Source organism: Siphonobacter sp. BAB-5405, assembly GCF_002872335.1.
GTDB lineage: Bacteria > Bacteroidota > Bacteroidia > Cytophagales > Spirosomataceae > Siphonobacter.
This window is the reverse complement of the sequence record NZ_NJAG01000019.1, coordinates 1-57,671: the sequence shown is the minus strand read 5'-3', so window position 1 is coordinate 57,671 and position 57,671 is coordinate 1. Positions and strand designations below refer to the sequence as shown.

At 49.7% G+C, this 57,671-nt stretch carries 44 protein-coding genes (1 of these 44 running past the window's edge); 41 read left to right on the top strand and 3 right to left on the bottom strand.

Going from position 1 to position 57,671, the window contains the following annotated elements; translation table 11 throughout:
• From BWI97_RS15795 to BWI97_RS15665, 27 genes are all read left to right on the top strand, one after another.
• Positions 1-185, top strand: partial view of a hypothetical protein gene (locus tag BWI97_RS15795; protein WP_102201708.1) — the 3' portion only. It extends 655 nt beyond the left edge of the window; only the last 185 of its 840 coding nucleotides appear in the window; the start codon falls outside the window, past its left edge; it ends in the stop codon at positions 183-185.
• Between the two features lie 31 nt (positions 186-216).
• Positions 217-801: a hypothetical protein gene (locus BWI97_RS15790; protein ID WP_102201706.1), complete on the top strand. Its 585-nt coding sequence runs from the start codon at positions 217-219 to the stop codon at positions 799-801.
• Entirely contained in the window at positions 749-2,179 is a 1,431-nt protein-coding gene (locus tag BWI97_RS15785; RefSeq protein WP_146010957.1) for a terminase large subunit, read from the top strand. The genes BWI97_RS15790 and BWI97_RS15785 overlap by 53 nt, the downstream gene beginning before the upstream one ends.
• A 205-nt stretch (positions 2,180-2,384) precedes the next feature.
• Positions 2,385-3,005 (top strand): hypothetical protein, encoded by a 621-nt coding sequence (locus BWI97_RS15780; RefSeq protein ID WP_146010956.1) that lies wholly within the window; start codon positions 2,385-2,387, stop codon positions 3,003-3,005.
• Between the two features lie 150 nt (positions 3,006-3,155).
• Positions 3,156-4,874, top strand: a complete 1,719-nt coding sequence (locus BWI97_RS15775; protein ID WP_102201700.1) for a hypothetical protein — start codon at positions 3,156-3,158, stop codon at positions 4,872-4,874.
• Positions 4,810-5,331 carry a hypothetical protein gene (locus BWI97_RS15770; protein ID WP_102201699.1) on the top strand — a complete coding sequence of 174 codons (522 nt, stop codon included), beginning with the start codon at positions 4,810-4,812 and terminating at the stop codon, positions 5,329-5,331. Before BWI97_RS15775 ends, BWI97_RS15770 begins: the two co-directional genes overlap by 65 nt.
• Before the next feature lie 63 nt (positions 5,332-5,394).
• A complete protein-coding gene (locus BWI97_RS15765; RefSeq protein WP_102201697.1) occupies positions 5,395-6,243 on the top strand; it encodes a hypothetical protein in 849 nt (282 codons plus the stop codon).
• A gap of 100 nt (positions 6,244-6,343) precedes the next feature.
• On the top strand, positions 6,344-7,414 hold the full coding sequence (locus BWI97_RS15760) for a hypothetical protein (RefSeq protein ID WP_146010955.1): 1,071 nt from the start codon (positions 6,344-6,346) through the stop codon (positions 7,412-7,414).
• 68 nt (positions 7,415-7,482) lie between these two features.
• Positions 7,483-8,751 carry a hypothetical protein gene (locus BWI97_RS15755; protein WP_102201693.1) on the top strand — a complete coding sequence of 423 codons (1,269 nt, stop codon included), beginning with the start codon at positions 7,483-7,485 and terminating at the stop codon, positions 8,749-8,751.
• 1 nt (position 8,752) lies between these two features.
• Entirely contained in the window at positions 8,753-9,199 is a 447-nt protein-coding gene (locus BWI97_RS15750) for a hypothetical protein (protein WP_102201691.1), read from the top strand.
• Positions 9,196-9,765, top strand: a complete 570-nt coding sequence (locus BWI97_RS15745; protein ID WP_102201689.1) for a hypothetical protein — start codon at positions 9,196-9,198, stop codon at positions 9,763-9,765. The genes BWI97_RS15750 and BWI97_RS15745 overlap by 4 nt, the downstream gene beginning before the upstream one ends.
• On the top strand, positions 9,759-10,010 hold the full coding sequence (locus tag BWI97_RS15740; protein ID WP_102201687.1) for a hypothetical protein: 252 nt from the start codon (positions 9,759-9,761) through the stop codon (positions 10,008-10,010). Before BWI97_RS15745 ends, BWI97_RS15740 begins: the two co-directional genes overlap by 7 nt.
• Positions 10,007-10,459, top strand: coding sequence for a hypothetical protein (locus tag BWI97_RS15735; RefSeq protein WP_102201685.1), 453 nt, complete (start codon positions 10,007-10,009; stop codon positions 10,457-10,459). Before BWI97_RS15740 ends, BWI97_RS15735 begins: the two co-directional genes overlap by 4 nt.
• A 101-nt stretch (positions 10,460-10,560) precedes the next feature.
• Positions 10,561-10,770 (top strand): hypothetical protein, encoded by a 210-nt coding sequence (locus BWI97_RS15730; RefSeq protein WP_102201683.1) that lies wholly within the window; start codon positions 10,561-10,563, stop codon positions 10,768-10,770.
• Positions 10,754-11,524 carry a hypothetical protein gene (locus tag BWI97_RS15725; protein WP_102201681.1) on the top strand — a complete coding sequence of 257 codons (771 nt, stop codon included), beginning with the start codon at positions 10,754-10,756 and terminating at the stop codon, positions 11,522-11,524. The genes BWI97_RS15730 and BWI97_RS15725 overlap by 17 nt, the downstream gene beginning before the upstream one ends.
• A 19-nt stretch (positions 11,525-11,543) precedes the next feature.
• Positions 11,544-11,861 (top strand): hypothetical protein, encoded by a 318-nt coding sequence (locus BWI97_RS15720; protein ID WP_102201679.1) that lies wholly within the window; start codon positions 11,544-11,546, stop codon positions 11,859-11,861.
• 53 nt (positions 11,862-11,914) lie between these two features.
• Positions 11,915-15,547, top strand: coding sequence for a tape measure protein (locus BWI97_RS15715; protein WP_102201677.1), 3,633 nt, complete (start codon positions 11,915-11,917; stop codon positions 15,545-15,547).
• Entirely contained in the window at positions 15,522-18,215 is a 2,694-nt protein-coding gene (locus BWI97_RS15710; RefSeq protein ID WP_102201675.1) for a hypothetical protein, read from the top strand. Before BWI97_RS15715 ends, BWI97_RS15710 begins: the two co-directional genes overlap by 26 nt.
• A 7-nt stretch (positions 18,216-18,222) precedes the next feature.
• Positions 18,223-19,296 (top strand): hypothetical protein, encoded by a 1,074-nt coding sequence (locus BWI97_RS15705; protein WP_102201673.1) that lies wholly within the window; start codon positions 18,223-18,225, stop codon positions 19,294-19,296.
• Positions 19,296-22,172: a hypothetical protein gene (locus tag BWI97_RS15700; protein ID WP_102201671.1), complete on the top strand. Its 2,877-nt coding sequence runs from the start codon at positions 19,296-19,298 to the stop codon at positions 22,170-22,172. The genes BWI97_RS15705 and BWI97_RS15700 overlap by 1 nt, the downstream gene beginning before the upstream one ends.
• A gap of 2 nt (positions 22,173-22,174) precedes the next feature.
• Positions 22,175-23,071 (top strand): hypothetical protein, encoded by an 897-nt coding sequence (locus BWI97_RS15695; RefSeq protein WP_102201669.1) that lies wholly within the window; start codon positions 22,175-22,177, stop codon positions 23,069-23,071.
• Positions 23,072-23,213: 142 nt separating this feature from the next.
• Entirely contained in the window at positions 23,214-23,486 is a 273-nt protein-coding gene (locus BWI97_RS15690) for a hypothetical protein (protein ID WP_094816076.1), read from the top strand.
• A gap of 65 nt (positions 23,487-23,551) precedes the next feature.
• Complete coding sequence (locus BWI97_RS15685; protein WP_146010954.1) at positions 23,552-28,249, top strand: hypothetical protein; 4,698 nt, start codon at positions 23,552-23,554, stop codon at positions 28,247-28,249.
• 55 nt (positions 28,250-28,304) lie between these two features.
• On the top strand, positions 28,305-28,838 hold the full coding sequence (locus BWI97_RS15680; protein WP_199182019.1) for a DUF5675 family protein: 534 nt from the start codon (positions 28,305-28,307) through the stop codon (positions 28,836-28,838).
• Positions 28,839-28,873: 35 nt separating this feature from the next.
• A complete protein-coding gene (locus BWI97_RS15675) occupies positions 28,874-29,302 on the top strand; it encodes a hypothetical protein (protein ID WP_102201665.1) in 429 nt (142 codons plus the stop codon).
• Positions 29,283-29,624, top strand: a complete 342-nt coding sequence (locus BWI97_RS15670; protein WP_102201664.1) for a hypothetical protein — start codon at positions 29,283-29,285, stop codon at positions 29,622-29,624. The genes BWI97_RS15675 and BWI97_RS15670 overlap by 20 nt, the downstream gene beginning before the upstream one ends.
• Positions 29,621-30,583 carry a patatin-like phospholipase family protein gene (locus tag BWI97_RS15665; protein WP_102201663.1) on the top strand — a complete coding sequence of 321 codons (963 nt, stop codon included), beginning with the start codon at positions 29,621-29,623 and terminating at the stop codon, positions 30,581-30,583. The genes BWI97_RS15670 and BWI97_RS15665 overlap by 4 nt, the downstream gene beginning before the upstream one ends.
• A gap of 159 nt (positions 30,584-30,742) precedes the next feature.
• Here the strand turns inward: BWI97_RS15665 and BWI97_RS15660 are convergent, their stop codons facing one another.
• Complete coding sequence (locus tag BWI97_RS15660) at positions 30,743-30,958, bottom strand: hypothetical protein (RefSeq protein ID WP_102201662.1); 216 nt, start codon at positions 30,956-30,958, stop codon at positions 30,743-30,745.
• 113 nt (positions 30,959-31,071) lie between these two features.
• On the opposite strand from BWI97_RS15660, the gene BWI97_RS15655 reads away from it, so the two are divergent.
• Genes BWI97_RS15655 through BWI97_RS15645 form a run of 3 tightly spaced genes read left to right on the top strand, consistent with a single transcriptional unit; the run spans position 31,072 to position 32,204 of the window.
• Positions 31,072-31,365, top strand: coding sequence for a hypothetical protein (locus BWI97_RS15655; protein WP_102201661.1), 294 nt, complete (start codon positions 31,072-31,074; stop codon positions 31,363-31,365).
• A 17-nt stretch (positions 31,366-31,382) separates the two neighbouring features.
• Positions 31,383-31,568: a hypothetical protein gene (locus BWI97_RS15650; protein WP_102201660.1), complete on the top strand. Its 186-nt coding sequence runs from the start codon at positions 31,383-31,385 to the stop codon at positions 31,566-31,568.
• Positions 31,569-31,607: 39 nt separating this feature from the next.
• The gene (locus tag BWI97_RS15645) at positions 31,608-32,204 is read left to right on the top strand and encodes a hypothetical protein (RefSeq protein ID WP_102201659.1); all 597 of its coding nucleotides are present in this window, start codon (positions 31,608-31,610) and stop codon (positions 32,202-32,204) included.
• Between the two features lie 3 nt (positions 32,205-32,207).
• Here BWI97_RS15645 and BWI97_RS15640 read toward each other — a convergent pair whose 3' ends face one another.
• Positions 32,208-33,476, bottom strand: coding sequence for a phage integrase SAM-like domain-containing protein (locus BWI97_RS15640; RefSeq protein WP_102201658.1), 1,269 nt, complete (start codon positions 33,474-33,476; stop codon positions 32,208-32,210).
• Positions 33,477-33,691: 215 nt separating this feature from the next.
• On the opposite strand from BWI97_RS15640, the gene BWI97_RS15635 reads away from it, so the two are divergent.
• Entirely contained in the window at positions 33,692-34,138 is a 447-nt protein-coding gene (locus BWI97_RS15635) for a hypothetical protein (RefSeq protein ID WP_102201657.1), read from the top strand.
• Between the two features lie 140 nt (positions 34,139-34,278).
• A complete protein-coding gene (locus tag BWI97_RS15630) occupies positions 34,279-36,930 on the top strand; it encodes an alpha-L-rhamnosidase (protein ID WP_102201656.1) in 2,652 nt (883 codons plus the stop codon).
• A gap of 265 nt (positions 36,931-37,195) precedes the next feature.
• Here the strand turns inward: BWI97_RS15630 and BWI97_RS15625 are convergent, their stop codons facing one another.
• Positions 37,196-38,026: a S1 RNA-binding domain-containing protein gene (locus BWI97_RS15625; RefSeq protein ID WP_102201655.1), complete on the bottom strand. Its 831-nt coding sequence runs from the start codon at positions 38,024-38,026 to the stop codon at positions 37,196-37,198.
• A 520-nt stretch (positions 38,027-38,546) separates the two neighbouring features.
• Between BWI97_RS15625 and BWI97_RS15620 the strand changes: the two genes are divergently transcribed.
• The 9 genes from BWI97_RS15620 to BWI97_RS15580 all read left to right on the top strand — a co-directional run.
• Positions 38,547-41,795 (top strand): TonB-dependent receptor, encoded by a 3,249-nt coding sequence (locus BWI97_RS15620; RefSeq protein WP_233207869.1) that lies wholly within the window; start codon positions 38,547-38,549, stop codon positions 41,793-41,795.
• A 50-nt stretch (positions 41,796-41,845) separates the two neighbouring features.
• Positions 41,846-43,606: a RagB/SusD family nutrient uptake outer membrane protein gene (locus BWI97_RS15615; protein ID WP_102201654.1), complete on the top strand. Its 1,761-nt coding sequence runs from the start codon at positions 41,846-41,848 to the stop codon at positions 43,604-43,606.
• 91 nt (positions 43,607-43,697) lie between these two features.
• Positions 43,698-47,255 (top strand): FG-GAP-like repeat-containing protein, encoded by a 3,558-nt coding sequence (locus BWI97_RS15610; protein ID WP_102201785.1) that lies wholly within the window; start codon positions 43,698-43,700, stop codon positions 47,253-47,255.
• Between the two features lie 19 nt (positions 47,256-47,274).
• Positions 47,275-48,621: a vanadium-dependent haloperoxidase gene (locus tag BWI97_RS15605; protein WP_102201653.1), complete on the top strand. Its 1,347-nt coding sequence runs from the start codon at positions 47,275-47,277 to the stop codon at positions 48,619-48,621.
• Positions 48,622-48,624: 3 nt separating this feature from the next.
• The gene (locus BWI97_RS15600; protein WP_102201652.1) at positions 48,625-50,136 is read left to right on the top strand and encodes a VCBS repeat-containing protein; all 1,512 of its coding nucleotides are present in this window, start codon (positions 48,625-48,627) and stop codon (positions 50,134-50,136) included.
• Positions 50,137-50,494: 358 nt separating this feature from the next.
• A complete protein-coding gene (locus BWI97_RS15595) occupies positions 50,495-51,100 on the top strand; it encodes an RNA polymerase sigma factor (RefSeq protein ID WP_102201651.1) in 606 nt (201 codons plus the stop codon).
• A 157-nt stretch (positions 51,101-51,257) separates the two neighbouring features.
• Positions 51,258-52,349 (top strand): FecR family protein, encoded by a 1,092-nt coding sequence (locus BWI97_RS15590; RefSeq protein WP_102201650.1) that lies wholly within the window; start codon positions 51,258-51,260, stop codon positions 52,347-52,349.
• A gap of 234 nt (positions 52,350-52,583) precedes the next feature.
• Positions 52,584-56,189 (top strand): TonB-dependent receptor, encoded by a 3,606-nt coding sequence (locus BWI97_RS15585; protein WP_102201649.1) that lies wholly within the window; start codon positions 52,584-52,586, stop codon positions 56,187-56,189.
• 18 nt (positions 56,190-56,207) lie between these two features.
• The coding region (locus BWI97_RS15580) for a RagB/SusD family nutrient uptake outer membrane protein (protein ID WP_102201648.1) at positions 56,208-57,671 on the top strand (1,464 nt) is incomplete at its 3' end.

The window sequence follows — 57,671 nt, the reverse complement described above, 5'->3', positions numbered from 1 at the left end:
CGCCCATTCACAAAACCTCACCGAACGCTTTCCGCTATAGCGTGGTCTATTACACGCTTTTGCAGATGTGGCAGTGTCTTCCGATCGGTGATGAGATCGCCCGTATTCGCAAAATTCATACGCAGCGGGAACGGAACCGGGCGGCAGGTAAGGTGGACAGCAGTCAACTGGCCAAAGACGTTTGATTCTCACACCTCATGAAAATTCACACTGGCAATGGCGAATAAACTGAATGCGACAACGAAGCTGGCCCGGGAAGCAGAGATCGCAAAGATGGCCCGGATGGGGATGACCTCGGAACAGATCGGGCAGGAGTTGGGGCTTACGGGTTCGATGATTCGTAAGATCATTATCAAACTCAGGGAGGATTGGAAAGAGCAGATAAACCGCGATGTAACCGAATTGCAGGCTCGTCAGGCTGCCGAAATAGTGGACTTGAAAAGAAAGTCCATGAAGGGGTGGGAAAAGTCCTTGGAAGCCAAAACCAAGAAGCATTCAAAAACGAAGGGCAAGAAAGTGCCATTGACGGACGCGAAAGGAAAAGCTACGGGTGAGAACATGGTTTTACCTTCCGACAGTGAGCAGTCACTGACCATCGAGGAAACGAATGGTGATCCACGGTTTTTGATGGTTTATACCAAACTGATGGAGCGGGAAGCGAATCTGCTGGGTATAGATGCCCCGAAACGAATCATTGACGAGTCGGGCGGGAAAGTGGGCCTGAATATTGACTTAAGCAAATTGACAGATGAGCAGCTCGAAGCTCTCGCCTCGGCAGTTGGAGGCGTTGAAGGGAATTGACCCGAATAGGGTTTTAGCGGAATTAAAGCGTCGTCAGTGGTCGAAAGATTATCTGCGGTTTGTGATGGACATGAATCCTCGGTACGTACCTGAGGATTTTCACGTTTACATTGCTAGCCGCTTGCAGTTGTTTGCTGAAGGTAAGATCAAGCGATTGGGTGTATTGATGCCCCCTCAGCATGGGAAGTCTGAATTATCCACCCGCCATTTTCCTCCTCATTTGGTTGGGCTAAATCCTAATCTGAATATTCTGCTTACCGCGTACGGGAAAGACCTGGTCACGCAGTTTAACCGATACATTCAAAACGTAATGCTCTCCAAGCCTTACCGGGCTGTGTACGGTAATTTACTGGCAACCGGGCGGCGTATGGACTCGGCGGAGGAGAAGAACACGAAGACCCTGTCAATCGTCGGCCACAAAGGCGTTATTCGTACCATTCCCCGCGGTGGGGGCATTACCGGGAACCCGGTGGATGTCCTGATCATTGACGACTTGATTAAGGGTTCAGACGAAGCCCGTTCGGATGCGGTTCTCTCTGGAAACTGGGAATGGTGGAACGAAGTAGCGAAAGCCCGTCTGCACAATGACTCTCAGGTTCTGCTCGTGAACACTCGCTGGGCCGAGAACGACTTGCCCGGTATGCTCATGAAAAAAGAGAAAAACTGGGAGTGGATTATTTTCCCAGCCGTCAAGACTGAGGACATCCGGGAGTATGATAAGCGTGAAGTAGGGGAGCCGCTTTACCCGAAAAAGCACTCGCTAGAAAAGCTCAAAGAAACCGAGAGCAACTCCAAGACGTCTTTCCAAGCCGTATACCAACAGAATCCGGGGCGTAACGAACAAACGGCAATCTACCCGAAATGGCCTACTGTTCCCCGGCTTATGGACATGTACCAGGTCGAAATCTACGGGCTGGACTTTGGGTGGAACACCGATAACCCGATGGCGTTGGTTCAATCCCGCTTCTGGGGGAACCGGGCTCACCACAAAGAGCACATTTACGATCCTGAGCTGACTACGCCTCAATTGGCCGAACGTATGCGAGCTATCGGAATTACCAGTGAGTTGATTGTTGCTGATTCGGCCCGTCCGGATAAGATCAAAGAATTGCGAGATGATTACGGCTTTAACATCGTAGGGGTCCCTAAGTTTCAGGGCAGTATCGAGACGGGTATTTCGGACGTGAACGATTTGGATAACTACTACACGGAAGAATCCCTCCACATTGGTTATGAACTGGATAAGTACGTTTACGTAACTCAGGGCGAATACGTAACGAAAACCCCGGTCGACAAACATAATCACCTTCTGGACGCTATTCGCTACACTTGTATGTACCGGAAACGGGTTTTACAGGGCGGAGCAACGCAAGCATAAATTTTTTTTGGACGGATATTGGAAATAATGTCCAATATCTTACTTTTGTCCAACCGCTTTTCACGCGGGCAAAGGTTGGCTGAACACTGGGGCATAGGGCGGGTAGCGACGTCTGCCCGAAACTCCGGGAAATTGTTCTGTCAACGCTTCTTTTCAGCAGCCAGCCTACCAAAGTCGCATTTTCACTTTTCTAACCATAGCTGGCATGTCATCTTTAATCGATTGCCCTGGATTAACTACACTCCCAACGGTACCGGCCAACGCCTGCGAAGTTATTCCCGGAAAGGTCATGCGTATCGCTTTCCAGTTGCTGGGCACACCTTTCACCGAAGTAAACATCGTTACCGAAGCGGCTTGGACGGCGGCTTTAACTGCTACAGACGCTAAGAAGATCGTGTTGACCCCATTCCTCTCGGACGCAGGCGACCCGATCACTTCCGCTGAGCCTAACCAAACGGGTGGCAATGATGGTACGACGCCAGATGGTACGCCGATCGTTGAATCGTATGGATTCAGCTCGGGCCTGTTCCAGATCATGGGGCCTTCATCCGCTCAGATTGAGGCTCTGCGTTCACTAACGGGAGCGTCGATTTCCCTTTCAAGCCCCACTCGCTTAGGAATGTACCTCTTTTGCGAAGGCGATAAGATCGGATCTATCGGCGGTAAACCGATTCCGGTGAAAAACGTGGTCATTCCTGATCCTACGCTTGGCGGTCGGGGTAAGGCTGTTAACTACCCGCTGCGGTTTAACCTGCCTGCTCTGTGGTCGAAAGGGTTGACCTTTCACAAAGCACCGTTCTCCTTAAACGCTCTCATCAATGCGTAATGGCAAAGGGCAGTGTAAAGCTTGCTTTAGACCCCGAGGGGGACAAGCATGAGTTTAGCCGAGAACACGCAGAGGCTATCCTACGGTATCAAAAAATCACTGGGCTAGGCGGATGGTCGCTACCCAAAGAATCGAAACTACATTTTAACGGTGAGACGCTCAGCACAACAACTGCAAACGTATCTGGAGAAGCCGAAGAACCAAGCGGCGATTCTTCAAGCGGGGAGTGATGACGAGCGAACCGTATTTCATGCACGCCCGGCCTCTACCTTTGATGAGGCCGGGTCTTATGCTCCTAAGTTCAAAAGCCTCGTTCAAGGCATTCTGACCCAAAAGCGTAAACAAGCCGCTTTCTTCAAGCTTTTACAGTTCCCTCTTCCTACCCGTCGTCAGATCAGCCGTGCCTCGGATGATTTGAACCGGGTTTTCGAGGCTCAGGACCGATTCATTGGCTGGGAGTTCACTACGCCCGAAACCGACGAAGATTTCCGGGAATACGTTCGAAGTAAGAAGATTGAAACGTTCGTAAGGGAAGATGTCTTCAACGCGATTTTTGAACGTTGCAATTCGTTGGTAGTCGTTGACTTGCCCGAAACGCAGATGTTCGGTGAGTATCCGGAACCGTATGCTTACTTACTGCCCATTTCCAACGTTTTTGACCTTGGACTGAACCCCGACAAAAGCATCGAGTACTGTATTTTCAGTGTTGCCAAAGACAGGTTCGCGGCTTTTGACGAAGGCCACTTCCGGATTTTCTCGAAAGAGAAAGACGAAGCGGGTAAGGATACGTATACACTACTGCGTGAGATTGAACATTCACTGGGTTATTGCCCAGTGAATTTCATTTGGCACGATCAATTCGGGGATGCAGGAATCCGCCGCCTCTCCCCACTTTTTGACGCATTGGCGGACATGGATCGGCTAGTAATGGCCGATGTTTTCAAGGAAGATGTGGACTTGCACGCCGCGTACCCTTATCTCTGGTATTTGAAGGAGAAATGTACGTACAAGGATCATGACGGGGCTTGCATGGGCGGCACCATTGCTTGGTTTGATGAGAACAATCAGCCGAAGTCTAAAAAGTGCCCGAATGATTGTCAAAATGCTTTTGCTGGGCCTGGTACCGCGTTTAAGATCAGTCAGCCCGGTTCGGGTGAACATCCTCTACCTGCGCCAGCTGGTTTCGTAACGCTTCCCAGGGATACGCTGGACTACATTACCGAAAAGGTCGACTCTTTGAAAAAGGAGTTGTTTCACTTTTTGACGGGGTACGATCAGGAGCCGGATAAAACCAAGGCCCTGAACGAAGACCAGGTGCAAAGCCAGTTCGAAGCCCGTATCAACAAACTGATCTATTGGGCCGAACACCTGGAGCGTACGCACCGCTGGATTCTGGAAACAATTGGCCGCTTACGCTACGGGGTTGAGTTTGTTAAGGTCACCGTCAACTATGGCCGTGAATTCTACCTTGAAACCCTACAGGACGCGTTAACGGCGTATCAGGATGCCCGGCAGAAGGGCCTGCCTATGTTCCTGCTGGAAGTACTTCGCCGCCGCGTCGTACACCTGTTAGCACGCAACAACGATCACGAATTACAGCGGCTCACCTTCCTTGAGTTGCTTGAACCTTACCCTGATGTGCCTTTGCAAAGCGTTCCGCAAGGCACCGTGGATTATGAGTTGAAAGCCAATTTTCCACGTTACGTGGGGCAATTCGAACGCGACAACGGGGACTTGGTGAGCTTCGGGTCCAACGGAAACATAGCTAAGAAGCTCGAAACCATCGAAACTGAACTTTACAATTATGTCGAAGCAAGAAGAAAACTTTGGGAACAAAGACAGCAAGAAGCTCCAGAAACTGCCCGATAACTTCGATAAGAAGTGTTTCTGGGTACGCCAGACTGTGACGCGTAAACTAGAAGGTCAGAACGTAACAGTAGGGGCGAAAGGGATTGCCGAAGTGCAATGCTATACGCCGGAAGAGTTTGAGGATACTTTTGTTGAAAACAACGGGGTTATTTCTCACCGTTCACTGGGCTTTCAGGTAACGGTTCTCCATGAGCCTACCAAGGGGGCTGATGTTCCATCTGAACTCGACTTGAAAAAACAAGAGATCGAGGAGGCCAAAGAGAAAGAGCTAAATGAGCTTCGTCAGAAACTCGCCGATTCAGAGGCTCGTGAGCAACAATCTCAAAAGGATCTGAAAGCGGCTCAGGACACAGCCAAAGCCGCTCAGAAAAAGGCAGAAGATGACGCGAAAAAAGCGGCTCAGGACGCAGCCAAAGCTAACGCTCAATCGCCAGTAGTCACGCCACCACAATCTTAATCATTTTGTCAGCCCGGGTAACTCGGCTGATTTTTCCCTTAAAACCAATTATCAGCCAACACAATGAGTTTAACTTTTGCAGAAATCCGGACCGCTATCGACAGCGATGCCGCATTGAAATCCGAACTCCTTAAAGGAATTGAACCCGAAGTAGTTGCCGCTCTGACCAGTGCCGGTAATGTCGTTAAAAAGAAAACTGAACTCGATCAGGAAATCACTAACGCACGTACTGAAGAACGTACGAATGCTACGCGTGAAGTTCATGAAGCCTGGGAGGGTAAGGTTGCCGAAGCGACTGGCAAAACGAAGCCTGCGGGAAAGAAAGGTATTGAATGGGCGGTGGAGGAAATCTCAGCCATCAAAACTAGCTCAAGTTCTGATACTGATAAGTCTGAGCTAAATCAATTACGTACAAAAGTTCAGAATTTAGAAACTCAGATGAGAACGAAGGACGATGAGGCATTCAAGCGTGAAGTGAAAGGTCTCGTTGACGGGGCCGTCGAAAACGCTAACCTTTTCGTTCCTCCCCACCTGAAAACCGACGAGGAGAAAAACGCTTACCTTACCACTCAGCGTAGAGCACTACGGGCCGTATTTACTGCTGAATTGGTAGCGAAAACCGATCCGGAACGTGGAACTGTCTTCTTTGAAGGCGATACCGCTTTATTGAAAGACGGTAAAGTTTTAAACCCTACCGATATTATCAAAGACCGTTACAAAACCTTCCTGGCTCCTGAAAAACAACAGCAGCAAGGTACGGGAACGGGTGGTAATGGGAGTAACGGCGGGGAGGTAAACAAATACGCGGGTATGTCTCAGGATCAGGCCCGTGAACAATTGAATAAAGATGGTCATCCCCGTGGCTCCGATGAGTACAACAAAGTGATGTCCTCTTACGATCAACAACAGTAAACATTAAGCCCGGTTCCTTCAGCCAGAACCGGGCTTTCAGCAGCTAACAAACCTTTGTCCCGGGCGGCGTAACATTGTTTCACGCTAAATTCACTTGAAAATGGCAGGTATAGCTGCAACCGTTTTTGACAAGGCCGTGATTATGGCCAAAGACCGTTTCACCCAGTTTGAGAATCGTCGTCCCCTAATGGGTTCGTACGATGCCTTACGAGAGGGAACAAGCCAATTAGTCTCAAAGACCCCGTTAGAGGATGCACGCAAGTCACCGACGCGTCCCGTTACAATCCCTGTTTTGAAGCGTTATGAAGCAACGATTCACAACAAACGGGCGGTGGTTCTACCCGGAGATGAGCCAGAATCTGATCTGGTGTCTTTAACCTGGAATACTCGCGGTTTTACGGCAAAGTCCCGTGAAGCCGTTCACCAGGGCAACTACATCAGTGAAGCTGAATATATTGCTCACCAAATTGAGCAGGGCCTGCGTACGGTGTACCAAACGGGTGTAATTACGGGGAAAGAGTCGTTTGATAAACTGGCTACGGATTATCTGAATGCATCGAAAAATACGGCTCTGGCCACGACAACCTTAGCGGGCGTAACGATTGCCGGAGGTGCCTACGAAATCCCTCAGGACAAGTTGTATTTGTACATGCCGACTTTGTTCATGAAAAACGAACTAGGTGGTCCGTTTCACGATGTTGCTAATTACGATGCTTATGCGATGCGTACGTACATGAGCACGATGGGAGCTGCTAACCAGCAGAACCTTGAAAAACTGCTGTCGGCTCAGTATGACTTTGGTTACTCGCAGCACATTGGTGTAGCAAATGGCGTGTTAGAGTCGCACTACTTTATCCAGAAGGGAAGCTACGGCGTACTGGATTGGATCGAATACGACTGCCGCATGAACGGTGGCTACGACGGCAAAGGTAGCTGGGACGGTACGTACAAGTATACGACTTGGCAAGACCCGTATGGAACGCTTTGGGGAGTTCTGGTCACCATGGGCCCCAACCAAAATGACCTGCCCGGCCTTGAACGTTCGTACGCAATGCAGATGGACTTTTTCAAAGACACTGCATTCGTAAAATCTTACTCGTCTGAGGTTGGAAAATCTGAAACGATTAAGGTCAATGTGAAGCCTCCGACCACGGCTTCACAGGCGGCATAGGTTACTCTCACCCCTGAACATCGTAGCCCCGCCCAGCAAACGGGCGGGGCTATTTCTTTAAAACGGCAATGATTTTAAGCGAACGTATATTTTCAGAATTGGCCGGGCTGGTGGGATACCGATCCAGCTTTGATAAGGAGGATACCATCGACACCGATATCCAGGCTTCCGAGTCTGGATTACTGGTTAATGGGGTTCACGCGTTGATCAATTCCGGCAATCTCCTTGCTACACTGGCAGATGGTCCGCAGAATTTTATCGCATTCACAGCCTATGACCTTCAAACGACCTTTGCAAAGGGTACCATCGTCAAGTCGGGCGATAAGCTGTACACCAGCTTGCAAGACAACAATCAGAGTCACCCGGTAAGTGATGATACGTGGTGGAAACCTACTAGCCTGCTTTCTCAGGTTCTTCGCCGTACGTACCGGGACGCAGTTACAACGGTACTGAATTCATTCCTCGATACGAAGAAAGAAGCCGGAGCCGGCAAGGAGCTACTCAGTAGCGGAATGCTTTTAAACGAGAATGGCCGCCTGCCCGATCAGATCGAAAAGAATGGCCGTTTCGTCGGGTTTCTCATCCGGCCTAGGGAAACGGATCTGGCTGTAGTTCTTCGCCGCGTAGGTGTGCAGTTTTCCGCTAACGGTACTATCCCCATCAAAATCTACCGAATCACGTCTGATGAACCTTTGCAATCGATCCCTGTCAATTATCAACATCAAGGCAAGTTCTTTTATGACTCGCTTTCGTCGCCGGTATCTCTACCGTATTGGTCGGAGAATGTAATGGGTGAAACGTACCTGGTGGGGTATGATGAAAACGACTTACCCGAAGAGGCCCGAGCCGTTCGCGTGGCTCATACGATCGGTAAGGGCAATTGCTGGGGGTGTAACCCGGCTTACGCTACGATCGTCGGCAAGTGGAGTCCCTACGTGGAAGTAAAAGCCATCTCCGCTCCGGCAAATGCGTTGGGTGATGAGGAGGGGTATACGTACCACACGGATACCAATTTCGGCTTGAATCTGGTTTTCGACGTGGTGTGCGATGTTACCGAGCGGGTAATTCAGCAGAGAAACATCTTTGCTCGGGCCATTCAGCTCCAGTGGGCAATCGGACTACTGGAAATCATGGCCGCGTCTACACGGGTGAATCAGGCCGGGAATGTAGCTGAGGTGAAAGCCTACAACTATCTGTACGAGTTTCAAAACCCCCAAAACCCGCATACGCTTCTCAAGCAGGCCATGAAAAGTTTGAATCTGGATCTTTCGGATTTGAATGAAACCTGTCTGCCTTGTAAGGATGCGAATACGGGAATCGAGATAGGAGCCTGGTAACATGGGAACGAAAGCCGATCAAATCAAAGAGTTTTTCATGGGCCCACTCAAGGCTATCGACATGAAGGGGCTTATTGACTGGGCCGTAAACCGCCATTCTACGTACGCTCTGGAACTCAACAAACGCCAGCTGAAGGTGGGGCAACTCGATACGGGTAAACCCATTACGCCGCCCTATACGAAAATGACGGTTGCCATCAAAAAAGCCAAAGGCCAGCCCTATAACCGGGTAACGCTCAAGGATACGGGGGATTTTCAGGATAGCATGTACATGAAGCGGGTTCGAGGCGGGAATGAAATCACGGCCTTTGACTGGAAAACGCTTTCGCTTTCTCGCAAATACGGCGTAGACATCTTTGGTCTGAATGATCGCAACAAAGGCATTCTCTGTAACCGGATGAAGCCTGATGCCCAGAAACAATTCAAATCCCTATTGCGGCACTTATGAATCCTGCTATTATTCATACCCTTAATGACACGTCCGGGGCGGCTGGTCTGGAACACGTGATTTTACAGCTCCAGCTGAGACTTTCAATGCTTCCCTGGCTGAAGGTCATCTATGGCCGTGCGTTTACCGTCTCGAAGTTGAAAGAAACAGAGGCCGAACCCGCCGTATACACAGGCCAAAACGAATACAGAAGCGTATTGCCGAACGACTTTGTTGAGTCTCAGTCTTTTTTCCGTACGGAAGGACCGGAGCGGTACGGGGATGCATTGCTTTCGACGGGCGGCTACCTGGCGAATCGCGACTTGAGCCTGATCGTTTGGGTTAACCTTCACGAACTCGATCACCCGAGCCGGCGTGATGATATCTACCTCGAAACCCTGAAGTATGAAGTTGAAGAGCAACTTCGGGCCTGCGAGTTCGTCATGAAAATTGATGAGTACTACGATGATCATGCCGCGGATATCTTTCGCGGGTACGATCTCGAACCAATCAAACCCGAACGTCTTAAGTTTCCGTACTGCGGCTTTCGTATATCGCTCACCGTCTACTACCAAAAACCATGTTGAATGACGTCATCTTTGTAAGCCTCGTAGTCGTCGGGGTTTTATTCGTTTGCGGTAAATGGGAACTCTCCGATTGGGCCTATCAGCAAACGGGCTGGCAGGTGTTTCGCTGTATGTACTGCCAGAGTTTCTGGCTTAATTGCTTGATCTTGCTCTTTGTGATCCCGCCCCTGTTGATCCTTCCTGCAGCTCTGGCCGGAGCCGCTTTCGGTACCCCTTTTCTCATGATCTTAAAACGCGGAATATGAAAACGATCCCTATGGGCGGTCACAGCGTAGCGTTCTACGACTCGATCTTTGAAACGCCGATCGCCATCTACAAACTTCATGAACGCTACGCTGCGGCGGCGGCCTTCACGGTCGATAACCTGGGCAATTACAATGATCGCATTGCTTCGGCCTTGAATCACCTGGCGTCGGGCAATACGGAGGCAGTAGAAACCGAACTACGGAATATGTATTTCGGCCTGTATCAGTTCCTGGGAGGAATGGACATGAGTAGTATGGCCCTTTTGTGCTTAGCCGCTGAAGTGGATGGGATGCCCTTTCGCAAGCGGGATGAAGAAACGCTTATGAAGCTCCGGGATAAGATGTCAGAATGGGGGTTTACCGCTGCTGATGCTGATAAACTGGCGACGGATTTAAAAAAAAACTTCAAACTGAGCTGGACCGATCTTTCCCCGGATGGTTCGGAATAGGGGATGCCGTTAGCAGGGATGCCCTGCGGTATTCGCTGATTTGTCAGGGTGAATTCTACGCCGATCCTACGCCCGATAACGAAAAGCGGCACAAAGCGGCCATGCTGACTTATTCTGAACTGACTGAGCCGCCAAGCTTCGACCCTCGCAATCCGGATAACTTCATCATCGATCTGGAAAAGTCATTTGCCCGTACCTGTGCCGCCTTGGAAGAAAACGGGTGTAAAGAACCCAAGGAACTGAGCATTTTCGAGTTTTATGCCCGAATCCAACAATTCGAACAACGCAAGCCTCATGCTAAATCAGAATAATTTTTTACGGTGGTTTAATCAACCAGGTCCCGAAAGCGGCCTGTTGCCCCGTCCATTCATTGGGGATGGTAAGCCAAAAGAAGGACCCGCGTTGGTCGTACTTGTCCCGGGCGAAACGTACTACTACTATGTAAACGCGGCAACCATGCCCGCGGGCGATTGGAAGTTACTCAATGGGGCGGGAGTAGAGGTCGGCGGCGTTAATCACACGCTTTCAGAAATAACCTTTTTGGCGGGTAAGCATGGGTACGGCTCCTTTTCCCTTTCGGGCAATGTTAAGCCGGGCGTTTACCGTATCAAATCCGGGAATTTGTACAGTAATGTAGTCGAGGTTATGGCTACGGCCGACGCCGAACGCTACAGTCGGGTATTTTCCTTCAAGAGCCCAAACAAATTGCTTGATTTCTACTGGCCATACCTGCCTGTCGATTATCGACAGGCCTTTCGGTTGAAATGTAACCTGACCGATCAGCAACCCGAACACGACAAGGAGGTGTACCGGGAAGCTACTACGGGCCGTACGCGTAATTTCAAGAGTTTTCCCCGTTGGTTTTACAAGATTAATTTTCTGGAAACCGAACCCGATAACTGTCGGGCGTTGGCTGTTATGCTGGAATGTGATGAACTTTACATCGCTGGCAAACGGGTTAGTTTCAAGTCCGGTTTGAAACTGAATACCAGCCTGACTACCACTTATGTAAATTCTGAATGTGAAGTGTACGATGATGACTTTACGGCTCTGAATTACTGCTGATTTTTTGTATCTTCGGGGCATGTTCACAGCCTTTGCATTAGGAGTATTCGTCGCCTTTGTTCTCTTTGCCATTTACCTGAAGAAAAAGGCTCCTTCCAACGAGGAAATCGTTCGGAGCAATCAGGAAATTATCAACCGTAGCATTGAACTCAATGCCATGGCAAAGCGTGAGATTATCAAGGCACAAATGGCCGATCATTTGCGTCAGATCGAAGAAATGTACAATGCCGGGGAGATTAGCCCCGAAGATTACAGAGAACTTTCCGAGCCGCTACTAGCCTCTATCTCCCTGAATGACTTACCCGAAGGAATCGCTCTGAGTTCCGATAAGAAATAATCCTTAACTTCACGTCTGCCAACACTTGCCCGCCTAAAATCCTTTAGGCGAATATGTCCATTTTGAACCACGGGGATTTCTTTGATTTCCCTGGTTACGAAAAACAGCTCAATAATCTGGAGCGACTGTTAGACCGTTTTGGTCAGTCGCAAGAAAAGTGGCTCGATCGTCTCAAGAATTCAAACGATCAGCTACGTAAGAACGCCATTCAGACCACGAATGCCCTTCGTGGTCTCGACGTCATGCCCGGTGAATCCGTCACAAAGCTAAAAGAGCTAGGTAGTGAACTGGATCGTACTGGTACGAGAATCAAGCAAAACTCCCAGTACGCCGAATTGCTGACCAGTACGTACAATGCCAATAAGCATAGTATCGACCAGCTGAAAGGCGTAATGAAAGAGTTGGAACGGCAATACAATCAACTCGATCCCAAAAGTGAAAACTTTGCGGCTGAGCAGAAACGTATAGCCGATCAGGTTCGAACTACGTCTGGAGCTATCACCCTGCAAAGTACGGTTCTCAAAGCGGCGAAAACGCAGCTCGATTCTGCCGATCGCAGTTACACCAAGCTTTCCCAACAAACCAACCAACTCCGCAAGAACCTTCGGAGCCTTCCAGACGCGTTCAATGCCGCTACGGGTGCTATCAACACCAATAACCGGCAGGCCGTACTACTTCAGGAGCAGATTCAGAAGAACGATAAGGCCCTGAAAGCAATGGACGCCACAATGGGCGTTCATACGCGTAACGTAGGGAATTACAAATCCTCCCTGGAAGGTATTCGCAGTCAGCTCGTTGGGGCAGCGGCTGGATATCTTTCTGTCGATGCAGTTATCAGAGGTATTGCGGGCGGTATCGAGATCATCGATACCATGCACCGACAGGAAGTAGCTTTGAAAAACGCCTCGTCATCCACGGTTGAGCTGAATAAGAATCTTACCACGGCACGCGGTCTGGCGAAGTCCTACGGGGTAAACCTGAACGAAACAACCGACGCGATTCGCAAGTTTACGGGAGCCACGCGGGGAACGGCCATCGAAGGGGATAAGGCTCGACGCGTATTTACAGCCTTTACGTCCAACTTTGCTGCCAACGGAGCCAGTGCCGAGGAGCTCTCCCGGGCCATGAAGGCTTTGGGAGACATGATGAGTAAGGGTACCATCCAGGCCGAAGAGTTGAAAGGTCAGTTAGGTGATGCCATGCCTGGGGCCATGAAGACTTTCGCGGATGCTATGGGTGTTTCTCAGCGAGAACTCATGAAGATGATGGAGAACGGGGAGCTGCTGGCTGAGGACGTACTACCCAAGGTTGCAGCCGAGCTGGAGAAGATCACCGGAAACAAGGCTCAGGAGAACTTGAAAACTATCTCCGGATCCTGGCAGGTAGTGAAGACTAATTTTCAACTCTTTCTAGCGGAGTTCAACAAAACCGGGGCTGTCAGTAATTTCTTCGCCGTGCTGAATGGTAACATCGCTAAGACTTTCGAGGTTTTCCGGCTGGCTAACAAATACGGGGGAACCAAGGGCATTCTTGAAATGGCTGGGCGGGCTACGGCCGATATGATGACCTTCAATACGTTTGGTCTGGCTAACACTTCCTATCAACAACTGGCCAGTAGGGAAGCCCGCGAACAACGTGTTACGGACTTTGCCGGCTCCTCAGCCCAAGAGCAGGAAAAATTCATCAAGACACAAACCCGTGCGATTGAGGTTCAACGGACCAGAGTTGCGGATTTGCAGAAAACGGTTGACAAGCTCCAGAAGGGCTATAAGGATACCTGGAATGATGGCGGGAAGTCGTACCGTATTTGGAGCGAGAATATCAATAAGGCCCGTAAGGATTTAGCTGAGGCAAAATCAACCTTGGATTCATACTCGAATGGTCTGATCAAAGCCAACCGGATACACAAGGAAACAGTGAGCAGGATACCCGCCCTAGGTAAGCCTTTGGATAAAGCAACGCCGGATAAACTCGTTACTTCCGTCCGGGAGCAGATCGACGCCATTCCGAACGCCCTCATTGGCAAGAACGGCAAGGCGGAACTCACCAAAGACCAGACGAAAGCCTTGAAAGGTGCCCGGGAAGAGATCCTGCAACTCTACAATACTCTTTCCAAGGGCGAGGTAGCCCGGCTCAACCTTTCGTCTTTGAAAACGGAGCTTAATGAGTTACTGTACGGTAAAAAAACGGACAACTCCGGTAAGAAAGCCGCCGCTGCTCGTCAGAAGGAAATCAGGGATCAGTTCAAACTCATCGAAGGGTACGTAAAAGATGCTCAGGAGGAACTACAGAAGAACATTCTTGGTGCGGACAATGACGACCTGCTGGAATCGCTCCGGGAACGCCTGAAGAAAAGCATTCCGGGTATTGAAGCGGAGCTAACGAAAGGAAATCAGAAGGCCAAATCCCTACTGAAGAAAATCGAGGAGACGTTTCGTAATAAAATGCCCTGGTTAAAACCCATGCAGTACGATACTGATACCGTACTGGGGCAGGCTCTGAAGGACGGGGAGAAGTTTCGCAAATTCATCCAAAGCGGCGGGTTTCTGGCCGCCGTGCGGAAAATTCAGAAGGATCTTCTCGGCGATTACAAGACGTTTGAAGAAAACGCAAAAACGACGATTCTGCCCGGGGGCGGTTTGTCGAATCGGCTTTCCAAACGGTCGGAGCAACAGGCGACGACCTATATGGAATATCAGCAGGAATCAGGCCAACTTAACCGGGAGCTCGATTCCTATATTTTCCTAAAAGAAGCGGAGCGGAATGAACTTCAAAGCCACCTCAAGCAAGTTTATCAGTGGGAATTAGCTGGCAAAAACGATCGGGCAAAACTGGCACGGGATGAGTACGAGTACAAGAAACATCTGATCGAAGAGGAGGCCCGTAGACGTCAGGAATCTTTGGAGCAGGGTATCCAACTCGCCGCGGAGTTCGGTAGTGCCATTTTCGAAATCAATAATGCGTATCGCGATCGGGATCTGGCTAACCTGGACAAACAGAAATCGCGGGAGTTGGAACTGGCAGGTGACAACAAAGACGCTCAGAAGCGTATTGAGGAGGAGTTTTCTAAGCAACAATCTGAAATTCGGATGAAACAGGCCCGAGCGGACCGGGCCGCTGCGTTGCTCCAGATTGTAGCCAATACCGCCATCGCCGTATCAAAGGCCATCGCCCAGTTTCCGATTACGGGCGGTCAACCTTTCGCCGGGTACGCGATTGCTCAGGGAGCCATCCAAGCGGCGTTGGTACTCGCGAAACCGCTACCCGCGTACGCAGTAGGTACGAAAAATGCTCCGGAAGGTCCGGCCCTCGTCGGCGAAAAAGGTCCGGAGCTTCGCAAGTCCCAGGGCAAGTACTTCTACTACGACCGTCCAACCGTTGCCCACCTAAACCGGGGGGATACGATCTACACCGCAGCGGAAACGCAACGAATCCTCCACGATGCCCAGGTCAACGGGTCGATGGCGGGTAGACTTCATCAGGCCCGCCTTGGTGAAGCGATCTACGTACAACAGCAAAGTTCCGCCCACATTGATGAGCGGGCGATTGGTGCGGCATTGGGTGAGCAAATCGCAGACCTACCGATTCATGAAACGCACTTCGATGAGCGAGGGGTACAACGCTTCATCCGTCGTAAAAACACCCGAACCAGATATTTGAATGACCGATTCAATCTACGCGGATAACGGTACTACCGTTGAAATACCGGCACTTCGGGAGGAATTGCCGGTATACTTCCGTTTGGTACACAACGATGATATCGTGTACATCGACGAACCCGCTCACTGGGATGAACTCGAACTGACTGCGAAACGCGACACAGATTGGCACGGTTTCAACTTCGATTACACGGACGGTGAAACAGAACTCGCTTTCACCTGTTCAGCTGGACGGGGATTGATCGAAGACGTGTATAAGGTCGATGGTCCAGACGGTCAGATTTTCTTGGAAGTGACGACGCTTCCACCTAGTCAAATCGTTCACGTAGTGGAATACCGGTACCGCCTGAACCTGGCTACCCGTGCTCGGAAGGACTATATAGTAACTTGTGAAATTGAGCGGGATACCCTGCATGAAAAAGTGAAAGCCCGGTGGGAAAACACGGTCAATCTCTTCGAGGCGAAAACCTTGGATGGGGTGGCGATCGATCCGATGCCTGTGTATGACTTGCCCTTGCACGGAAAAGTCATCCAGCAAAAGTTCTCGGCGGTCGTAACCTCGCAAAAACTTACCGAACAAACCTTTCAAGGCGATACGAACGGGCACGTGTGGGTGTCCTTTGATACGTCTGAGCCCTCTGTTTCGGAAATCAAGGAAGCCGTAGCGGGTAAGCCCTTCGGCATTTCTGATTCGGAAGGCCCGGTGCACTTTGACGAGTATCTTTTCAAGTTCGAAAGCGAGGGTGACTACCGATTCAAAATCAGCCTGGACTTTACGGTTGATTTTTCAATCAAAAAACGGGCAGTATCGATTGGTGCCAAGAAAATTACTTCGTGGTTTTTGGACGCTTTTCTAGTACTTGATACGGAATCGCCGCGGGGGGCTTCACCCACGAAGTTCCTCCGGATCGGTACCCGGCAAAGTGGCGGCGGCGGCGGTACCAGCGTTACGGGTATTCGCCTGCAGGGAGCTATTGACGAAATTGTTCACATGAAGGCCGGGTGGCGGGCTTACCTGTACGGTATCCTGCATTTCGAGCACAATGCGAACGAGCTGGCCTCTACGACCGTAAAGGTTCGTTGCGATAAATCAGCTGTAGAGGTAATTGCTTCAACGTATTCAGATGGAAGCCTTTGCCGGGCCGTTTGGCTAAAAGATGCGATTGAGAGGACCCTAACCCAAATCACCGGGCAAACGAAGGTACTGGAGGCTCCTTACTACTCCTTTGCCTCATCTGAACAACCCGTTGCCGGCTGCGGGGCCAACCGGATGATCACGAACGGTTTCCAGATTCGGCAATTCGAACCGGATAAGCACGGCGTGGAAGTTACGCTAAAAACCTTACTTACGGCCTGTAAAGCCTGGGACGGGATTGGATTCGAATACACAAATGACGAAGAGGGTAATCAGATTATACGCTTACTGCCCCGGGAACAGTTCTACGCCGACGTCGAAATCATCGACTTGGGCGAATGCTCAGATTACTCCGAGGAAACAGCCGCTGAGTTGCTGTATAACCGGGTACAAGTCGGGTATCAGAAATATTTCGATGAAGGGCTAAACGGATTGGATGAGTTTAGCACCGTTCACGAGTACACGTTACCTACACTGGCCGGGGGCGACCCCTACCAAAAGGATCCAAATAAATTGGAGCTGCTATCACCCATCCGGGCGGATGGTTACGGCATCGAATCCGTTCGCCGGGTACAATTCGAGAAAACCCCCACGGATTCCACCTCGGAAGATGATGAACTGTTCGTGGTTTGTACGACCCCGCCCACGGGTTCTACTATGTCCGTACTGGCAGAAATCTCGGACGGAAGCCTGGGCGGATTTTACCTGAAAACCGTCACCAAGCTTCCGAATGTCCGGCTCGGTGCTTTGGTAAAAGTTCAAAGCCCTCTCAATAGCGGCACGTTCAAGGTATTAAACGACGGGGCGGTTCGCTCTGCTCCCGTGGGAACCTATCTCAACTGGGAAAACAAGTACGTGTACTGGATTGACGGAACTCCAAACCCGGAATCTCAGACGCAGATGATGATCACGATTGCCAGTAGTCCGGCTTCCAGTGAGCGAAACGAAAGCTTTGCATCAGTGGCAGGTATTATTTCACCTGAAACAGCCTACAATCTGCGACTGACTCCGAAACGGATGCTGCTGGCGAATGGTCCGTTAGTGAGTATTGGCCTTGCGTACAAAAAGCCTGATCAGATCCTGAAAAACGGCTACGCCAAACAAAACGGGGACCTGGTAGCGGCTTTATCCGCTTCGGATGCGTGTGCAACCGAATATGAACCTGTTACCGAAAAAGCCGATGTAACAGTAGAGCAGGTTAGGGGGCAAATTGCCAAATACTCTCCCGAATTTGTCTACTTCAGTAAACGCCTGTCGCGTAAAACGTTTATGCTCATCCGGCAGGCACTACGGGGTAAGGCGACTCCGGAAACGAATTACGGATACGTGACGGTAACGAATGATCTGGGAGAACGGGTTTCGGGGTATGTGATGGAAATGAAGTACAAACCTCTTTCTGAGCAGGTTGATTTTAAACTCTTGAAAAAGTTTGTACCTTCACAACCGCCAATTCTTTTGCCCGAGTGTAGCGATTACGCCGACTGGACATTCTTGGATTTCGAGAATACCACAGACGACGTAAGAAAACTGGAAGAATGTCGATTCGACGACTTCAGCTAACGCTCACATGGGGTTCATTCTATCGCTTATTGAGGATTTTGATACGCTTAGGGAGGGCTTTCGTCGCAAAGTCAACCAGCTTATCAAAAAAGCCATCGTTGACCTTGTTCTCGATCAAGAGGGCAAGGTTATTCTGCATACACAAGATGGCAGCACGCTACAGCTAAACCTGGCTGAACAATATCCCCGTCGCAGTGAGATTCAGGATCTATTGGATGGCACCGGCAAGATCATTCCTTCGCAGGATAACCAGCGGGAAACGACTTTGCCAGTTGTGTCGGACGGGCAGCCCGCCCTTGAAAATGGGCTAGCGGGAACGTCTACTGGACCCGTGCGGGTGTTTCTGAATTCAAAACGTATATGGCTTGACGTTGGCAACGCTACGAAAGACGCGGACGCATACTTTTCCTTTGACGGTGGGCTTACAGCTCTGCCAAATAGTAACGTTCCGGCCGGAGCCGAACTCTTCTTTAATCCCACCAAAGCAGGCTTCCCCCTTACTGATCAGGATAAAATCACGCTTGATTATTCCTTGGAAGTTATTCAGCAACGGACCGAAACCGGACAGGCGGCCATTCAGTCTCTAGATCCGGATCATGAAGTAATCATGGCTGAGGAGCCAGGGCAGTTAGAATACAACATTGACTTGCAGGGGGGGAAGATTCTCTTTATTATCTACTACAATTACTTCCCGGAGGGTCAACTGCCTAAACCCTTGGTGAAGACCCAGTACGATTACCAAAACGGGCTTTTGACGCTTAAAAACCTTGGTTTTGATATCAATGAAGGGGATGCCGTTATCGTGTACTTCGTCAAACAAGGAACAGGCTTATTTCTGCCTTTCGAAACAAGAGAAGTAGCTGATCGGGTAGAGTGGAAATACGTGCATGAGGGTTTCTCAGCGTGGCGATTACTCTTCACAAAAAGTTCAATGGGTTCACTTCAAATGGTATCTACTCAATCACAGTTTGATAGTGCCGCGTCTGGACCCTTGCCTAAGCTAATTGATTTCAAGGCTAACGGCTTGTTCCGATACTCCCCAGGGCTGCCCCTAGAAAAAGTTTTAACCTATACGAAGTAATGAAATTATCCGCCAAAATTCAGCAGGAAGAACCTGGCAAGCAATTACAGGATGTTCAGGAGAATCAGCAGCAGAAAGCAAAGATGGTTGCACTTGAGCAAAAGGTTGATGCTGTTACCCTTGGACGAAACCCAAAGGGTTCTTGGAATCCTAAAACCAACACCCCCAACATCGTTGCCACCCTAGTTAAGGCGGGCGACTCGCTTATTGTTAAGCTTCCCCCGAAAGAGGTGTATCATAGCGAAGTGATGAATGTCGATGTGCAGAATGGGGATGAGTTCATTTTGTACGGGGATGAAATCGTTCACATCGAAAATTCGAAGGTTCCAGGGGCTGAAACAGTTACACCCGACACGCTCGCACCCGACACATTGTCAATGCTACCAGAGAACTATGAGTTAGGTAATGAAACCGTATTTTACCCCATCGTCGCTGATCAGCAAGGGCGTTTAGTGCTCTATGGAACAAAAGATGGCAGACTATGGGGTAATTTCCAGATTTCTGAGCAGGGCATTCCCGCCAGTTCTATTGGTGGCGACAAATTGAAAACGGCCAGCATTGACCTTTCCAGGCTGGCCAGCGAAGTCAAAGATGTCATGCCAGTCAATTACGACGGATCAGGTCTTACTATTTATCCCATTGTCACGGATCAGGAAGGTCGGTTAGTATTGTATGCTACAAGTGACAGTCAATTACACGGAAACTTTCAGATTTCTGAACAAAGCCTACCTGCGGGGTCGGTTGGCAGTGACAAACTCAAAACGGCCAGCGTCAACCTTACTAAATTAGCCAGTGATGTAGCTCAGGTTCTCGTACAGTCCTACGACACGAACGGACGCACCCGCTATCCAATCGTAATGGACGATGATGGGCGGCTGGTGCTTTCCTCGGGGCAAGACGGCTCAATTCTGGGAAAGTTTGACCTGAGCTTATCCAAAGTACCCTATACTTCCCTGCCTTCTGAGGTTACCGGAGGACTAATTACAACCTACGAGGCTTCGAACGTCACCCGGTTTCCCTTGGTGATGGATCAGGACGGAAAAGTATGTGTGTGGATTGAAAAAGACGGAAGTCTATCGGGGAAAATAAGTCTGGCCGTAGGCAGCGTAACGGAAGAAAGTCTTTCGGATGCCGTCAAAGCTAAACTAGTGCAGCCAGCTTTTTCACGGCTAAATAGCTATAACCCGGCTCATGTACAACTCGAAGACGATGAGAGTTGGCGGGGTAAACGCATCGAAATCCCGCTATCACTGCCGGGTTCAGGCATACCCTTTCACCGCTTCCCCAGTCTACGAGTGCCGCACCTTCGCGGCATCAACACCACCGATGTATCCCTGGAGTTTCGCCGCTCGATGAGTCTGGCCATTCGCGGCAAAGTCTACCAGGGCACGTTCGATCCGACCGTTTCGGGCTTTGTGGGACTGAATCTTCGTACGCCCCGCTTTGGCGATGCTTCCACGGCGTGGCCACCGCTGGCTAATCCCCAGGCGGGCGATTACGTCGAGCGTTTCAAGGCAGGTTCTACGACTGAAGGGGGGCTTCCTTCCAAACGTGGCGACCTGTTGGTCTACAATGGATCTACCTGGGGCGTACAACCCGGTCCCACTTCAGCAGCCAAGCCCGGCGACTTCTGGCGGGTAACCGCAGCAGGAAAATTCGGCGATCTCGACCTGAAGGTAGATGATATACTTATTTCCACCGGTCCCGAATTCAACGGCGGTACGGGTACTTTTCCCCGCTACATCGTCCGGCGTCCGGGTGAGTTCTTCGTCATGGGCGAATGCAGCTCTGCTAACGTACCCGCAGTCACGCTCGACGGAGCCCTGTATATTTTCTCAAATTCATCTACCGTTAAAGGGGTTGCTGGCAACCGGGGTGATTACCTAATCTACGAAAATGGAGTTTGGGGACTCTATTCCGGTGGTACGGTCACCGTGGCCCCCGGAGCTACTTTCGTGCTCAACTGTAGCAACGCTAACGAGTGGGAAGTTCGCCGGGCCGATGTGTATCCCGGCATTAAGGGCATTACGGCTTACAGCCAGGTAGCTACGCTCTATTTGCGAGTGAGTGATGGAATCGTGCTCTTTTCGGATTCCATGTTCGGCAATGGATTCATTGGTACGACCATTGCCACCCTGGTTTCCCCGCGTTCCTGCACGACGGAGAGCTTCGGGGGCGGTACGTCCTGGGACGTTCTCTCCATGGTGCATAAACGCATCCGGTCTGGAGATATTCACGCGGGCAAGTTGCACGTATTCTGGCACGGTCAGAATAATCAGTACGATACGGCCCAAACCAAGGAAGTAGCTTACCGACTGGCATCCCTGATGGGGGCGGCTCAGCGTCGTTTCCTATTCTGGTCGGTGCTGGGTCAGCGAGCTGCCGATTTTGACGGTAACCGGATCACCGTGCCCATTCAGGAAGGAGCTTTCGCCGGCACCAACCACATTTCGGAAATAGAAAATTTCTACGAATACACCTTCCCGCGTCAGTGGTTCTGTCCCCGAAAGGCCCTACTTACCTGGGCTGCGACCCAGACGGACGTTCCGGATCTTCAGTATCCCGGCAAGTCGGTTGCTGAGACGGCAGCACTGTACGGTGTAGTGCCCTTGAACGTATTCCTTTCCTACGCTTCCCTGCCCAATCAGGGCAAGGGCTGGAACTTCCAGGGCTACCGCTCGGAAGGCACGATGCCCACGGGCGGCTTGCACCTGGATTACTTCATCCGCACAGACAATGGTAATAAGGGTTATTTCTACGTCAACAATCAGGGTGTCTGGTCAGCGATCAGCTTTGACTTTACCCACCTGAACAGCTTTGGCGGCCCCATCCTCGCTCAAAAATTCTACGAATTTCTTACCCTAAACAACTTGTAAAAATGGCACTTGGTCAATATCTAAAACTCGGTGGCGTGGTTACTGATCCGAGTCTTCCTTTTTTTTATCCTGAAGATTCGCGGATCAACAAAGGCTCGCTGCTCCTGGTAAACTTCGCTAATTCGCTGGGCTATGAAGGTTCAAATCCGCCGATTACTGGGACGTTGGTTTACAATCTGGCCTGGCGAGCAGCCAAAGCAATGATTGGGACGGGGGATCGCACCAGTCTTTCGCTAGTGGCCAACGTGCCGTTCGGAGCTGCGGAAGGAAAGCTGGAGTTCACGCCCAAAAAAGGCCTGCACGTCATTACCAGTCAGGTAAACATGGGGCAGGGAAAAGGCTTTTCGATGTTAATTCCTCCGGCCATCATGGCCTACCTGCACCAGTACTCCGATACTCACCAGTATTATTTCCGGATATCTGAACGGTTGACGAGACAGCCCGATTTGAACTCGGGAGACGATAACCGTCTGGTGATTGCATCCAATTCCGGTGCATCGGGCAATTACCTGGCCCGGATGGCAAAGGGCGGGAGTCTGCCGAACGCCTCTACGGCGAATAGTTTTGGCGGCAGTTTCTCTTCTCAGTCGGCTACTGCTCTGGGCAACTTATTCCGAAACGTGGCTACGAAGGCATGGACGGGAACGAAACAGGCTAACCCGGCAGATATTACGAATCGCTTCATCTCGGTTGGCCCGGTTGGTGCCTACCAATCGATCGATGTGAATAAGTCATCATCTACCGTGTTGTACGAAATCTATATTGAAGATCTCACGGTATCTGGCCGCACCTACGCACAGGCTCATGCCGCAGAACTAGCCATCCATAATGCAGATTTTGGGGCGGGCGGACGGTTCTCGGGCGATACCATTCCTACCGACCCTTCCACGCTTCCTTAAGTTATCTCCAATGATTAACTACAATCAGGAAGGGTACAGCGGTCCCTTCATTCCGTTTTCGGGTGAAGAGATCGAATACCTGCGGGGCTCCTAGTTGCCCTAAAATATTTTACCCATTTCTCAACTCCAAAACACAAAATCAATGAAACGCTTCCTAGTCGTTTTTCTGCTCATTTTCGTCAGTAAAGTATCCGCTCAAACGCCGCAAATTCCCAAATACGGCGTTGGTGTGGATACCCTGATGATTCAGACCGTTTACACCGACCTCGAAGGCGTCGAGCACACCGAGCCAGTGAAAACGCTACGCGTAATGTCTAATACTCGCTCTGGTACGACGACGATGTATTACTCGCTCAATCCGCAGGTACTAGACAGTCACGTTCGCAGGCGAATATTCCCTGAAACCTCCAAGTAAAGTAGTCTCAAGCCCAACCTGTACGATTACCATTTTTTCACTCCAAAACGTCAAAACTGTATTCTATGAAACGTATAGTCATAATCGTTATGGCTTTGTTCGTGGCTTTATTGGCCAGAGGTCAAAGTAAGCCCAGCAATGATTCAAAACTCCCTTTTTTCGGAAAGCAGGGGTTTTGGGTCACTCCCGGTAATACGGCTTTACCAGCCGCACCAGGTGTTACTTCGGTATTGTATCCGATTTCTAAAGAACTGATTTATTACGATACGCCTACTGGAAAGGTTTATATACCGATCGGGGGAGGTGGGGTTACATACCTGCCAGGGAAGGGGCTTAGCCTGACAGAGAATAAGCTCAGCATTATCCAAGCGGATCAGGGAAGCTTGGGTAATATCAAAGTAGATCGCTTGATTTTCAATGCGGATAATATGCCTTCGCTCGTCACAGCTGAAGGTTTGAGTCTATCCAATGGTCAGTTTCTAATGAACCTGGGTACGACGACGGTCCGGATGGGTATTCAGGACTATCGCTTATTCCTCCAAAATGCTTTTGGAATTACGACAGGAGGCGGTGGTTCGGGGATTACCTGGGTGGATCGTCCGGATACGCATACGAGTCCCGGAAAGATTGGATACGCGTCGATCTGGCAGGATAAACTATTTGTGTACGGACGGGAAACGGGGCAGAGCCTAACCCAGTGGTTCATGCTGGAAGGGGTGGTCAAAAATTTCAGTTTCGACCCGCTTTCCCAGGAAGGAGCACCGACTGCGACGGGTACGTTTGATGCGTCTTCGAGCAAGCTGAAAGTAAACTGGTCAATTGCCCGCACGGACGTTATTAGCTGGGATGTCTTCGTGAGTGTCGGCGACTCATTGCATTACAACCTGGAAGCGGGAGGACTCGCCGCGGGTTTGAGAAGTCAGGATGTCCAGACGTACGGCGGGGATAAGTTCTATGTAAAAGTTCGTGGCCGACTGACTGAATCGGGAGCCTATACGCCCTTCTCGAAACAGATTGAAATCACCCGGCCCATTACCGTGGATGCCTATCTACCGGTGATCAACGTAGTCCTGACCCCCTTGAACGGCAGTAATGCCATTAAGGTGGATTTCACTACACAAGACGAAGGCGGGGAAGTGGTAGTCGAAATTTCATCCGATCCCAACGCAACGGCTTCGAGTGGTAGCTGGACATCTACGCAGTACGTGTTTGTTTCGGCTCCCGGTCAGCAGAGCGTCACGTTTACAGCTATCAACGATTACAACGCCCGTAAAATCCGGATTGGCCGTCAGGGTACCAAGCCCCCATCGGCTAAGCAGGTCTTTGGCCCGGTTTCGCTGACTAACGTAGCTGATCCCGTTTATGCACCTGTCATTACCAGTATCACGGCGTCAGCAGATGGTACGTCGGCTACCATTAATTACTCGGCTAACAATACCAATTATACGCGACTGGATTTCTATCGGAGTGAGGATAACGGGGCTACCTACAACGTAGCCATTGCGGCAGGAAACAGCGGTACCAGCTATACGAACGGTAATCTGACGCCCGGAAAAACGTATACGTACCGCCCGCAGGTTTTCAAAAACGGAGCCTACGGCCCTGCAGGGGAACCCAAGTCGATCACGATGCCCAGCGGCGGTACGTCAGATGCGATCTGTAATGTAACGGATGCGGCCTCGGGTGGTAATCAGGTTACGACAAAGTCCTACACGGTCACCAAGGCAGGAACGGTTAACTACATGTTTGATTCGGGGCTTATCCCGGATAAGCTGAGCGTCCGCAAAAACGGAGTAGTGGTGAATGCCTACACGGCAACGAGCTGGCGTACGGTGGGAAGCATTGCAGTAATCGCAGGGGACAAGCTGGACTTTGTGATTAATCCGCAGGTCACGGCGGATCAGGGAACAGCCTGGACGTTCTATGCCAACTGCTCGTCGGCTTACAACGTTGATGCTCCGCAGACGAATTTCAATTACGCGAACGCGGATTACCCCCGGATTGCCTCGATCACAACTGGCACCAACGGTAGCGGAGGCAAAACGTTTACGGTAAACGCGATCCCGGCGAAGAATTCTGGAAGTCAGGTGGTACGGTATAAAGCCGTAATGACCTTCTCGGGAAACACCTATCAGGCCAATACGGGCTGGTCAACCTCGAACGTACTCTCGACGGATCAAAACGGAAACGGCATTAACGCTAGTCAGTTCTACACCATCTACGTGCAGGATGCGGCGGGCAAAAGTTTCGCGATCGCCGAGGTACGGGATTCTAAGGTATACGAAAACGATCCGGCCTCTCAGCCCCTTCAGTTCTCCATTACCAATAGCACAACGACCAGCCTTACGGTAGCGGTCGCTAACCCTTCAAAGGCAGGCGTCATCAACTACAACTGGGCCATTTACCGGGTAGATGGCTCGCAGGATGGCGATTTTATCACTAACGATAATGACATTCCTTCCACGGCTACGGGCGGTATTGTTACGATTAACTCGGGCAAGCAGGGTGTCAAACCATTAGTGTCCGGTCAGCAGTATTATTTATATCTGGCTCAGAGCGGAGCTAACGGGCTGCAAAGCCAGACCCGAAACGCCCGGATTACGTTTACGCAGCCCAGTGGTGGATCGGTCGTAGGTCCCCAGGTCAAAGCCCTGTTGATTGGTAATTCTATAACCAGTCATGGGAACGATCCGAATCAGGGTTGGAACATCGGGGATGGTAAAGCCTGGGGCATGGCAGCAACGGCGGCAGATAAAGATTTCGCTTCGATCGTTCGTGCTCGCATGAAGGCGTCCAACAGTAACAGTACGTTAACGATTGGAAATGGCTTTGATTTCGAACGCTCGTACTGGAATAGCTACAATTACAACGGATTCCAACAGCAGGTATACCCAGTCAATCTGGTTATTCTTCGCATGGGTGACAACGTAGACGATTCGGCAGTTTCGGCTAACAATCTCTACGACCGTTACAGTCAGCTAATTGACGTTGCCCGTGAAGCGAATCCGGACGTAGATTTTATTATCAGTACTTCGTTCTGGACGAAAACGAACTATGACAATATCGTACGTCAGCTTGTTACTACGAAGCGTTCCGCTCGGAGTGCGATAGAGCTAGCGGATTTAGCCGGGTTCGATAAGTCAGAGTACAAAGCGTATAGCGACTGGCCGAACGCCGCAACGTCTGTAAAAGAGCACCCCGGTAACGCCGGCCACGCAGCCATTGCCGACAAGGTATGGGACAAATTCAAAGTTCTGTACAATCTGACGGGCGATAACCCTCCGGTTGAACCAGGTTCACCTGGAATCGATCCACCAACGGGAGGCCCCATCCAGTGGGGGGTAGTGCCGACTGGGCTTAAAACAGGACAGGATATTCCTACCGATATTCTCTACATGCAGAACGAGCATCTGCGAATCGGTCTGAATCCAAAGCTCGGCTTTTCGATTTACGAAGCCTACCACGCAGATGATCCGAACACGCAGCTGGTAAACGACGCTGATTACGGGCGGCAGTGGCAGTATGCCTATTACTCACACCCCACCACAGGTTATAAACCAAACGGAAAAGACCCCGGACATCCGAATTGGGACGGCATTGGGTACGATCCAATCCAAGCGGGCGATATGTGTGCAGGCTCTCAGGTCCTGCAATACAAGTACGACCAGGCTTCGAACATGATTTATTTCCGTACGCGGCCGCAGCTCTGGGGGTACTGTAATATTGCGGCTCCCTGCTACGTCGATACGTGGATTCGAATCGTGGGCAACTTCGTAGAATTCAGAAACATTCTCTACAACGAGCGGGATAACGATCCTCAATACGTCAATTTGCCGAGAGGGCAAGATATCGGTGGAGCGTTCACGAACGGAAAGTACTACGAATCAAACGTCTACATGGGCAACAAGCCCTGGACGGATGGCCCTATCGTTGCCCGCAAAATCCTGTATGATTTTCCGTTCGACTACTATGTGGTTGGGCCCAAGCATGACCAGCCACCTTACGATTGGGTATATGCAGACAAAGGCGATTACGGACGAACGCTTAAGTTTTACAATCCTGAGCGGTGGGCGACCCTTCGCAATCCTGAATCAGGCAGGTATGTGGGACTCTGGAGCCAATCGCCCACCTTTAATCACCAGACTGGCGGGAGAGAGCAAGGCAAATGGGACGGCCAGTACGGGGGTCCTTATGTAACGATTGGTACGATGCAAGAGCCTGCTACGCTTGCCAAACGCACGATTTTGGACTACGAATACACCTATATGATCGGGGGTAATCCTCAGATCATGCGGAATTATGCTTATGCAAAACGGGACTTCAAAAACGTAATCGACTGGAACTTCTCGACAGGCACCTCGGATTGGTCGATGAACAACCGCGACCAGGCGGAACCGCCGTTTGACGGAAGCTGGTACGCACCCGGCGATCAACACCAGATGAACCGGGTTTCGCCCGACATCGCGGTCGATGCTTCGAAGTATACGCACGTACAGGTTCGCATGGCCGTGGGAGGTAATCAGCAAAAGGCGGGAATCAGTTTCTTAAAAAGAAAGGATAACGGACTGCTCTACGATCATGATGACATTCCCTACCAGTTCGACGTCATTGCGGATGGCCAGATGCGGACGTATGAGATTGACTTGAGGACCAATCCGAATTATAACGGTATACTCTACCGAATTTACTTGGACGTCTTTGGCCAACCCCAACAAGGTCGTTGGTCGAGGGTTGAATTCGTGAAAGGTATTTACCGTCCTTAATCACACCTAACCCACCGGGCGGCTCCTTTGAAGGGCTGCCCGGTTTACTATCCTTATGAAACTACTCCTAAGACGCAAAGTCGGAAACGACAAAGCATCAATCGCCCAGCTGTCCGTTGACGGGGTTTTTGAATGCTACACGCTGGAAGACAAGGACCGGGAGCTAACCAGCACCATGCCCTTATCGGAGATCAAACAAAAGAAGGTACACGGTCAGACAGCTATTCCAACCGGTCGCTACAAAGTCGTGCTCAGCTACTCCCAGCGGTTCAAACGCATTCTGCCGGAAGTGAAAGAGGTGCCGGGTTTTGCGGGTATTCGGATTCACAGTGGGAACCACTCGGGAAATACGGAAGGATGCCCGCTCACAGGTACCTGGGACGGCAAGGCCGTGGATTGGATATCGGGTAGCCGGGACGCTTTCAATAAGCTCATGGCTAAACTACAGAAAGCCTGGGATGCGAAAGAAGAGATCTGGCTGACGGTTGAATCAGCGTATACGGTAGCTCCGCACGAATCAGTAGCTTTTCAAGAGGTATTGGAATCGGCGACTTTTTTCAAGGAGCATGAAAGCGAGCTGATGGCCTAGCCAAAGCTGTGCCCCACATCTAACCGCTTATTAGAATGAAACAATTATTTGGCGTAGACCTACCGGTTTTAATCGCCATCGTCGCAGGCAGTATCGTGAGTATGACAGGCGGGAATGCTGCTTTCTGGATTGGTCTGGCCCGAAATAGGTATTGGTTTGAACTGTTATTATCCTTCGTACTCTCCGCCTTCAACCTCTTCATTGGGGGTGTTACTGCATTTTTTCTTACGCCGATTGCCTCGCCGGTCGTGCTATACGTGCTGGGCAAATTTGTCACGCTGCCGGAGATCGCCATGCCCTGTGTAGGCTTTCTCATGGGCGTATTTGGCCTCAACCTGGCTAAATGGCTTTTCCGGTACGGACTTAAAATCGAGATCGACCCCATCAAGGCAATAACCGATCTGCGTTCTGGAAATTCTTCTACAACCGAAAACCCTACATCAGATGAAACGATGGCTAAGTGAATTCTGGCTGGATCATAAAGTCAGGATCTGTTTTACGTTGGCGGTCACTATCGCCATTGGCGTAGCGTCCTACTTCGGGCAATACTATAAGATTGTCAAGATCACCGAGCAGTACAAACAGGACTCCGTGAAAATAGAGGACCGAGCTCAGGCTAAGATCGCCGACACCGTACAGGTAAAGAATCGAGAGATTAAGAACCTGGTATCCGTGATGAAGGAAGCACCCAGACAGGTACGCAAAATAGAAAAGGTCGATACACTCATCGTCGTAAAGCTACCGTCCCTGGCAAAGGACTCCAGCAGAAAGGACTCTATCAAATGAAACAGAAAATTCCAGTGCTCTGGACCGTCGACGGGGGCGGCATGAGGGGTTATATGGTCGCTATTGTTCACGACTACCTGCAAAGCAAATTACCCTTGCCACTCTCGCACTACATTACGATCGTGGCCGGAGCCTCGACCGGACAGGGGATTTCTTCCCTAATTCGGGCCGAGGAAAAAGATCAGCAGGGATGGTACGAGGAGCACGGCCCACTGATCTTTACCCGGAAAAAACTGGCAACCAAGGTACGGGTTCTACTGGGTCAGGTGGGACTAGTCGGATATAAATACGGGAAAGCCTATTTGCACGAGCAGCTGAAGAAAGCCTTCAAGGGCTTGAAGCTTTCTGACGTCCGGCCGACGCTGGCCATGGCCTATAATCCAGATACCGATCAGGTATGGGTGATGAGTTCAGAAAAAGCGAAACTGGATCCTGATTTTGATTTCGATCTGGCGGATGCCACGCTGGGGAGTATGGCGGCTCCGACATACTTTGAACCTGCGGAGGTTACTTCCAAAGCGGGAAATAAGTACACTCTGATTGATGGGGGCGTGTTCGCCGCCAATCCGACCCTGATGACGCTGGCGGAATACTTCAAGTCCCATAAAGGTTGTAAGGAACTGCCGTACGTAATCAGCTGGGGCACGGGAGCCGAGAAGGGGAAAAAAAGTACATTGGTGGGTAAGATGGCTCTGATGATGGTCGAAAGCATCATCGGCATTCAGATGTCGGGCTCCTTTCAGGTAGTTGACTTCATCGTCAATCTGCTGTACTGGTTTTTCGATTCCGAAGAGCGGTACATCCGTCTGGACTTTGATTCGCCGGGCGTTAAGATGGACGATGCCAGTCCGGAGACGATGGCAAAGATGAAGGCAGTTGCGGAAAAGTTTATAGAGGTTAATAAGGGAAAGCTCGATCAGATCGTAGAGCGATTAATGAGTAATCAGGAAGCTGCCTAAAAGAAAAGCCGTCTGACACACATCGGACGGCTTTTGCAAATTCGTTGGTGTCCTACTCTCTGGCCACCTAACTTTTCGTATCAAAGGTCTGCATTTATTTTAACACTATTATCAATATTTAACAAACCATCACCCGTCTGGCACTGCTGGGCGGGTTTTTTAAATCATTACAAAATCTACGATCTCCTGAAGATCGGAATGGTGAAATATTTCCTTTCCGTCCACCCGTACCAAAAACAGATCGGCGTACCGTACGATCGTGAATTTTACTTCAATGCCGGGATAGTGAAAACTCAGGCGGTCATTCACAAAGGTGAAATGATCGAGGCAAGAATAACTCTTAAGGGCTTTGTATAATTCGTATAGTTCTTCCATAAAAGAAATATATATTTCCTTTTTGACTGACTTTTGTACCTTTGAGGTGTAAAAAATCCCTTACCAACCCGCATCGGCAAGGGATAAATTGTCTACCATCTATATAAACAATCATGGCAAAGGTACATCATTTAAACATCACGCTGGTTTCTGGAAATGTGCTTTCACTCGATTTTGCAGTTCATCAGAACGGGCAGGTTACCCAAACGGTATTCGATGAACCATTTACGATTCAGGAGAAGGATGGTCAAACTGGTATTCACATCGATCCCGAGCATTATGAAAGTTATGCTCCAGTCGTGGAAGCCTTTTGGGATGTGGAAATTCCTGAAGGGGAAGCCGCGTTCTTTCCGATATCATCCGAAACCGCTCAGCAAATTCAAGATTTCGTCTCGAAACTCGGGTAAAGGCATATTTTTGCCGGATGAACTGGCCGGAACGATATAAGCGATTCAAAAAACACTACGGGCTTACCAATAAAAAGGTAGCGGAGCTCATCGGTAATACGGAGGATTCCGTACGCGTGATCACCCGGTCAGACGAATCGTTTCCAGCCTGGGCGAAACTGGCCATTATCATTTTCGAACGGGAACATATTGAAAAGGAATAGCCCGGTAAATGCCGGGCTATTTTAATTAAACTATATCATATGAAAAATTATTTACTAGTAGGATTATTTGCTTCCATTGTAATAATGGTAGGAGCAATTATTGCATATGTTATTAAGTTCCATAGTTACCCCATTTCGACTAATCCAGAAAATTGGGGACAATTAGGGGATTATTTAAATGTCTTTGTTAGTATATCGAGCTTAGTACTTCTATCTACTCTAACATATTTTATTCATCAGCGAGAAGAGGAAAGAGCATTGATAGCCGAAACAAATGAAAAAAATAATAGTCGACCATTGATTTTATTTCAGTTAGGTAGTAATGATAGTATATGGGAGATTATTAACGTAGGTAATAGTGTTGCACTAAATATATTTTTGCTTAGTACTTCTTATGAAGGAAAGTATCCAAAACAAGTAAAATTATATGCAATTATGCCTGGCCAAATATTCAAATTAAGATATGCTAACCGCGTGGAAAAATGGGAAGCAACGTATACTGATTTTCATGGAAAATATATCAGTTCAGTATGCATTGATGATCAAACAGAAATTCAGGAAGATGTAAAAATTTTACCGTGCCACGATGAAGAATATATTTACTTAGCTGATGCAATAGCTAAAATGTGGGAGTAAATTTTAATCGCCAAAGATAGCGTCGTGGGCATCATCCTGACCCTCAAGGTCAAAGCTATTGAGGTATCGCTGCGTAGTGGCTAGGCTGGAGTGGCCCAGCATCAAACGAATCCCGTCGATCGTGATATTCTTCTTTTCCTTCATCATACGACGGGCTTTGTCAGCGAAGGAGTGGCGGGCGGTATGGAAAGTCACTCCTTCAAGTTCCCCTAACAGAGCCTTACGTTTTAACCAAGCGTTGATTCTACGCTTTACCCTGGACATATCATTATAATGATGTTGCTTTATGGGTAGGGGCATCTTTGATTTCTCAGCCTTCGTTATAAATCGAGAGTAGGGGGCGTCGTTATCAAGCAGAGGGAAAAAGTAATGTTCGGGCAGAGCGTCCGGATTGCAATACTTATCAAAGATGGACTGGGCTTCATGTCGAATTTTGATTGACTTTACCACTCCCGTTTTATTCATTTCATACGTTAACCGACCATTTTGAAAATCTTTTACTCGGAGCTGCACCATATCGCCTAAACGAATTCCTCCATGCAAATAAGAGAAGTAGTAGAGTTCAGTCGCGATTTCGTCCCATTTTCCCATGAAACGCGGATTCTGGGCTTTTACATTATTTAAAGTATCAATTTCGGCGTCGCTCATCTTTTTTCGTGTACAGCGTTCCGACTTGGGGTACTCAATTTTGTCGTAAGGGTTTTTAGTGATCAGATCATTGTCATAGGCTCTGCGAAACTGAGTCCCAATTTTCTTCAGGTAGTGTCTGGCCGTATTCGCGTGGTTTTTTCTGAGCAGATGTACTTTATACTGATTAATATGATAGGTTGTAACCTCGGTCAGTAGAATATCCTTGGGCAAAAAGGCAACAAACTGATTTAAGATACATTTACACTGCGTAGCGTGGTCGTAAGTTGTGGTATTGAATATTTCCTGAATGCACTGTAGCATGTAATCGGCAAGTGTTAGTTTATCAGGATTCAGGATTTTTTTTGCTATTGCTTCCTTGCTGGCGACTGAGCCCAGCCCCTCATACTCACTGCGAGCCTGGTCCAAAATGCCAACGAGAGCCTCATTAATTTGTCGGGATCGAGCATGAGTCTTACGAATCCATCGACCATATTCAGCCTCTGGATTGTAAAACTTCTTTTCAATAAGTATTGAAGTTTTTATACGTTTGTGTTGTCGCCGTACGGTAATACGTAAATAAATGGTGTATAACCCTTCCCGATTAGGGCGGGGCGAAAGCTCAATATTGAAAGACGTTGACATTTACAGTAACGATTGCAGAAACTTTTACAGTAACAATATTACATAAAATAACAAGTTGTGTAAATAATGTAACCGTCAAAAGTGTGGGAATGTGATGTTGTGTAATTTAATGTATTTTTGAATACAAAATATATTTTTGCAGAGTGGAAAGGCAATCCCTACTTTTGACTGAACGTTAGTACGGCATCAGTCCCCGTCTTTCCTTTCCTACGCTCATGATGAAAACACTCGTTTTGGGATTACTGAGCCTGGTGCTCTTTACCTTTGCTTCCTGCAAAAAAGACCCCGACCAGTCAGAAACTTCTGCCAAAGAAGACATGCTGATCAATACGCCCTGGAAACTCAACCGGGTAACCGACGTGGATGGTAAAGTCATCGACCGAAGCCGTCTGGGGGTATTTACGGATGCGATTTATGCCATGTCCATTCAGTTTCAGACCAATAACCGCGTACGGGCTCTCAATGAAAGCGGGCAGGTACTCAACGGTGGAACCTGGTATCTGAAAGAAAACGAAACGGTGGTAGATATCGACGTGAGTGGTTTCGCCGGAGCCTTTAAACTGGTGACGTTAAGCAGTAACAGCCTGACGTTACAGCAAAGCAATGTACAAGTAGACGGCAAAGCTCAGGCTGCCAATCTGGAATTTATCCCGAGTAGATAGAATACGGTACTTAAAATCATGCATGAAGCCCGGAAATTCGTTTTCGGGCTTTCCTATAACCAGCCGGGCCGAAAGTACGGTACGGCTTTACCCCTAAAACACGTTACCTTGCGGAAGTTTAATCGTACGTCCTCTTGCCTATGAAATCATTTTTAACCACCCTTCTGGTTGGTAGTTCTACGTTTCTGTACGCTCAGCAAGGCGGAAATCTTACCTGCGAGCACCTGAAAAACCCGCTGGGCATCGACGCTCCACAGCCTCGTTTCAACTGGCACATGGAGGATTCACGGCCCGGAGCCCGGCAAACGGCGTATCAGCTTTTTGTGAGTACCGATTCCGTGCAGGTACAGAAAACGGCCCTGTGGCAATCGGGCAAAATTACTTCCGGTCTGAATCAGGCCGTATACAAGGGTCCGGCCCTGAAACCCTACACCAAATATTACTGGGCCGTGGTGCTATGGGATCAGGACGGAAAAGTGGCCCCCCTGAGCTCAGTAGCGAGTTTTGAAACGGGTCTGATAAACCAGCTTAACTGGAAAGGCTCCTGGATTTCGGATTCCCGCGATAGTAAGATCAAACCCGCCCCGTACTTTCGGAAAGCCTTCCAGACGACGAAGAAAATTCGTTCGGCCCGGGCGTATGTGGCAGCCGCTGGTCTGTACGAACTCTTTATCAACGGTCAAAAAGTCGGTAATCACCGCCTGGATCCCATGTACACGCGGTTTGATCGCCGAACCCTGTACGTGACCTATGACGTAACCAAACAGCTACAGGAGGGGAAAAATGCCATCGGTATCCTGCTCGGCAATGGCTGGTACAATCACCAGTCAACGGCAGTATGGTATTTCGATCAGGCTCCCTGGCGGAGTCGCCCCTCGTTTTGTCTGGATGTACGGGTGACCTACGAAGATGGCAGTACCGAAACGATTTCAAGTGATACGTCCTGGAAAACGGCTCTGAGTCCAATTGTATTCAACAGCATCTACACCGCCGAGCATTACGATGCCCGCTTGGAACAGGCCGGCTGGAATACGGCAGATTTTGACGATTCGAAGTGGAAAAATGTCATGAATCGACCCGCTCCTTCGCAACATATTGTCGCTCAGGCCCTGCACCCGATTCGCAACGTCGAAGAAATCCGGACGGCCTCGCTGGTACGGCTCAACGATACGACCTGGGTGTATAACATGGGTCGAAACATTGCGGGCGTTAGTGAATTGAAAGTGAAGGGAAAATCGGGTACGGTTGTCCGCCTGAAACACGGCGAACGTTTGTACGAAAACGGTCGGGTTGACCTGTCGAATATTGACGCCCACTATCGACCCACCGATAATCAGGACCCTTTCCAGACCGATATTGTAACCCTGAGTGGCCGGGAAGATACGTTCATGCCCCGCTTTAATTATAAGGGCTTTCAGTACGTGGAAGTAACGTCGCAGGATCGGGATCTCGAACTGACGCCCGCCAGCCTGACGGCGTATTTCATGCACAGTGATGTACCGCCGATAGGGCAGGTGCAGTCCTCGAATCCGACGCTGGATAAAATCTGGTCGGCCACGAATAACGCGTACTTGTCGAACCTGTTTGGATACCCAACCGACTGCCCCCAACGGGAGAAGAACGGCTGGACGGGTGACGGACAAATCGCGATCGAAACGGGGCTGTACAGCTTCGATGGTATTACCATTTACGAAAAATGGCTGGCTGATCACCGCGACGAGCAGCAGGCCAATGGCGTATTACCAGCCATCATCCCCACCAGCGGCTGGGGCTACGACTGGGCCAACGGTCCGGACTGGACGAGTACCATTGCGGTCATTCCCTGGAATCTGTACCTCTTCTACGGCGATGCCAAACCGTTGTCTGATAACTACGAGAACATCAAACGCTACGTCGATCATATTACGGAAATCGCTCCTTCGGGCCTGACGACCTGGGGCCTGGGCGATTGGGTACCGGTGAAATCCAAATCGCCCGTTGAGCTGACGTCGAGTATTTATTATTTCGTTGATGCTACGATTCTAAGTAAAGCGGCCGGGTTACTCAACAAAACGGAAGATCAGGCCAGATACGCTGCGTTGGCAAAGAAAATTCAGGACGCCATCAATGCTAAATACCTCAATTCGCAAACGGGTATGTATGGTTCTGGCCTGCAAACAGAACTGGCCGTACCCTTGCAATGGGGTGTAGTTCCCGAAAACCTGAAAGCCAAAGTAGCCGACAATCTGGCGAAACGCGTGAAAGCCGATGGCAACGCTTTAGACGTAGGCTTGTTGGGTACGAAAGCCATTTTGAATGCCTTGAGCGAAAACGGTCATGCAGATGTAGCGTACACGCTGGCTTCCAACGAAAAGTATCCTTCCTGGGGCTGGTGGATTAAAAATGGTGCAACGACCTTATACGAGAACTGGGACATTCAGGCCAAGTCCGATATCTCCCTGAACCATATCATGTTCGGGGAAATCGGAGCCTGGATTTACAAAGGGCTGGGAGGCATCAAACCCGATCCGACGCAACCGGGTTTTAAAAACGTATTACTACGTCCCAATTTTGTAGCAGGACTGGAACAGTTCGAAGCCCAGCACGAGGGTCCGTATGGTCGCATTGTTTCTTCCTGGAAACGGACCGGTAAAACCGTCGAATACAAGGTTAGTATTCCGGCCAACAGTACGGCTTCTGTTTTTCTGAAAGGGAAAAAAGTAACCTTAGCGGGCAAGCCGGTAGCGGTAACGAATCCGAGCGAAGGCTACAAAGTAGGAGCAGGCAATCATACGTTTGTCATCGAAGAATAAGGGGTTACAACCCGTATAAAAGAAAGGCTAGCCCGGATTAAACCAGGCTAGCCTTTTATCATTTCATGCGTAACGGATTCAGTCATTCAAAAAGGTGTGCAGCAGTGCATACACAAAAAGCCAGTGGACTTTTCTGGATGCCTGAAGTTGCCCCCTTTCGGAAGTAGACGAGCGTAGAAACGAATGCCTCAACGCAATCGCAATACTGCACCAACCCAAAACTCTAAACCCACAACTCCAAACTCTAACTACTCCAACTGAAAACTCAATTCATATAAATTCCATCGTCTTCCAGCCGAATGACCCGCTCCCGGTACAGGGCTCCGATGGCTTTTTTAAAGGCCTTCTTGCTCATTTGCAGCGTTGAATAGATCACGGCAGGGTCACTGTTGTCCGTAAGCGGCAGAAAGCCGTTTTGGTCCTGTAGCGTTTTTAAAATTTTATCCGTATTGACGTCAATGCTGTGGTAGTACCCCTGCGGTTGCAGGGAAAGGTCAATGGATTTATCAACCCGTACTTGCTTGATATAGCCTTTTACTTTATCGCCAATGGTCAGGGGCTGAAATACCTCGTTGTAGTAAATCAAACCCCGGTAATGATTGTTGATGATGGCATTATAACCCAGGTCACTGCGTTCGTAGATCAACAGGTCCACTTCATCGCCGGGAGCGAAGGGAATACGTTCGTATTCCAGATACTGACCCACTTTGCAGGTACCAATAAGGCGATCGGTTTCCACGTCTGGTACGAGTGCCACAACCACCGACTCGCCTTCCTGCAAGGGATGCAGTTGTTCACTGAAGGGTACCAGCAGATCTTTCTCCAGTCCCCAGTCCAGAAAAGCCCCGAACTTCCCGGCCGATTTTACTTTCAGCACGCCAAACTCGTACAACTCCAGATACGGTTGCAGGGTGGTAGCAATAAGCCGGTCCTCCGAATCGCGGTACACGAATACTTCGATCTCATCCCCCTCTTCCAGCCCTTCCGGGATGTATTTGTTGGGTAGAAGTAATTCATCCTCACCATTGCCTAAAAACATTCCTACGCTGGTGAGTCGCAGGGCCGTCAGTGTATTTTTTTTTCCTACAGAAATCATAAAACGATCATTGAGGTACAACCCTGGGTTGCACAATTCCTGCTGCAAAGTTCTTCTTTTTTGGTCAGGAATGAGCATTAGGCCCCATTCATTTCTTCATTCCTCCCTTTCCTGCCTAAGTTACGTATAGAGATTAGCGTATACTGCGTCTCAGCCTTTGGACAAGCTATCCAGCGTTAATGACTCCCCCAATTTGCGGTAGAGGCAAATGTTAATAAAAGCTAAAATTGTATATTATATATGATTATTGATTTGTATCAAAAAACATCATTCCATACATACAAATCACTATTTGCTGATTATTAAGAAAATAAAGACACTATACGTAGCCTTTCAAGACATCAGAATAGAGGCCTATTTAAATGATACGTCGACGATTTATACGATTTTATCTTACGAAGAATCATTTTAAATTGGTATAGTATAATTAATTATAAAAATATTTTAAAATACATATTGTGTGTGTGGAATAATTGGATAAAATTGTGAAGTAAAGCTTCAAAACCTTAATACAATTACCATGATGAACCACTTATATCAGTTAGGAAGGGTAGTATTTTTACTTACTCTTCTGGGATTATTTAGTGGGATGACAGAAGTCTGGGCTCAAAACCGTCAAGTGACGGGTAAGATTGTTGAGTCATCGGGCCAAGCCATTCCTGGAGCCAGTGTGTTGGTAAAAGGCACCACCAGCGGGGCCAATACCAATACCAACGGCGAGTTTACCGTCACTTTAAATTCAACGGATGCTGTCTTACTGATCACAGCCGTTGGTTATAAAACGCAGGAAATCGTCGTCGGTAATCAGACGCGGATCGACGTTACGCTTCAGGAAGAAGCCGCTTCCCTGAATGAAGTAGTCGTTACGGGTTATACGACGGATAGTCGTCGGGAAACGACCGGGGCCGTTTCCACCGTAAAAACCAAAGATCTGACCGTAACGCCTTCCGGTAACGTTGAGCAACAGTTGCAGGGACGGGTAGCGGGGGTAACCGTTATCACCAATGGTCAGCCAGGTACAACCAGTCAGGTGCGGGTACGGGGCTTTGGTGCTTTTGGCGGCAACGAACCCTTGTACATCGTTGATGGGGTACCGACCAGCTCTACCGAGTTTCTGAATCCTGACGATATTGAGTCGACTACCGTATTAAAGGATGCGGCCTCCGCTTCCATCTACGGAGCCCGGGCGGCCAGTGGGGTAATTGTCTATACGACGAAGAAAGGTCAGCGGCAGGCTCGGAAGTTAACCGTTACGTACGATGGCTTATTTGGTTTGACGGATCCCGGCAAAGGACAGCAAATGATGAATCCCACGGATTTCGCCAACTGGACCTGGAATGCGTACCGGAACAATGGCTGGAAGGTAGGCGATGACGAATGGACCCACCCCCAATTTGGGAATGGAGCAAACCCCGTTATTCCGGACTATTTGATGGTAGGAAAGAATTATGGCGTCGTTGGTAATATTAATCTGGACGCCGAGCGGGCCAAATACAATGTCAATTTTGATGCGGGCGATATTTATCAGGTGGTAGCCACCAACCGGCAGGGCACGGATTGGTACAAAGCTATTACCCGTACTGCTCCGCTGATGCGGCATTCGCTGGGTTTTTCGGGTGGTACCGAATCCAGTCGTTACTACGTAGGCCTGGGTATTCAGACGCAGGCGGGTATCCTGAAATACAACGATTTCAAGCGATATAGTATACGGGCCAACACGGAATTTGATGTGCTGAAAAACCTTCGCATCGGCCAGAACTTCCAGGCTACCTACCGGCAGGTGCTCGGTCAGTCGGGAGGGAACGGTGGAGCCGGGGTTTCTGCCGATGAAAATGATATTCTCTCGGCCTTCCGTATGCCTTCAATCATTCCCATCTATGACGTATTTGGTGGGTATGCAGGTACGGCGGCGAAGGGCTTCAACAACCCCCGTAACCCCGTGGCCTCGCGGGATGGTCAGAAAGACAACCGGGGCTTTGGTGCCAGTGCTTTCGGCAACGCGTACCTTGAATTTGACCCCATTCAGAATTTAACCCTGCGGAGCAGCATCGGGGGAAGTTACACGGGGTACAGTAACTGGGGTTACAACCGTCGTCAGTACGAAAACTCGGAAAACAACTCGGCGTTTAGCTACAACGAAACCTACGGCTTCAACTTTGCCTGGACGTTTACGAACACGGCCAACTTCAAAAAAGACTTCGGGCTGCATAACATTGATGTACTGGTAGGACAGGAAGCACTGAATACAGGAGCGGGTCGCGAAAACCGTACTTCTGGTCAGAGTCCTTTCTCAATCGACAAAAATTATGTTACGATCACCAACGTATCCTCGCGGGTGGCTAACAGTGACTTGTACCGGGGAGCTACGTTCTACTCGTTGTTTGGCCGTTTGAAATATTCCTTCAACGAAGGGAAGTACGTGGTGACGGGGCTGGTTCGCCGCGATGGTTCCTCTAAATTCGCAGCAGCTAATCGGTTTGGGGTATTTCCCGCCTTCTCGGCCGCCTGGCGTATTTCCGAAGAGCCATTCCTGAAAAACGTCGGTTTTCTGCAGGATCTGAAAATTCGCGGGGGCTGGGGTATCATGGGGAACTCGAACAACGTAAACCCCACCAACCAGTATAGCCTGTACGCGACTACCCTGGGCCAGTCGGCGTACGATTTGAACGGTACCAACTCCAGTACGCTCGAAGGCTACTACCGCTCGCAAATCGGGAACCCTTTTGCTAAATGGGAGAGCAGCGTTACCTCCAACATTGGCTTTGACGCCACGTTGTTCGATGGTAAACTGGATGTGATTCTGGACCTCTGGCGGAAAAATACCAAAGACCTGTTATTCCAGGTTCCGGTTACTGCCGAAGTGGGTACTTCCGCTCAGTTGCCCTACGTAAACTCGGGTCAGATGCGGAACCAGGGTATTGACCTGCAAATTATCAATCGGGGAAAAATCACCAGCGATCTGAATTACGAAGTAAACGTAACGGCGGGTTGGCTGGACAATAAAATCGTTTCGCTGGCTCAGGGACTCAAATACCTGACTTCGGTGAACCCAGGTTTCCGGGGAATCAATCCCATCCGCAACCAATTGGGCTACTCCATTTCCTCGTTCTACGGGTATAAAGTAACGAACCTGTTCCGAGACCAGGCCGAAGTAGATGGGGCTCCGCAACAGGATGGTGCCGGTCCCGGACGCTTCCGCTACCAGGACCTTAACAACGATGGTGTGATCAATGCCGATGACCGTACCTATCTGGGCAGTCCGGTACCGAAGTTTGTGGGTGGTTTGAATCTGACTCTTCGTTACAAAAACTTCGATTTTGTGACCTATCTGTATACGTCGCTGGGTAATAAAGTGTTCAACGTATCGAAGTGGTTTACGGATTTCTATCCTTCGTTTGCCGGAGCAGCCATCAGCGAACGGGTGAAAGAATCCTGGACGCCCAACAACCTGAACGCAAGCATCCCCATTTTCGAAAGTGCCTCGAACTTCTCTACCAATACGCAATCCAACTCGTTCTACGTAGAAGATGGTTCGTACCTGCGTTTACAGAACCTCTCCCTGGGCTATACGCTGCCCGCACCTACGCTGAGCAAGCTGCGGATGCAGAAACTGAGAATTTACATCTCAACAAATAACCTCTTTACCATAACCAAGTATCAGGGTCTGGACCCGGCCGTAGGGGGTAACGCCGATACCAATTTCGGTATCGACGTTGGAAACTACCCCGTGACCCGGAGTTGGGTAGCCGGTATCAACCTTGCTTTTTAATCGGGAACCTGCTGGCAACAAAAGGAAAACCATTCTTATCGAACACAATTATGAGTGATCCCATACAACGCTTAACAAAGAAACGCACCGCACTGACGGCTCTGATTTTGGCCGCAACCGCCCTGGTTTGGTCCTGTAAAGACGACTTTCTGGAAATTCCGGCGACGGGTGCTCTGACGGATTCACAACTGGCCACCACCAAGGGACTCGATGGCCAGCTGATCGCCGTATACGCTCAACTCAATGGACGGTCCACGCGGTTGGCGAGTGCCAGCAACTGGCTCTGGGGTAGCATTCGGGGTGGGGATGCCAACAAGGGCACCAACCCGGGGGATTACACCGACATCAATCCGATTCAACGCTTCGAAACGATTACGACGAGCGTACCGGTACAGGACAAATGGAATGGCAATTACGAAGGCGTGGCCCGGGCCAATGCGGTACTGCGAATTATGGCAAAGGCGGGTTCCGCCATTCCCGAAGCGGACCAGAAGCGAATCGCCGCCGAAACGCGATTTTTAAGGGGCCATTATTACTTTGAACTGAAGCGGGAATTTGGCAATACGCCCTACGTCGATGAGAGCATTGACTACGGAACGGGAATCGAAAAAGTCCCCAACAACGCCGACCTGTGGCCTAAAATTGAAGAGGACTTCAAGTATGCCTATGCCAACCTGCCGGAAACGCAGGGATCGGTAGGACGGGCTAACAAGTGGGCAGCGGCTTCGTACCTGGCCAAGGTGTATATGTACCAGTCCAAATTCAGTGAGGCGAAAGCGTTGTACGACCTGATTATTGCGAATGGGAAAACCAGTAATGGCAAGAAATACGGGCTGGTAGCCAAGTATTCCGACATCTTCAAAGCCTCGAACGACAACCACGAAGAATCCATCTTTGCTATTCAGGCGGCGGCTAATACGGGCAACGTCAATAACGCGAACCCGGAATTTGACCTGAACTTCCCTTACAATACGGGAACGGCTGGTCCGGGTAATTGCTGCGGCTTCTTCCAGCCGAGCTTTGAGCTGGCCAACTCTTTCCGTACCACTGCCCAAGGACTTCCTTTGCTGGATGGATCATACAATAATGCGGGAAATGAGGTGAAAACGGACATGGGTCTGGAAAGTAGCCAGAGCTTTACACCCGACGCGGGCAACCTCGATCCGCGAATCGATCACTCGATTGGTCGCCGGGGCATTCCGTATCTCGACTGGCAGGATTTTCCCGGCAAAGACTGGATTCGGGAACAGTCGTACGGCGGACCGTATTCTCCGAAAAAATACGTGTACTACAAGTCAGACGTAGGTTCTTTGCAGGATAACAGCTCCTGGACGCCCGGTTACACGGCCATTAACTTCACCATCCTTCGTTTCGCGGATGTATTGCTGATGGCAGCCGAAGCCGAAATTGAAGTGGGATCGCTGGAAAAAGCCCGCGAGTATGTCAATCTGGTACGCAAACGGGCGGCCAATTCGGCGGGTTTTGTGAAACGAAGCAACGGCTCCGACGCTGCCAAATACGTAATCGGCACCTACGATACCGCCTGGACCGACAAGGCCGCGGCTCGTACCGCCGTTCGGTTTGAACGCAAACTGGAGCTTTCGGGAGAAGGCCATCGCTTCTTTGATCTGGTTCGCTGGAAAACGGCGGCTACGGAACTCAATGCGTACCTCACGTACGAAGGCCGGAAGTTATCGGGTGCGTTGGGTGGAGCGAAATTCACCACCAATCAGGATGAATACTCGCCCATTCCGCAGGCTCAGATCGACTTGCAGGGACAGGACGTATTGAAGCAGAATCCCGGTTATTGAGTAGACCAAACCCTTCAACCCCGCGGATTTTCATTCGCGGGGTTTTATCCATTCCTAACCTGGCACTATTTCCCGAATGACCTTTTTACGAATGAAACAACTATCCGTTTGGGTAAGACTAGCCGGACTACTGGGGGGCCTTACGGCTTGTGATCAGCCGTTGTTCAGTAACCTGCCCGCCGCTGATACAGGCATCACCTTTGCCAACCGGATTGTAGAAAATGATTCCATCAACGTGCTCGATTTTGAGTACACGTACAATGGTGCGGGCGTAGGTATCGGCGATTTCAATAACGATGGTCTGGCGGATGTGTACTTTACGGGTAATCAGGTGGCTAATCAGTTGTACCTGAATAAGGGCCATCTGAGTTTTGAAAATGTTACGGAAAAAGCGGGTGTAGAAGGCAAAGGCCGCTGGTGCTCGGGAGTAGCCGTGGTAGATATCAACGCCGACGGTTGGCTGGATTTGTACGTGTGTGCGACGGTTAGTAAAAGTCCCGAGCGGCGGGAAAATCTGTTATACATCAACCAAACCTGTCAGCCCGGGGGTACGCCTACGTTCCGGGAAATGGGCCAGGCCTATGGCGTAGCCGACAGCGGTCATTCGACCAATGCGGCCTTTTTTGATTACGACAATGACGGTGACCTGGATTTATACGTATTAACCAACGAAATGGAGCCCGAGCGGCATCCCAATAATTTTCATTACAAACACCGGGACGGTTCAGCCTCCAACACCGACCGACTGTACCGAAACGAAGGGACGGATCCGGTTTTGGGTCATCCCGTGTTTAAAAATGTGTCGAAAGAAGCCGGGATCACCATTGAGGGGTACGGACTGGGCCTGAATATCTGCGACATCAATCAGGACGGCTGGAAGGACATCTACGTAACCAACGATTACATCAGCAATGACCTGTTCTGGATTAACAACCAGGACGGTACCTTTACGGATCGCTCGGCGGAGTACCTGAAGCATACGAGTGCCTCGGCCATGGGTATGGATATTGCCGATCTGAATAATGACGGTCAGCCCGAGATCATCGCTCTGGATATGCTGCCCGAAGACAATTACCGGAAAAAAATGTTTTTGAATCCGGCCAGTTACCAGACCTACATCAACAATGAAATCTTTGGATATCAGTACCAATATGTTCGCAATACCTTACAATTAAATCAGGGGCTGGTTCCGGACGCGTCGGGTAAACGCCGTCCGGTATTTTCTGATATTTCCATGCTGGCGGGCGTGGCGGAAACGGACTGGAGCTGGACGCCATTAGTGGCCGATTTTGATCAGGACGGCTACCGCGACATTATCGTGACAAACGGCTATCCGAAAGACATTACAGATCACGACTTCGTGGCCTATCGGGCCGATGTGGGTTCCATCGCGGGTTCGGATTTGTTGCTGCACGAAATCCCGCAGGTGAAAATCCGCAATTATGCTTTTCAGAATAATCAAAACCTGACCTTTACCAATCAGGCCGAAACCTGGGGGTTGACCCAGCCGACCTTTTCCAGCGGGGCCGCGTACGCCGATCTGGATAATGACGGGGACCTGGACTGGGTAGTCAGCAATATCAACGATTCGGCTTTTGTGTACCGAAACAATCTGACGGAAAACAAAACGAAAGATCATCATTTTCTTCGGGTGAAGTTTAAAGGCGAAGGCCAGAATCCGATGGGTCTGGGAGCCCAGGTGGAGATCCGCTACGGCGAAGATCAGCAGCAGATGTACGAGCACACCATCTATCGCGGCTATCTGTCGAGTATGGAAGCGGCGGGGCATTTCGGGCTGGGCAAGCAGACCAGCGTTCGGGAATTAACCGTCACCTGGCCCAATGGACGTTCCCAAACGCTTCGTAATCTGCCCGTCGATCAGGTCGTAACTCTCGACGTACGGAATGCTCATCAGAAACGTAACGCTCCGGCTACCCGGCCTACGCTGTTTGAAGCCATTGACGACACACTGGCCATTCCCTATAAACATACCGAACGGGATTATATCGACTTCAACGTGCAGAAAACGGCACCCCACAAATTTTCACAGTTTGGACCTTCCATTGCCGTAGGTGATGTCAACGGGGACGGTCTCGATGACTTGTTTATGGGTGGTTCGCGAAGACAGCGGGGCACCTTCCTGCTCCAAAAAGCCACGGGTGGTTTTCAGTCGGTGCCTTTCCAGGCGGACCCGTCGGGCGACGCCAAGCAGTCGGAAGATGCGGGTACCTTGCTTTTCGATGCGGATGGCGATGGTGATCTGGATTTGTACATTGTCAGTGGGGGAGGTGAAGCCCACGCGGGCAGCGAAAGTTTTCAGGATCGCTTGTACCTCAATGATGGCAAGGGACATTTCCAGCGAAACCTGAGTGCCTTGCCCGCCGAGCGAATCAGTGGCTCCTGCGTGAAAGCCGCTGATTTTGACCGAGATGGGGATCTGGATTTGTTCGTGGGTGGTCGCGTTGAACCGGAAGCCTTTCCGAAACCAGTTTCCAGTCGCATTTTGAGAAATGATTCCCAAAAGGGTAAGGTGATGTTCACCGACGTAACGCCCCGGCTGGCTCCGGCCTTGGTCAACATCGGCATGGTGTGCGATGCGATATGGACCGATCCGGACCGGGATGGCTGGCCGGATTTATTACTCGCCGGTGAGTACATGCCTCTGACCTTACTGAAGAATACAAAAGGAGCGTTGGCTCGGGCGAATACGGGGCTGGAATCCTACGTAGGTTTCTGGAATTCCTTAAGTTCGGGAGATTTCGACAACGACGGCGACATTGATTACATCGCAGGAAATCTGGGTGAAAACAATCTGCTGCGGGTTTCTGAGCAGCGACCCGCCCGCCTGTACGCGAAAGATTTTGACCAAAACGGTAGTTATGACGTAATTCCCAGCGTGTATTATCCGGAAAAAGAAGGGGGTACCTATCGGGAATATCCCTTCCACGTACGCGATGATATGGTGAAGCAACTGATTGGTACGCGGGCCAAAGCTCCCAATTACAAAACCTACGCTGCCCTGACGATGGACCAGTTTCTGAGTGTGGAGGAACGAAAAGATGCTCTGGTATTGCAGGCGAATTATTCCAAATCAAGCTATATTGAAAATCAGGGAAACGGTACGTTCGTGGTAAAACCGTTGCCGACGCTGGCTCAGATCGCTCCGGTATTTGGTCTGGTTATCGAAGATTTTAACGCCGATGGCAATCTGGATGTGCTGCTGGCCGGAAACGATTATGGCAATGAGCTAACCATGGGCCGTTACGATGCTTTTCAGGGTTTGCTGCTACTGGGGAACGGAAAGGGAGGCTTCCGGGCGGTATCGCCGACTGAAAGTGGACTAATGATTCCGGGCGATGCCAAGGGACTGGTTCAGTTTCTGGATGCGAAAGGGCAGTACTGCCTGATGGCTACGCAAAACCGGGATCGTCTGCGGTGTTTTCGGCTTCGTCAGCCCCAGCCCGTCGTTCGACTGTCTCCCAGGGATGAAACGGTAGTACTGACGCTGAAAAACAAGCAGTCCCGACGGATGGAAGTGCCGCTGGGTTCCTCGTTCTATTCGCAGTCTTCGGCCTTAGTACTGAAAAATTCACAACTGGTTCACGCCCAGGCAATTTCTGCCAAAGGCAGCTCCCGTAAGCTTTGGTAATTCCCTCAATTCCTGACCTATGAATCATTACAAACCCTTTCTTCTGTTGCTACTGTTGGGGGGCTTACTGACGGCCTGCCAATCTACGTCACGGGTACAAACGCTGGATCCCAAAAGCCCGGAAAGTGTACATAGCTGCGTCAAGAAACTGACCGATGTCATCGTGTACGACATTTTTTCTCCGCCCGTAGCCAGTCGAATTTACACGTATACTGCTCTGGCCGCTTACGAGGCCGGACGGTTCGAAGACTCCAGCCAGCCTTCACTGACCCAGCATCTCAACGATTTTCCGGCCATGCCGAAACCCGAGGCGGGCCAGTCGTACGCTTATACGCTAGCCGGGGTAAAGGCCTTTTGTTTCGTAGCTGAGAAGTTGACGTTTTCCAAAGATACCATCCGGCAATTTGAAGCTCAGCTGCTGGAACGTTTCCGTGTTTCCGTGGACGAGCCAACCTACGAACGCTCCATCGCTTTTGGGGAGCAAATTGCGAAGAAGATCATGGAGCGAGCGGCGAAAGACCATTACAAGGAAACCCGCGGTATGGAACGGTACAGCATCAAACAGGATATTGAAGACAAATGGCTCCCGACACCGCCCGATTATTCCGATGCCGTCGAACCTTACTGGGGACTCATTTCACCAATGGGCATGGACTCGGCGAGTCAGTTCAAGCCCGAACGGCCCTATCCGTACAGCCGCAATCCGCAGAGTCCGTTCTGGAAAGAGGTCGTCAAGGTGTATGAAACCGGAAATGCACTGGATGAGGAGAAAAAAGCCATTGCCCGTTTCTGGGATGACAATCCGTTTGTGTCCCAGCATTCGGGCCATTTAATGATTGGCCGGAAAAAGATGACGCCCGGCGGACACTGGATGGCCATTGCAGGACTGGCGGCTCGCCAGACCAAAGCCAATTGGGTGAAATCGGCTCAAGGATACGCCCTGACGGCGTCGGCTTTACTCGACGGTTTCATTAGTTGCTGGGACGAGAAGTACCGCAGTGAATACCTGCGACCCGTGACCGTGATTGATAAGTTTCTGAATCCTCGCTGGGAGTCGTATTTACAAACGCCTCCTTTTCCTGAATACACCTCCGGCCATAGCGTAATCTCTGCTTCGGCGGCTTCGGTGCTGAGCCAGTTGTACGGAGCAAATTTTGCCTTTCACGATACGACGGAGAAAGAATACGGCCACGGCGAACGCAGTTTTCATTCCTTCATGGAAGCCGCTGAACAGGCGGGCATCAGCCGGATGTACGGTGGAATTCATTACGAATTTTCCTGCAAACGGGGGACGGAGCAGGGCAAAAAAGTAGGTTCCTGGTTATTACTTAAAACCGGTTTGCAGGCTTCGCTGGCCCAGCGATAACGTATGATTCGATCGCTTACTCAATGGATAGTCCGGCTGGGTAGCTGGCTGAGCCTGGTACTGGTTTTAAGTTACTGTCAGTCAGGCTCCGCTTTGCTAGCCGAAAAGGGTGCTCAGTTAGTGGACCAGCATTGCAGTTCCTGCCACTTATCCGTTCGCCCGGAATTACTCGACCGGCAAACCTGGTTAGAGCAGGTGTTGCCCGCCATGGCTCCCAAATTAGGAATTGGCACTACCGCCAGCGGTGAATATTATCCCGAAACAAATGCTGCCTTACCTTTCGAAGAATGGCTGACATTGGTAGACTATTTCAGGCAGTTTGCTCCCGATACGCTACTGCCCGCTCAGCGAGTTCCGGTCAGCAATGACTACTCCCTGTTCGCCGTCAAGCCCGCTCCCGCCGATTCCGCTACGGCCCTCACGCTGATGGTGCATCTGGAAAAAGACCGGGTGTACTCGGCTCAGGCTACCAACACGATGGTGGTACAATGGGATCAGGATTTGAATCGGGTCGATTCAGTTCGTTTTCCGGCTCCGGTAGTACAGTTGCACGTTCGTTCCGACTCGGAAATGTTCGCTACCAGCATCGGTACCATGCGGGCTCAGGATCAGTGGGCGGGAAGTCTGATTCACCGAAAGGGTTCCAACCAAACCGTACTAGCCCGACAAATGCCCCGACCTATTCACACAGCTTCGGGCGATTTCAACCGCGATGGACGTACGGATTGGCTGATTGCCGGCTTCGGACATACGCAGGGCGGCCTGTACCTGACTAGCCAACGAGCCGACGGAACTTATGAAACCCGACTATTGACGGCCCAGCCCGGAGCTACGCAGATTGAGGTGGGAGACTACAACGCGGACGGCTGGCCCGATGCCATCGTCCTGTTTGCCCATGCCAATGAAGGCCTGTGGTTACTTCAAAATGATCGAAAGGGTGGGTTTAAATCAATTCCTTTGCTGCGATTTTTACCCCTGGCCGGATCGAGTAGTTTTCAGTTAGTGGATCTTAATAAAGACGGAAAATTAGATCTGATTTACACCAGCGGCGATAATAGTGACTATTCCCGGATTTTAAAACCGTATCATGGGCTGTATATCTATCTGAATGAAGGAAATTTTAAATTTCGGAAACACTGGTTTTATCCCATCAATGGAGCTACCAAAGTGTTAGCCGAAGATTTTGATCTGGACGGCGATGTCGATCTGGCTACGATTGCCTTCTTTGCGGACTTTCAACACCACCCGCAGGAGAACTTTTTGTACTTCAAACAAACGCAACCCTTACATTTCGAGCCGTATTCGCTACCCGTTACAACCTACGGCCGATGGATTTGTATGGATGCCAAAGATTGGGATGGTGATGGCGATACGGATGTAGTGCTCGGAAACTTTTCAAAAGGCTTTCGTAATTTACCCCATGTTCAACCGCATTGGAGTACAAAAATTCCTTTTATCATTCTTGAAAATAAGACTCGCAATGGAGTGGAGAAACGAGCATTTTTGTTGCAGTAAGCTTTGGCGGATGATCCTTTCTTTAAGGATTGTTTTTTGCTAAAATAAGCGTATAGATTAAAAGGTTAAGTAGATTGATTTATTCAATAAAAAGCATTATTAACGAGTACTAAAACAGCGTATACAATCCAGCGTTTGCAACTTGTATTAGATTTTGTTAAATAAGTATTGAATCAATTTCAAGCCTTACTCAAGCATTAAAATCTTACTCAGTTCTATTGGCTATGAATTGTGTCTAAGTAACGCATATCGTGTAATCGTTTTGTTACAAAAAATATTGTAAATTTATAATCGTCTCAAGAATGGAGATTGGAGAAAAAAATTACATTTGCTCAGTTGTTCGTTCAAAAAGTGCCCAATGTTTTCCTCTGAAAAGCCATTCGATTTATTGGAGCAGGAACTCTGGAGTCAATTCAGAGCGGGTGACGCTCATGCCTTTTCGGAGCTCATGAGACGCTACTCCCGGATATTGTTTCGATACGGGAGTCGACTTTCACTGGACGAAGACTTGATTAAAGATTGTATTCAGGACGTCTTTTTTGATTTATGGGAGCACCGCTCGACCATCAGTCAGCCGGCGGTCATTAAACCTTACCTGTACAAAGCCTTACGCCTACGCATTTTCAGGGAGCAGGCCAAGTGGACCCGCTGGGAAAACGTGGAGCCGGAAACGTACTTCGAATTTTCGGTTGAAAACCACTGGGTCGAACAGCAGCACGCTACCGAAACCCGTGAACAGTTTGAAAAGCTGCTGAATACCCTGCCGAAACGGCAAAAGGAAATTCTATATCTGAAATTCTCCGAAGAGCTTCCTCACGAAGATATTGCCGCTATCATGAACATGAATCGGCAATCGGTTTACAATTTACTCCACGAAGCTATTGCCCGTCTTCGCAAAAACTGGCACGACATGCCCTTCTATCTAAGTCTGGGCTTACTGTTGCTAACTGTATTATTTCAATAAATATTTTTATTTTGAAGCAATGCTGAAAATCAGGCAGTTGGCTGATTGATGAGCTATTATTGTAATTTTTTATATATTTTTTTACACTGTGATCAGTAGATTTTTCGGCCTCTCTGCATACTAGTCATGTAAGCCAGCAAAAAAATCTATCGAAACAATGAAATCACACAGTCATTATGAAATAGAAGATTTTCTGGCTGACGATTCGTTTCTGGATTGGGTAGGAGGGGTTTCTAATGAATCATCAGCCCAGTGGGATGCGTGGCTCTATCAATATCCGCACAAACGAGAACTGGTGGAGGAAGCTCGGACCCTGGCCTTAGCCATTCGAGTGAAACCTACCCGCGAGTTAAGAGATGATGAGGTACAACGACTGGTCGAGGAGGTACAACAACGATTACCACACCAACCACGGATCATTGGCTTTGGACTTCGTCGTATAGCGGCGGGAGTTGTATTGTTAGCCGGGTTAGGAGCGGGCATCAGCTGGGGTGTTTCGTGGTATAAATGCCAACAGGAGCAAGTAACGCCCTATCAGCAATTGACGGAAGCCTGCCACTGTTCGCTGACTGAACAGGTCAATACAAGTACCCAGCCTATATTTATCCGTTTACCCGATGGCAGTACCGTGGTGCTCAAATCCGGTGCCAAATTGAGCTACGATCAAGCCTTTCGGGGAACTAAACGAATCGTGTATCTACAAGGAGAGGCTTTATTCGAAGTGAAACGGAATCCGGATCGTCCCTTTTACGTATACGCCAATGATTTAGTGACGAAAGTGCTGGGAACCAGCTTTGTAGTAAATGCCCAAGCCGAGGGCGACCGAGCCAGTGTTTGTGTATTATCGGGTCGAGTTTCGGTGTTTCATCGCAATCGGTCAGAGGTACGAATTTCACCTCAGACGGAACGCAAAGCCGTCATTCTAGCCCCTAACCAGCAAATTGTTTTTCAGCAAGGAGATCCGCAACTGGTCAAGGAGATCGTAAAAAAACCTCAACTCATTAGCCATCAGGCAACCGTAAGCAATTTCGAATTTAGTGATACGGCGTTGAGGGAAGTGTTTAGTAAACTGGAAATGGCTTATGGTGTTAATATCATTTATGACGAAGAAGTAATGGCTAAATGCCCGCTGACGGCTTCTTTTACCGACCGTCCGCTGTTTGAGATGCTTACCATTATCTGTAAAGCAGTTGAAGCCCGCTATGAAATTCTGGATGGACAGATTATCGTATACGGCAAAGGCTGCTGAATAAATAGTAAACCAACAGACTTCCGCGAGTACTAAAACGATTATCCTACAACGAAAACCTCCAGCCCGTGCCTATGATTAAAGCTTAACCGCCTACCAAAAAAAATCGGCAGTGTTACCAGCACCGCCGACTTACTTTCTCCACGCTTTCACTTACCAGGTGATGACAACTCCGCAAGAGTTGCCCGTGGATTCTTTTTGTCGAATCGCATTTCAACAAAACACCTCAAATGTATGAAAAAAACGAAAAGGGTACTGTTGACACTCATGAAAATCACGGTCATTCAACTAGTACTGGCTACGTCCCTGTTTACCATGAGTTTTGCCTATGACGGCGAGGCCCAGGATCTGCTCAATAAGAAAGTAACCTTATCTATACAGGGACAATCCATCAAAGAAGCTTTGAAAGCCGTGGAACGCCTGGCGAACGTAAAGTTTGTCTACAGTTCCCAGCTCATTCAGGCGGATCGGAAGGTGACGATTTCCGTAACAAATGAATCGCTGAATCGGGTTCTCGCTCAATTACTCCAGCCGTACCGATTAACGTATGAAGTTTCGGGCGGTAATATCATTCTAAGCCGCAACATCACCACCCTTCCGACCCGAATGGGGGGGAGCAGTAGTTTGATGTCGATTCCGGCCGTAGTCATCACCGGCCGCGTCACCGACGCCGCGGGTGCGGGTATTCCGGGTACGACGGTACGCCTGAAAGGTGGTTCGGCGGGTACGAGTACGGATGCGGATGGTAAGTTTTCGCTCAATGTACCGGACGGATCGGGAACGCTCATTTTCTCTTCCATCGGTTATGCCACCAAGGAAGTAGAAATCGCGAACCAGACTTCTCTTAACGTTACGCTGGAGGCCGATACCAAGCAACTAACGGAAGTAGTTGTCGTGGGTTACGGTACGCAAAAGAAACAGGATCTGACGGGTGCCGTATCCGTGATCAACGTATCACAGTTGACGGAGCAGCCTTCGCCGCAAATTACCAGTCAGTTACAGGGTCGTGCTTCCGGGGTGACGGTACTGGGTTCAGGTCAGCCGGGGGAAGCTCCGCAAATCCGGATTCGCGGGATCAATACCTTCGGTAACAACTCACCCCTGTACGTCGTGGATGGCGTACCGACGCAGAACATCAACGACATTAACCCCAACGACATCGCCTCCATGCAGATTCTGAAAGATGCTGGTTCGGCGTCGATCTACGGTTCGCGGGCGGCCAACGGGGTAGTGATTTTGACTACCAAACGCGGCAGTGGAAAAATCAAAGTTTCGTACGATGCGTATTACGGCGTACAGACGCCGAAGAGTGGTAATGTGTGGAATATTCTTTCGCCACAGGACATGGCCAATCTGAAATTCCGGGCGTTACGAAATACATCTAGCAATCCTATTGATGATCCTCAGTACGGCACAGGACCAGATCCTAGACTGCCTACGTACATCGAAAAACCGGATAACATGACCGATGCTAATGTTGATGAGTCTCAATATTACGTCAATCCAAACTATACGGACAAGGCTGATTACGATCGTTTTGTCCGGTTTGTTCGAGCCAATAAAGCGGGTACGGACTGGTTTCATGAAATATTTAAACCAGCTAGTATACAGAGCCATAACGTAGCGGTAAGTGGTGGAGGAACGCAGGGTAATTACTTGTTTTCGCTGAATTACTTCAATCAGCAGGGAACGCTGCTGAACACCTACCTGAAACGGTATACGATCCGCTCGAACAGCCAGTTCAACATCAGCGACCACGTACGCGTAGGCGAAAACCTGGCGTTTGCCGTTTCGGATAACCGTCGGGTAAACTCGTCCACCGAAGGTAGTGCCATCGGTATGGCGTTCCGGATGCAGCCCATTATTCCGGTATACGATATTCGGGGCAACTATGCAGGCTCATTCGGGGATGGTTTAGGTAATGCTAAAAACCCGGTAGCGATTCAGGAGCGGGCTCGTAACAACAAAGGATTAAACAATCGTTTGTTTGGGAATATGTACATCGAGGCTGATTTCCTCAAGGATTTCGTGGCCCGGAGTAGTTTCGGGGGTGAAATTTTCTCGGGAGCTTTCAACAGCTTTGCCTATCCCGAATACGAAAATGCGGAAAACCTGACCATAAACTCCTACACCGAAAATACGTTCAGCGGGTTCAACTGGACCTGGACGAACACCCTGACCTGGTCACACAATTTCAATAATACGCACGATCTAAAAGTGTTAGTGGGTACGGAAGCCTATCGCAACCGGGGCCGTAACGTAGGGGGTACGACGACGGGTTACTTCTCGTTCGATCCGAACTTCACGAACCTGTCTACGGGTTCCGGTACGCCTACCAATTACAGCAGCCGCTATGCCGATGCTCTATTCTCCCTGATTGGCCGAATTGATTACAATCTTTTGGGCAAGTATCTGGTGAGTGCGACGGTACGTCGGGATGGCTCTTCTCGTTTCCTGAATACGCAATACGGGGTGTTCCCGGCATTCAGTGCGGGTTGGCGGATTTCGCAGGAAGAATTCATGAAAAACGTATCGTGGATTACGGAATTGAAACTGCGGGGTGGCTACGGAATCATGGGTAACCAGTTGAACGTAGATCCGGCAAACGCCTATACGGCTTACGGCGGAATTCGGGGCCAGTCCTATTATGACATTACGGGAAGTAATAAAATTCAGGAAGGTTTTCAGCGAACCCGTATCGGTAATCCCGATGCCAAGTGGGAGCGGAACATCAACTCCAACATTGGTATTGATGCAACGCTATTCAAAGGAAAACTGGATATCGCCCTGGATTACTATCGCAAGGATATCCGCGACCTGCTCTACAACCCTGAACTGGCTGCGACCGTGGGCTTGGGTAGTGCTCCTTTCGTGAACATTGCCAACATGAAAAACTCAGGGATCGATCTGGCTATAACCTGGAATGGCAACATCACCAGTGACCTGAAATTCAATGTAACGGGAACGTTAACTACTTACGATAACAAAATTCAGAAAGTATCGAATGGCTCCAGCTACTTCGATCAGGAAGGTCGTCGTTTCAACGGTAGTAGCATTGTACGCAATGCCGTCGGTCACTCGATTGGTCAGTTCTTTGGTTACAAAATTGATGGATTCTGGGATTCACAGGATGAAATCAATCAGGCCAATCAACAGGCTCGCGAGCGGACGGGCAATGCCTCAGCCATTTATCAGACGGATGTAGCCGTGGGCCGTTTCCGCTACGCTGACGTCAATGGAGATGGACAGGTAACCGACGCTGACCGTACCTTCCTGGGCAATCCAAACCCGAAGTTTAGCTACGGTATCAATCTGGGCTTGAATTACAAAAACTTCGACTTCGGGATCTTCCTGTACGGCGTAAAAGGCAATGACATCTGGAATAACGTACGCTGGTGGACGGACTTCTATACCAACTTTGCGGGAGCGAAGAGTTATACGGCTTACTACGATTCCTGGACGCCGGATCACATGAACGCCAAGGCTCCGATTCAGGAAGATAAAGGCTCATTCAGTACGAACCAGGTGCCCAACTCGTACTACATCGAAAAAGGATCGTACCTCCGGGCCAAGAACGCCCAGATTGGATACACCTTCCCGGCTAACATGCTGAAAAGCGTAGGCGTGAGCCGCTTACGGGTGTATGTTCAGACAGCCAACCTGTTTACCATCACCAAGTACTCGGGCCTGGATCCTGAAATTGGCACTACGGTAAATACCAACAATAGCTCGGGTGGTAGTAACAACCAGTCTTTTTCTACTACGACGTCTTTTGGTATCGACGAAGGGGTATATCCGAACCAGCGTCAATTCTTATTAGGTCTGAATTTATCCTTCTAAACAAACGTGCGGAACTCGATGAAAACGATACGATACATTCAGGTTACGGCAGTGCTGGCAGCCTGCCTGACTACTTTTTCCTGCAACAATACGTTTCTGGATCAACCGGCACTGGGTGCAATTAATGATACGCAGCTAACCAGTAAAGCGGGTGTGAATACACTCTTAACGGGAGCTTACGCCGTGCTGGACGGTATTACGACGACTGATCAGAGTGCCTGGGAAGTGGCTCCGGGTAACTGGATTTACGGCAGTGTGTCCGGGGGCGATGCTCACAAAGGCAGTGATGGAGCGGATCAGGGGAGTATGAACGATTTAATGACGTATACGCAAAACCCGAGTAACGGTTTTTTTAACAGTAAATGGAGAGCTGGTTACGAAGGGGTGAACCGGGCCAATACGACGTTATATTACGTGAAAAAAGTGACGGACCTGACTGCTACAGAGTCGAAAACCATTGAAGCGGAGGCCCGATTCCTGCGGGGACATTATTATTTTGATCTGAAAAAGATGTTTAATAATATTCCCTGGATCGACGAAAATACGAGTGATTACAGTGCCCCAAATGCGACGGATTTCTATAAACCGAATACAGAAAACGTCTGGCCCAATATCGAAGCAGATTTCAAATTTGCCTTCGATAACCTGCCTGATAAACAAGGTAGTGTAGGGCGGGCCAATAAGTGGGCGGCCGGAGCGTATCTGGCTAAAACGTATCTCTACCAAAAGAAATACAGCGAAGCCAAAGCAATGTTTGATCAGGTGATCGCCAGCGGAGTAACATCCAACGGTTTGAAATATGCCTTGACAGATCGCTTCGAAGATAACTTCGATGCGGCTACGAAAAACAATGCCGAGTCGGTCTTTGCGGTTCAGATGGTTGCCAACGATGGTACCAATAACATTGATAATGCCAACCGGGGTCAGATGCTGAATTTCCCGTATCAAAGTCCCTTCCGTTGCTGCGGTTTTTACCAGCCTAGTCAGGATCTGGTGAACTCGTATCGGACGGATGCGTCGGGTTTGCCTTACGTGGATACGTACAATAGTACGCCGGTAAAAAGTGATATGGGCGTTCTTTCAACCAGCCCCTTTACGCCGGACAACACCACGCTTGATCCGCGTTTGGACTGGACGGTGGGTCGTCGGGGCATCCCGTACCTGGATTGGGGCAGACACCCCGGTCAGGCCTGGATTCGGAGTCAACCCTATGCCGGTCCGTATTCACCGAAAAAGAACGTGTACTGGCAGGCTACGCAGGATAAATACTCGGATCAAAGTACCTGGGCTCCCGGCACGGCTATTAACGTACTGATCATTCGTTTTGCGGATGTACTGCTCCTGGCCGCTGAAACCGAAGCTCAGTTGGGTAATCTGGCAAAGGCTCAGGAATACGTGAATCTGGTACGGGCCCGGGCCGCCAAACCCGTGAATCTGGTGTACAACTATCAGAATGAAAGCAGTCCGATGGCCGGTTTTTCA

Bases quoted from the DNA above. Each gene is read 5' to 3' on its own strand.
- BWI97_RS15635 (WP_102201657.1), top strand. From the start codon at position 33,692: ATGATGAAAACACTCGTTTTGGGATTACTGAGCCTGGTGCTCTTTACC.
- BWI97_RS15720 (WP_102201679.1), top strand. From the start codon at position 11,544: ATGTTCACAGCCTTTGCATTAGGAGTATTCGTCGCCTTTGTTCTCTTT.
- BWI97_RS15715 (WP_102201677.1), top strand. From the start codon at position 11,915: ATGTCCATTTTGAACCACGGGGATTTCTTTGATTTCCCTGGTTACGAA.
- BWI97_RS15780 (WP_146010956.1), top strand. From the start codon at position 2,385: ATGTCATCTTTAATCGATTGCCCTGGATTAACTACACTCCCAACGGTA.
- BWI97_RS15680 (WP_199182019.1), top strand. From the start codon at position 28,305: ATGAAACTACTCCTAAGACGCAAAGTCGGAAACGACAAAGCATCAATC.
- BWI97_RS15630 (WP_102201656.1), top strand. From the start codon at position 34,279: ATGAAATCATTTTTAACCACCCTTCTGGTTGGTAGTTCTACGTTTCTG.
- BWI97_RS15595 (WP_102201651.1), top strand. From the start codon at position 50,495: ATGTTTTCCTCTGAAAAGCCATTCGATTTATTGGAGCAGGAACTCTGG.
- BWI97_RS15640 (WP_102201658.1), bottom strand. From the start codon at position 33,476: ATGTCAACGTCTTTCAATATTGAGCTTTCGCCCCGCCCTAATCGGGAA.
- BWI97_RS15750 (WP_102201691.1), top strand. From the start codon at position 8,753: ATGGGAACGAAAGCCGATCAAATCAAAGAGTTTTTCATGGGCCCACTC.
- BWI97_RS15745 (WP_102201689.1), top strand. From the start codon at position 9,196: ATGAATCCTGCTATTATTCATACCCTTAATGACACGTCCGGGGCGGCT.
- BWI97_RS15675 (WP_102201665.1), top strand. From the start codon at position 28,874: ATGAAACAATTATTTGGCGTAGACCTACCGGTTTTAATCGCCATCGTC.
- BWI97_RS15585 (WP_102201649.1), top strand. From the start codon at position 52,584: ATGAAAAAAACGAAAAGGGTACTGTTGACACTCATGAAAATCACGGTC.
- BWI97_RS15690 (WP_094816076.1), top strand. From the start codon at position 23,214: ATGAAACGCTTCCTAGTCGTTTTTCTGCTCATTTTCGTCAGTAAAGTA.
- BWI97_RS15670 (WP_102201664.1), top strand. From the start codon at position 29,283: ATGAAACGATGGCTAAGTGAATTCTGGCTGGATCATAAAGTCAGGATC.
- BWI97_RS15760 (WP_146010955.1), top strand. From the start codon at position 6,344: ATGGCAGGTATAGCTGCAACCGTTTTTGACAAGGCCGTGATTATGGCC.
- BWI97_RS15620 (WP_233207869.1), top strand. From the start codon at position 38,547: ATGATGAACCACTTATATCAGTTAGGAAGGGTAGTATTTTTACTTACT.
- BWI97_RS15705 (WP_102201673.1), top strand. From the start codon at position 18,223: ATGGGGTTCATTCTATCGCTTATTGAGGATTTTGATACGCTTAGGGAG.
- BWI97_RS15600 (WP_102201652.1), top strand. From the start codon at position 48,625: ATGATTCGATCGCTTACTCAATGGATAGTCCGGCTGGGTAGCTGGCTG.
- BWI97_RS15615 (WP_102201654.1), top strand. From the start codon at position 41,846: ATGAGTGATCCCATACAACGCTTAACAAAGAAACGCACCGCACTGACG.
- BWI97_RS15740 (WP_102201687.1), top strand. From the start codon at position 9,759: ATGTTGAATGACGTCATCTTTGTAAGCCTCGTAGTCGTCGGGGTTTTA.
- BWI97_RS15730 (WP_102201683.1), top strand. From the start codon at position 10,561: ATGCTGACTTATTCTGAACTGACTGAGCCGCCAAGCTTCGACCCTCGC.
- BWI97_RS15650 (WP_102201660.1), top strand. From the start codon at position 31,383: ATGAACTGGCCGGAACGATATAAGCGATTCAAAAAACACTACGGGCTT.
- BWI97_RS15770 (WP_102201699.1), top strand. From the start codon at position 4,810: ATGTCGAAGCAAGAAGAAAACTTTGGGAACAAAGACAGCAAGAAGCTC.
- BWI97_RS15725 (WP_102201681.1), top strand. From the start codon at position 10,754: ATGCTAAATCAGAATAATTTTTTACGGTGGTTTAATCAACCAGGTCCC.
- BWI97_RS15625 (WP_102201655.1), bottom strand. From the start codon at position 38,026: ATGATTTCTGTAGGAAAAAAAAATACACTGACGGCCCTGCGACTCACC.
- BWI97_RS15590 (WP_102201650.1), top strand. From the start codon at position 51,258: ATGAAATCACACAGTCATTATGAAATAGAAGATTTTCTGGCTGACGAT.
- BWI97_RS15735 (WP_102201685.1), top strand. From the start codon at position 10,007: ATGAAAACGATCCCTATGGGCGGTCACAGCGTAGCGTTCTACGACTCG.
- BWI97_RS15765 (WP_102201697.1), top strand. From the start codon at position 5,395: ATGAGTTTAACTTTTGCAGAAATCCGGACCGCTATCGACAGCGATGCC.
- BWI97_RS15710 (WP_102201675.1), top strand. From the start codon at position 15,522: ATGACCGATTCAATCTACGCGGATAACGGTACTACCGTTGAAATACCG.
- BWI97_RS15700 (WP_102201671.1), top strand. From the start codon at position 19,296: ATGAAATTATCCGCCAAAATTCAGCAGGAAGAACCTGGCAAGCAATTA.
- BWI97_RS15610 (WP_102201785.1), top strand. From the start codon at position 43,698: ATGAAACAACTATCCGTTTGGGTAAGACTAGCCGGACTACTGGGGGGC.
- BWI97_RS15645 (WP_102201659.1), top strand. From the start codon at position 31,608: ATGAAAAATTATTTACTAGTAGGATTATTTGCTTCCATTGTAATAATG.
- BWI97_RS15785 (WP_146010957.1), top strand. From the start codon at position 749: ATGAGCAGCTCGAAGCTCTCGCCTCGGCAGTTGGAGGCGTTGAAGGGA.
- BWI97_RS15660 (WP_102201662.1), bottom strand. From the start codon at position 30,958: ATGGAAGAACTATACGAATTATACAAAGCCCTTAAGAGTTATTCTTGC.
- BWI97_RS15605 (WP_102201653.1), top strand. From the start codon at position 47,275: ATGAATCATTACAAACCCTTTCTTCTGTTGCTACTGTTGGGGGGCTTA.
- BWI97_RS15695 (WP_102201669.1), top strand. From the start codon at position 22,175: ATGGCACTTGGTCAATATCTAAAACTCGGTGGCGTGGTTACTGATCCG.
- BWI97_RS15655 (WP_102201661.1), top strand. From the start codon at position 31,072: ATGGCAAAGGTACATCATTTAAACATCACGCTGGTTTCTGGAAATGTG.
- BWI97_RS15685 (WP_146010954.1), top strand. From the start codon at position 23,552: ATGAAACGTATAGTCATAATCGTTATGGCTTTGTTCGTGGCTTTATTG.
- BWI97_RS15755 (WP_102201693.1), top strand. From the start codon at position 7,483: ATGATTTTAAGCGAACGTATATTTTCAGAATTGGCCGGGCTGGTGGGA.
- BWI97_RS15665 (WP_102201663.1), top strand. From the start codon at position 29,621: ATGAAACAGAAAATTCCAGTGCTCTGGACCGTCGACGGGGGCGGCATG.
- BWI97_RS15790 (WP_102201706.1), top strand. From the start codon at position 217: ATGGCGAATAAACTGAATGCGACAACGAAGCTGGCCCGGGAAGCAGAG.